The sequence below is a fragment of the Roseomonas sp. E05 genome (assembly GCF_030063475.1).
Taxonomy (GTDB): Bacteria; Pseudomonadota; Alphaproteobacteria; order Acetobacterales; family Acetobacteraceae; genus Pseudoroseomonas.
In genome coordinates, this window is the sequence record NZ_JASIRT010000024.1 from 1 (window position 1) to 54,574 (window position 54,574).

54 protein-coding genes, 4 pseudogenes and 2 riboswitches (1 of these 60 cut by a window edge) are annotated in these 54,574 nt (G+C 68.9%); of the genes and pseudogenes, 24 read left to right on the forward strand and 34 right to left on the reverse strand.

The window, feature by feature from the left end; translation table 11 throughout:
* Positions 1-109: pseudogene (locus QMO56_RS19255) on the forward strand (IS5/IS1182 family transposase); the annotation flags it as partial.
* A 93-nt stretch (positions 110-202) separates the two neighbouring features.
* Here the strand turns inward: QMO56_RS19255 and QMO56_RS19260 are convergent.
* On the reverse strand, positions 203-1,660 hold the full coding sequence (locus QMO56_RS19260) for a PLP-dependent aminotransferase family protein (RefSeq protein ID WP_283528426.1): 1,458 nt from the start codon (positions 1,658-1,660) through the stop codon (positions 203-205).
* Between the two features lie 148 nt (positions 1,661-1,808).
* On the opposite strand from QMO56_RS19260, the pseudogene QMO56_RS26940 reads away from it, so the two are divergent.
* The 3 genes and pseudogenes from QMO56_RS26940 to QMO56_RS19280 all read left to right on the forward strand — a co-directional run bounded on the left by QMO56_RS26940 (position 1,809) and on the right by QMO56_RS19280 (position 4,007).
* Positions 1,809-2,374, forward strand: a pseudogene (locus tag QMO56_RS26940) (FMN-binding negative transcriptional regulator).
* A gap of 25 nt (positions 2,375-2,399) precedes the next feature.
* Entirely contained in the window at positions 2,400-3,293 is an 894-nt protein-coding gene (locus QMO56_RS19275) for a dihydrodipicolinate synthase family protein (protein WP_283528430.1), read from the forward strand.
* 63 nt (positions 3,294-3,356) lie between these two features.
* Positions 3,357-4,007, forward strand: coding sequence for a LysE family translocator (locus QMO56_RS19280; RefSeq protein ID WP_283528432.1), 651 nt, complete (start codon positions 3,357-3,359; stop codon positions 4,005-4,007).
* A 266-nt stretch (positions 4,008-4,273) separates the two neighbouring features.
* Here the strand turns inward: QMO56_RS19280 and QMO56_RS19285 are convergent, their stop codons facing one another.
* The 7 genes from QMO56_RS19285 to QMO56_RS19315 form a co-directional block, all read right to left on the reverse strand.
* On the reverse strand, positions 4,274-4,492 hold the full coding sequence (locus tag QMO56_RS19285) for a hypothetical protein (RefSeq protein WP_283528434.1): 219 nt from the start codon (positions 4,490-4,492) through the stop codon (positions 4,274-4,276).
* Positions 4,493-4,501: 9 nt separating this feature from the next.
* Entirely contained in the window at positions 4,502-4,843 is a 342-nt protein-coding gene (locus QMO56_RS19290; protein ID WP_283528436.1) for a hypothetical protein, read from the reverse strand.
* A 64-nt stretch (positions 4,844-4,907) separates the two neighbouring features.
* Positions 4,908-5,426 carry a helix-turn-helix domain-containing protein gene (locus tag QMO56_RS19295; protein WP_283528438.1) on the reverse strand — a complete coding sequence of 173 codons (519 nt, stop codon included), beginning with the start codon at positions 5,424-5,426 and terminating at the stop codon, positions 4,908-4,910.
* A 317-nt stretch (positions 5,427-5,743) separates the two neighbouring features.
* Entirely contained in the window at positions 5,744-6,031 is a 288-nt protein-coding gene (locus QMO56_RS19300) for a hypothetical protein (protein ID WP_283528439.1), read from the reverse strand.
* Between the two features lie 2 nt (positions 6,032-6,033).
* Entirely contained in the window at positions 6,034-6,669 is a 636-nt protein-coding gene (locus QMO56_RS19305; protein WP_283528561.1) for an AAA family ATPase, read from the reverse strand.
* Between the two features lie 1,131 nt (positions 6,670-7,800).
* Positions 7,801-8,199, reverse strand: coding sequence for a helix-turn-helix domain-containing protein (locus QMO56_RS19310; RefSeq protein ID WP_283528441.1), 399 nt, complete (start codon positions 8,197-8,199; stop codon positions 7,801-7,803).
* A complete protein-coding gene (locus QMO56_RS19315) occupies positions 8,199-8,462 on the reverse strand; it encodes a type II toxin-antitoxin system RelE/ParE family toxin (protein WP_283528443.1) in 264 nt (87 codons plus the stop codon). Before QMO56_RS19315 ends, QMO56_RS19310 begins: the two co-directional genes overlap by 1 nt.
* Positions 8,463-8,623: 161 nt before the next feature.
* Between QMO56_RS19315 and QMO56_RS19320 the strand changes: the two genes are divergently transcribed.
* From QMO56_RS19320 to QMO56_RS19375, 12 genes are all read left to right on the forward strand, one after another.
* On the forward strand, positions 8,624-9,346 hold the full coding sequence (locus QMO56_RS19320) for a recombinase family protein (protein ID WP_283528445.1): 723 nt from the start codon (positions 8,624-8,626) through the stop codon (positions 9,344-9,346).
* A gap of 177 nt (positions 9,347-9,523) precedes the next feature.
* A complete protein-coding gene (locus tag QMO56_RS19325) occupies positions 9,524-11,359 on the forward strand; it encodes a class I SAM-dependent DNA methyltransferase (RefSeq protein ID WP_283528447.1) in 1,836 nt (611 codons plus the stop codon).
* Entirely contained in the window at positions 11,356-12,720 is a 1,365-nt protein-coding gene (locus tag QMO56_RS19330) for a restriction endonuclease subunit S (protein ID WP_283528448.1), read from the forward strand. Before QMO56_RS19325 ends, QMO56_RS19330 begins: the two co-directional genes overlap by 4 nt.
* The gene (locus QMO56_RS19335) at positions 12,717-13,646 is read left to right on the forward strand and encodes a GIY-YIG nuclease family protein (protein WP_283528450.1); all 930 of its coding nucleotides are present in this window, start codon (positions 12,717-12,719) and stop codon (positions 13,644-13,646) included. The genes QMO56_RS19330 and QMO56_RS19335 overlap by 4 nt, the downstream gene beginning before the upstream one ends.
* Before the next feature lie 72 nt (positions 13,647-13,718).
* On the forward strand, positions 13,719-14,408 hold the full coding sequence (locus tag QMO56_RS19340; RefSeq protein WP_283528452.1) for a hypothetical protein: 690 nt from the start codon (positions 13,719-13,721) through the stop codon (positions 14,406-14,408).
* Positions 14,405-17,530, forward strand: a complete 3,126-nt coding sequence (locus QMO56_RS19345; protein ID WP_283528454.1) for a type I restriction endonuclease subunit R — start codon at positions 14,405-14,407, stop codon at positions 17,528-17,530. Before QMO56_RS19340 ends, QMO56_RS19345 begins: the two co-directional genes overlap by 4 nt.
* A gap of 65 nt (positions 17,531-17,595) precedes the next feature.
* On the forward strand, positions 17,596-17,838 hold the full coding sequence (locus QMO56_RS19350) for a type II toxin-antitoxin system Phd/YefM family antitoxin (protein ID WP_283528456.1): 243 nt from the start codon (positions 17,596-17,598) through the stop codon (positions 17,836-17,838).
* Positions 17,838-18,227 (forward strand): type II toxin-antitoxin system VapC family toxin, encoded by a 390-nt coding sequence (locus QMO56_RS19355; RefSeq protein ID WP_283528458.1) that lies wholly within the window; start codon positions 17,838-17,840, stop codon positions 18,225-18,227. Before QMO56_RS19350 ends, QMO56_RS19355 begins: the two co-directional genes overlap by 1 nt.
* Before the next feature lie 55 nt (positions 18,228-18,282).
* The gene (locus QMO56_RS19360; protein WP_283528460.1) at positions 18,283-19,074 is read left to right on the forward strand and encodes a hypothetical protein; all 792 of its coding nucleotides are present in this window, start codon (positions 18,283-18,285) and stop codon (positions 19,072-19,074) included.
* A 597-nt stretch (positions 19,075-19,671) separates the two neighbouring features.
* Entirely contained in the window at positions 19,672-20,010 is a 339-nt protein-coding gene (locus QMO56_RS19365) for a hypothetical protein (protein ID WP_283528461.1), read from the forward strand.
* Positions 20,011-20,719: 709 nt separating this feature from the next.
* Positions 20,720-21,310 (forward strand): HD domain-containing protein, encoded by a 591-nt coding sequence (locus QMO56_RS19370; RefSeq protein WP_283528463.1) that lies wholly within the window; start codon positions 20,720-20,722, stop codon positions 21,308-21,310.
* Positions 21,311-22,039: 729 nt separating this feature from the next.
* The gene (locus tag QMO56_RS19375) at positions 22,040-23,536 is read left to right on the forward strand and encodes a hypothetical protein (protein WP_283528465.1); all 1,497 of its coding nucleotides are present in this window, start codon (positions 22,040-22,042) and stop codon (positions 23,534-23,536) included.
* Positions 23,537-23,629: 93 nt separating this feature from the next.
* On the opposite strand, the pseudogene QMO56_RS19380 reads toward QMO56_RS19375, so the two are convergent.
* Positions 23,630-25,110, reverse strand: a pseudogene (locus tag QMO56_RS19380) (ISL3 family transposase); the annotation flags it as partial.
* 513 nt (positions 25,111-25,623) lie between these two features.
* On the opposite strand from QMO56_RS19380, the gene QMO56_RS19385 reads away from it, so the two are divergent.
* The 3 genes from QMO56_RS19385 (at position 25,624) to QMO56_RS19395 (ending at position 27,727) form a co-directional block, all read left to right on the forward strand.
* Positions 25,624-26,202: a recombinase family protein gene (locus QMO56_RS19385; RefSeq protein WP_283528467.1), complete on the forward strand. Its 579-nt coding sequence runs from the start codon at positions 25,624-25,626 to the stop codon at positions 26,200-26,202.
* Positions 26,153-26,419 (forward strand): recombinase family protein, encoded by a 267-nt coding sequence (locus QMO56_RS19390; RefSeq protein ID WP_283528469.1) that lies wholly within the window; start codon positions 26,153-26,155, stop codon positions 26,417-26,419. The genes QMO56_RS19385 and QMO56_RS19390 overlap by 50 nt, the downstream gene beginning before the upstream one ends.
* A 231-nt stretch (positions 26,420-26,650) precedes the next feature.
* Positions 26,651-27,727 carry an IS5 family transposase gene (locus QMO56_RS19395; RefSeq protein WP_283528563.1) on the forward strand — a complete coding sequence of 359 codons (1,077 nt, stop codon included), beginning with the start codon at positions 26,651-26,653 and terminating at the stop codon, positions 27,725-27,727.
* A 437-nt stretch (positions 27,728-28,164) separates the two neighbouring features.
* Here QMO56_RS19395 and QMO56_RS19400 read toward each other — a convergent pair whose 3' ends face one another.
* Genes QMO56_RS19400 through QMO56_RS19410 form a run of 4 tightly spaced genes read right to left on the reverse strand, consistent with a single transcriptional unit; the run spans position 28,165 to position 30,328 of the window.
* Positions 28,165-28,395, reverse strand: coding sequence for a hypothetical protein (locus tag QMO56_RS19400; RefSeq protein WP_283528471.1), 231 nt, complete (start codon positions 28,393-28,395; stop codon positions 28,165-28,167).
* Positions 28,395-29,144, reverse strand: coding sequence for a COG4280 domain-containing protein (locus tag QMO56_RS19405; RefSeq protein WP_283528473.1), 750 nt, complete (start codon positions 29,142-29,144; stop codon positions 28,395-28,397). The genes QMO56_RS19400 and QMO56_RS19405 overlap by 1 nt, the downstream gene beginning before the upstream one ends.
* Complete coding sequence (locus tag QMO56_RS27015; RefSeq protein WP_408906541.1) at positions 29,131-29,430, reverse strand: DUF1127 domain-containing protein; 300 nt, start codon at positions 29,428-29,430, stop codon at positions 29,131-29,133. Before QMO56_RS27015 ends, QMO56_RS19405 begins: the two co-directional genes overlap by 14 nt.
* Entirely contained in the window at positions 29,420-30,328 is a 909-nt protein-coding gene (locus QMO56_RS19410) for a MurR/RpiR family transcriptional regulator (protein WP_283528475.1), read from the reverse strand. The genes QMO56_RS27015 and QMO56_RS19410 overlap by 11 nt, the downstream gene beginning before the upstream one ends.
* Positions 30,329-30,547: 219 nt before the next feature.
* A riboswitch (Fluoride riboswitch) is annotated at positions 30,548-30,628 on the forward strand.
* Between the two features lie 103 nt (positions 30,629-30,731).
* Here QMO56_RS19410 and QMO56_RS19415 point away from each other — a divergent pair.
* A pseudogene (locus QMO56_RS19415) lies at positions 30,732-32,048 on the forward strand (voltage-gated chloride channel family protein); the annotation flags it as partial.
* 648 nt (positions 32,049-32,696) lie between these two features.
* A riboswitch (Fluoride riboswitch) is annotated at positions 32,697-32,758 on the forward strand.
* A gap of 585 nt (positions 32,759-33,343) precedes the next feature.
* Here QMO56_RS19415 and QMO56_RS19425 read toward each other — a convergent pair.
* The 14 genes from QMO56_RS19425 to QMO56_RS19490 all read right to left on the reverse strand — a co-directional run bounded on the left by QMO56_RS19425 (position 33,344) and on the right by QMO56_RS19490 (position 46,521).
* Complete coding sequence (locus tag QMO56_RS19425; protein WP_283528477.1) at positions 33,344-34,417, reverse strand: ABC transporter ATP-binding protein; 1,074 nt, start codon at positions 34,415-34,417, stop codon at positions 33,344-33,346.
* Positions 34,414-36,012 carry an iron ABC transporter permease gene (locus tag QMO56_RS19430; RefSeq protein ID WP_283528480.1) on the reverse strand — a complete coding sequence of 533 codons (1,599 nt, stop codon included), beginning with the start codon at positions 36,010-36,012 and terminating at the stop codon, positions 34,414-34,416. The genes QMO56_RS19425 and QMO56_RS19430 overlap by 4 nt, the downstream gene beginning before the upstream one ends.
* Before the next feature lie 3 nt (positions 36,013-36,015).
* Positions 36,016-37,026 carry an iron ABC transporter substrate-binding protein gene (locus tag QMO56_RS19435; RefSeq protein WP_283528481.1) on the reverse strand — a complete coding sequence of 337 codons (1,011 nt, stop codon included), beginning with the start codon at positions 37,024-37,026 and terminating at the stop codon, positions 36,016-36,018.
* A 331-nt stretch (positions 37,027-37,357) separates the two neighbouring features.
* Positions 37,358-37,993: a DedA family protein gene (locus QMO56_RS19440; RefSeq protein WP_283528483.1), complete on the reverse strand. Its 636-nt coding sequence runs from the start codon at positions 37,991-37,993 to the stop codon at positions 37,358-37,360.
* 117 nt (positions 37,994-38,110) lie between these two features.
* Positions 38,111-38,917, reverse strand: a complete 807-nt coding sequence (locus tag QMO56_RS19445) for an undecaprenyl-diphosphate phosphatase (protein WP_283528485.1) — start codon at positions 38,915-38,917, stop codon at positions 38,111-38,113.
* Positions 38,918-39,056: 139 nt separating this feature from the next.
* Complete coding sequence (locus QMO56_RS19450) at positions 39,057-39,764, reverse strand: phosphatase PAP2 family protein (RefSeq protein WP_283528486.1); 708 nt, start codon at positions 39,762-39,764, stop codon at positions 39,057-39,059.
* The gene (locus tag QMO56_RS19455; protein ID WP_283528488.1) at positions 39,761-41,257 is read right to left on the reverse strand and encodes a cell wall metabolism sensor histidine kinase WalK; all 1,497 of its coding nucleotides are present in this window, start codon (positions 41,255-41,257) and stop codon (positions 39,761-39,763) included. The genes QMO56_RS19450 and QMO56_RS19455 overlap by 4 nt, the downstream gene beginning before the upstream one ends.
* Positions 41,258-41,260: 3 nt before the next feature.
* Positions 41,261-41,893: a DedA family protein gene (locus tag QMO56_RS19460; RefSeq protein ID WP_283528490.1), complete on the reverse strand. Its 633-nt coding sequence runs from the start codon at positions 41,891-41,893 to the stop codon at positions 41,261-41,263.
* 90 nt (positions 41,894-41,983) lie between these two features.
* Entirely contained in the window at positions 41,984-42,757 is a 774-nt protein-coding gene (locus tag QMO56_RS19465) for a hypothetical protein (RefSeq protein ID WP_283528492.1), read from the reverse strand.
* Positions 42,758-42,938: 181 nt separating this feature from the next.
* Complete coding sequence (locus tag QMO56_RS19470; protein ID WP_283528494.1) at positions 42,939-43,640, reverse strand: response regulator transcription factor; 702 nt, start codon at positions 43,638-43,640, stop codon at positions 42,939-42,941.
* Positions 43,637-44,254 carry a cytochrome b/b6 domain-containing protein gene (locus QMO56_RS19475; RefSeq protein WP_283528495.1) on the reverse strand — a complete coding sequence of 206 codons (618 nt, stop codon included), beginning with the start codon at positions 44,252-44,254 and terminating at the stop codon, positions 43,637-43,639. The genes QMO56_RS19470 and QMO56_RS19475 overlap by 4 nt, the downstream gene beginning before the upstream one ends.
* Positions 44,247-44,822, reverse strand: a complete 576-nt coding sequence (locus tag QMO56_RS19480) for a hypothetical protein (RefSeq protein WP_283528497.1) — start codon at positions 44,820-44,822, stop codon at positions 44,247-44,249. Before QMO56_RS19480 ends, QMO56_RS19475 begins: the two co-directional genes overlap by 8 nt.
* On the reverse strand, positions 44,819-45,592 hold the full coding sequence (locus QMO56_RS19485; RefSeq protein WP_283528499.1) for an ABC transporter permease: 774 nt from the start codon (positions 45,590-45,592) through the stop codon (positions 44,819-44,821). The genes QMO56_RS19480 and QMO56_RS19485 overlap by 4 nt, the downstream gene beginning before the upstream one ends.
* Positions 45,589-46,521: an ABC transporter ATP-binding protein gene (locus tag QMO56_RS19490; RefSeq protein WP_283528501.1), complete on the reverse strand. Its 933-nt coding sequence runs from the start codon at positions 46,519-46,521 to the stop codon at positions 45,589-45,591. The genes QMO56_RS19485 and QMO56_RS19490 overlap by 4 nt, the downstream gene beginning before the upstream one ends.
* Before the next feature lie 352 nt (positions 46,522-46,873).
* Between QMO56_RS19490 and QMO56_RS19495 the strand changes: the two genes are divergently transcribed.
* The 4 genes from QMO56_RS19495 (at position 46,874) to QMO56_RS19510 (ending at position 48,785) form a co-directional block, all read left to right on the forward strand.
* Complete coding sequence (locus QMO56_RS19495) at positions 46,874-47,131, forward strand: hypothetical protein (protein WP_283528502.1); 258 nt, start codon at positions 46,874-46,876, stop codon at positions 47,129-47,131.
* 2 nt (positions 47,132-47,133) lie between these two features.
* Positions 47,134-47,364 (forward strand): hypothetical protein, encoded by a 231-nt coding sequence (locus QMO56_RS19500; RefSeq protein ID WP_283528504.1) that lies wholly within the window; start codon positions 47,134-47,136, stop codon positions 47,362-47,364.
* A gap of 789 nt (positions 47,365-48,153) precedes the next feature.
* Complete coding sequence (locus QMO56_RS19505) at positions 48,154-48,342, forward strand: hypothetical protein (protein ID WP_283528506.1); 189 nt, start codon at positions 48,154-48,156, stop codon at positions 48,340-48,342.
* A 266-nt stretch (positions 48,343-48,608) separates the two neighbouring features.
* Positions 48,609-48,785: a hypothetical protein gene (locus tag QMO56_RS19510; RefSeq protein ID WP_283528507.1), complete on the forward strand. Its 177-nt coding sequence runs from the start codon at positions 48,609-48,611 to the stop codon at positions 48,783-48,785.
* A gap of 273 nt (positions 48,786-49,058) precedes the next feature.
* On the opposite strand, the gene QMO56_RS19515 is transcribed toward QMO56_RS19510, so the two are convergent.
* From QMO56_RS19515 to QMO56_RS19545, 7 genes are all read right to left on the reverse strand, one after another.
* A complete protein-coding gene (locus tag QMO56_RS19515; RefSeq protein ID WP_283528509.1) occupies positions 49,059-50,303 on the reverse strand; it encodes an acyltransferase family protein in 1,245 nt (414 codons plus the stop codon).
* A 266-nt stretch (positions 50,304-50,569) separates the two neighbouring features.
* Complete coding sequence (locus tag QMO56_RS19520; protein WP_283528511.1) at positions 50,570-50,698, reverse strand: hypothetical protein; 129 nt, start codon at positions 50,696-50,698, stop codon at positions 50,570-50,572.
* Positions 50,699-50,749: 51 nt separating this feature from the next.
* Positions 50,750-51,196, reverse strand: a complete 447-nt coding sequence (locus tag QMO56_RS19525) for a DUF411 domain-containing protein (RefSeq protein WP_283528513.1) — start codon at positions 51,194-51,196, stop codon at positions 50,750-50,752.
* A gap of 32 nt (positions 51,197-51,228) precedes the next feature.
* Positions 51,229-52,638 (reverse strand): multicopper oxidase family protein, encoded by a 1,410-nt coding sequence (locus QMO56_RS19530; protein ID WP_283528515.1) that lies wholly within the window; start codon positions 52,636-52,638, stop codon positions 51,229-51,231.
* Positions 52,639-52,726: 88 nt separating this feature from the next.
* Positions 52,727-53,134 (reverse strand): hypothetical protein, encoded by a 408-nt coding sequence (locus tag QMO56_RS19535; RefSeq protein WP_283528517.1) that lies wholly within the window; start codon positions 53,132-53,134, stop codon positions 52,727-52,729.
* An 11-nt stretch (positions 53,135-53,145) separates the two neighbouring features.
* A complete protein-coding gene (locus tag QMO56_RS19540; protein ID WP_349362373.1) occupies positions 53,146-54,477 on the reverse strand; it encodes a protein-disulfide reductase DsbD domain-containing protein in 1,332 nt (443 codons plus the stop codon).
* A 45-nt stretch (positions 54,478-54,522) separates the two neighbouring features.
* Positions 54,523-54,574 carry the 3' portion of a hypothetical protein gene (locus QMO56_RS19545; protein ID WP_283528521.1) on the reverse strand. The gene runs 395 nt beyond the window's last position, so 52 of the gene's 447 nt are visible here — the last part of the coding sequence; its start codon lies off the right edge, out of view; its stop codon occupies positions 54,523-54,525.

A 54,574-nucleotide genomic window follows, 5' to 3' on the forward strand; every position in this document is an offset into this window, starting at 1 on the left:
CTTCCGGCGTCTCACCATCCGCTATGAGCAACGGGTCGACATCCATCTGGCCTTCACCACACTCGCCTGCGCCCTCGTCTGCCTCAATCAAATCCGAAGGTTCTGTTAGACGTTCTAAGGCCGATCGAGTATCAGGCTCACTGGCTGTCCTGGGCCGCGCATTGCGCGTCGAAACGGCTGCTGGAGGCGCGATCGCCTTGGTTCACCCCTGTTGACGCGAGCGGATCACTGCGGTCAACAACTCGATCCCCCGCTCGATGCTGGCTGCATCGAGCGCACCGTAGCCGAGGATCAGACCGGCGCAGTCTCGATACGGGACAGACCCGGCGCGGTCGCATAGCGGGCTGATCGGATAAATGCCGAGACCGGCGCTGGCTGCCTGCGAGACGAACTCCTCTTCCGCTGCGCGGGGAATGTCGTTCAACCACGCCACGACGTGCAGCCCGGCATCGGCGCCGACCACCGTCACCGCGTCGCCGAGTTTGGCCGACAGCGCCGCCAGAAGGGCCGAACGCCGCTTGCCGTTCTGACGGCGAACGCGCCGGACATGCCGCTCGTAGGCGCCGCTTTCAATCAGGTCGGCCAGGGCTTCCTGTTCCAAGCTGGGCGCGTGCCTGTCCGCCAGTCGCTTCGCCTGCGCGAAGGCATTTGACAGCGCCACCGGAACCACGAGGTACCCGAGGCGCAGGGTTGGCGAGAGCGTCTTGGAGACCGTGCCGAGATAGATGACCCGGCCCGCGTCATCCATGGCCTGCACGGTTGGGATCGGGGCGATGTCGTAGCGGTACTCGCTGTCGTAGTCGTCCTCGATCACATGGGCACCCTCATGCCGCGCCCAGGCAAGGAGTTCTCGCCGACGGCCGACCGACATGACCCCGCCGAGCGGAAACTGGTGCGACGGCGTGGCATAGGCCAGCCGTGCCGGAGGCAGTCCCTGTGTCCGCATGCCTTCCTGGTCGACCGCGACAGGCACCACCTCCGCCCCGGCGGCCAGGAACACCTGGCGCGCGAGGTTGTAGCCCGGGTTCTCCATCAGAGCTCGATCGCCCGGGTTGAGCAGCAGCCGCGCGCAGAGGTCGAGGCCCTGCTGCGAGCCGTTGACCACGATGATCTGCTTCGGATCGCAGCGCACCCCACGCGCCCGCCACAGGTAGCCCTGCAAGGCAGCCCGGAGGCTGGGTGAGCCGCCGGGATCCTCATAGCGGAGGCGCGGCTTCCGGCGCAGGACCGCGCCGGTGACGGCCTTCCTCCAGGCGAGCATGGGGAAATCGTCGGCCGCCAAGTCACCGTAGCGGAAATCCACCACCAGCCGCGCCGGGCCGACAACGGATGGAAGCGGAAAGCTTGCCAGCCTCTGTCCGAACGCCGACAGCCGGTCGGGACCTGTGGGCATGGTAGGCTGTCCCGGGCAGGCGGAAAACTGGCCTAACCCTTTCGCGACCTGCGTCCGGGCGCCCTGCCGTGTCACCAGGTACCCTTCCGCGATGAGTTGCTCATAGGCTGCGGTCGCCGTTGTCCGCGAGACGCCCCATTCCGCGGCCAGCGACCGGGTGGAGGGCAGCCGGGCACTGGGGCCGAGCAGGCCGGAGGTGATCTGGGTCTTGATTGCCTCGCAGAGCCTCTGGGTAACCCGTTCGGGTGCAGGAGCTTCCGGCTTCATGGGAACGAACTGGCCCAATCCAATTGGAGAGAACTGGACATTCCTTGTGGGCCATTGCTCGGGCATGGTCTAGCCCGACCTGGGAGCCGCACCGATGTACGTCCCGCCTGCCTTACGTGAAGATGAAATCGCCGCCCCGCATGGTGCGATGCAGGCCGCGCGCTTGGCGAACCTCGTCACCGCCACGGGCGGGGGGCCGGTCGCGACACCGCTGCCGCTCTTCCTTGCGCCGGACGAGGGGCCTTGTGGCACGCTGTATGGCCATCTGGCGCGGGCGAACACCCAGTGGAAGCTGCCGCCGGGCAAGGCCATGGCACTGTTCACGGGGCCGGACGCCTATGTCAGCCAACCTAGTACCCGTCCAAGCTGGAGCACCAGAAGGTCGTGCCGACCTGGAACTACGTGGCCGTCCATGCCTACGGACCGGCCGAGTTCTTCGAGGATGCCGACCGCCTGCTCGACGTCGTCACCCGGCTGACGAACCTGCATGAACAATCCCGGGCCAAGCCCTGGGCCGTTACCGATGGGCCCGAAAGCTTCATCCGCGCAACTCCAGGGGATCGTCGGCCTGCGGCTGCCGATCACGCGGCTGGAGGGCAAGCGCAAGATGAGCCTGAACCGCAGCGCCGAGGACCGGGCGGGTGTGGCGCCGGGCTCGCGGCGAGCCCGCAGGCTTCCGACCGCACCGTGGCGCCATTGATTCTGGTTGAGTGAGCCCAGCCCCTAGATGAGCCAAGCAATGCCCGAGATGTTCCGCGGCCTTTCAGCCTTCCCCCTCACGCCTGCCGCCCCTGATGGCCGCATCGACACCGATGCTCTGGTGCGCCTAGTGCAGCGCTTGGCCGCAGCGGAGGTGGACTCCGTCGGCCTGCTGGGCAGCACCGGGACTTACGCCTATCTGACTCGCGCCGAGCGGCGCCGCGCCATCGAGGCCGCCTCAGGCTACTTGGGCGGGCGGGTTCCGCTAATCGTGGGCGTCGGTGCGCTCAGGACCGACGACGCGCAGGATCTGGCGCGGGATGCGGAAGCCGCTGGTGCCGATGGCCTCCTCCTGGCCCCGGTTTCCTACACCCCACTCACCGAGGAGGAGGTCTTCCAGCACTTCGTCGCCGTCGCGGAAGCCACGCGGCTGCCCCTCTGTATCTACAACAACCCGGCGACGACCCACTTCACCTTTTCTGACGCCCTGGTGGCACGGCTGGCGGAGCTTCCCATCGTGGCCGCCGTGAAGAACCCGGCGCCTCCGGCCGCGGAAGCGCAGGGGCGGCACGAGGGGCTCCGCGCCAGGATCCCTGGCACCTTCGCCATCGGCTACAGCGGGGACTGGAATGCCGCGGCCGCCGTCCTGGCGGGTGGCGACGCCTGGTACAGCGTCGTCGGCGGGCTGCTGCCGGAGCCCACCCTGAAGCTCCTCCGCGCGGCTCAGGCGGGAGACGAGGGGGAAGTGGCGCGCTGGGAGGCCCGTTTTCAGCCGCTCTGGGACCTCTTCAAGGAGCTCAGCAGCCTCCGGGTTGTCTACGCGGCGGCGAGCCTGCTGAATCTCACCCAGGCGCAACCACCGCGTCCCATCCTGCCTCTCGGAGACAGTGACCGGCAGCGCGTCGCCGCAGCGCTCCAGATGCTCGAGGGCTGAGCGTGCGATCCCAGCCCGCCGCCTCAATAACCTCGCTTCGGCGACGACCGGGAGTGCATGAAAATGCCTGACTTGTCCCAACTGGCCCTGTACTTGGCGGCGGCCCTGTTGCTCGCCATCACACCTGGCCCGGGCATCTTCTATGTCGCGGCGAGAACCTTAGCGGGCGGGCGGGCGGAAGGTGTCGCCTCCAGCTTCGGCACTGGGCTGGGCGGCATGGTCCACGTGATGGCAGGCAGCCTGGGCGTCTCCGCCATCGTGCTCGCGAGCGCGGAGCTCTTCACCGCGTTGAAGCTGGTCGGCTCCGCCTACCTCGTCTGGATCGGCCTCCGCACGATCCAGGCCGCCCGCCGCGAAGGACTGGCGGCCCTGAGCGGCGCCCCCGCCGCACCGCCGGTCGGGCCGCGTCGCGCCTTCCGGGAGGGTGTGCTGGTCGAGGCGCTGAACCCGAAGACGGCGGCCTTCTTCCTGGCCTTCGTGCCGCAGTTCGTCGACCCGCACCAGGGCAGCGTCGCCTTGCAGTTCGTGGTACTCGGCTTCGTGTCGGTCGCGCTCAACACCCTGGCCGACACTGTGGTGGCCTTCGCGGCGGGCGGCATTCGGCAAGGCGCCGCGGCACGCCCCACCCTGGTTCGCCGCCTGCGCGAGGGCTCGGGCGCTGGGATGATCGCCCTCGGCATCGGTTTGGCCTTGGCAAAGCGTCCCGCCACCTGACCATCGGATAAGGCTGCTTGCCGGTCTGTCTATGTCCGCTTGTCGGGATGCCACCAAGCCGTTTCGATGGCCGCAACGGGCGCCAAGCTGACCCCGCGTCTGCGGCCCGCAGGCGGACCATCCGGACGGCCGGGAAAACCGCTTCTTTCGACGGCCTGTTGCGATGTCTAGGCACGCTAAGTCTGGCTTAGCGTGCGTGCGACGGCGCGGCCGGCGGGTTGCCGCAATGAGCGGGCCTGGAGATGCCTGGGCTGTCAGCCCGCTGGCTAATGCACCGGCTCGGCAACGGTCGGCTTGTCGCCACAGCGCGAGCAGCGCAGCCGCTCAATCACCCGTCGGATCGGCGTCACGCTGGACACTCGGTGCCGGACGGTCAGTGCGCCAATCCGCGGCTTGGTGCTGCGCCCGCAGCTGCACACCACGTGCAGCCGCAGCCCGGCCAGCAGGAAGACCGGGTCCGCAGGGTTTGACCGGCTGTCGTTCATCGCTGCCGCTCAGGCCAGCTGCAGCCGTGCTGCCGCCAAGGCATCGCGCGCCGCCTGCAGCGCGGCCAGAGACCTCTGCGCTTGGCGCTGACCGGCCGCATCGTTGCGGTCCAGGTCGTCGATCTGCTCCTGGGCGGCATCCACGCCCTCGGTCAGCGCCGCGTGGAGGTCCGTGACACGCTCGTGGAGCAACGCGCGCTCGGCGGGCGGCGTGTCCGTCAGCCAGTCCGTGACCATGGCCTCCACAGCACGGCGGACACGGCTAGGATCGGCGGCACGCTGCGCCAGTTCGGCCAGGTGTTGCAGGGCGCAGGTCACGGGGGCAGGCGGGCGCGGGGGTCTCTTCGCCATCGGGGTCTCCAATGGCAGAGAGGTAAGTTCGGAACAGAAGAAGAACAAGTGTGGCTATTGCTGACTAGGTCGCCTCCCCTCCCCCAGCCAGTCCCCATTTCACCAGCAGGGCCTGCCGCTCAGCCTCCGTGATTGGCGGTGGTGCGGACCATTCGGCTTCCTCCTGAGCCTTGTTTTCAGAGTCGGATTCTAAGGCTTGCCGGTTTCCGGTATCGCTTGCCCAGGTGGTGGGCGGCCGAAACAGGTAGGCGTTGGTGGCCTGCACCCACCGCCGCCCCTGGGCGGCGCCCCGCTGGACGCGCAGCAAGCAGCCGAGCGCCTCCAGGCGGTCCAGGGCGCTCTGCACGGTGGAGCGCGCCAGCCGCGCCTCCTGGGCGATCTGCGCCAGCGCCGGATCGCAGGCCCCTGCCCTCCCCCAGCCGCGGTAGAGCAGCGTCCAGAGCACGCGCAGGCCCGTCTCGCGCAGCGCGCCGCCGTGCCGGCCGGAGCCGGGGCAATGGGTGGCACGCTCGTAGCGGCGAGCGGCATCCATGATCCGCAGGCGGTCGGCATGGCCGAGCCGCTGGCGCTGCCACGCGGCCACGGGGACGGAGCCGCGCCGTGGAGGGCGTGGGTGAAAGAGAGGCATGGCTCACCGCCAGCCGTCAGCAGGGCGCAGATTCCCCTCGTCGCAAGAAGCCTTGCGATTTCGCGGGCGCGTGCTTACCTTTGGAGTGCAACGTCGTTCGGGCGCCGCACGCGCTACGGACTATGAGGGGGTCGGTTCTGGTGGTTCGCTGCCTTGGCCGGCCCTTTCTGATTCTCGGCCGGCGGGATTGCGCGGCCGGGGGTAATGATTCCCGTCCCGCGCTTTCGTGACAAGTCCTTAGTTTTCAGTAGGCTAGATCTCTAGCTAGATAGCTAGTCGCTCGGTAGATCCAGCGCCTTTAGCTGCTGCCGGACCCAAGCGCGAAGGGCTTCCTCCACAATGTCCTGTTTTTCCCGGTTAAGCTGCCGATGCAGGTACTCGATCTGAATGGACAGGCGCTCTGGCAGCTTAGTGTTGAGCTGGACGCGCAGATCGTCCCGGACGCGCGGATCCTGCCAGGGCAGGGTAGGCTTTTGAGACTCCGGCGCCGCTGTGGCGCCGGCGATGAATTCCTCCGGGCTGACCGGCGGCTGCCGACGGCCAGGCATCTTGATCGCCACGGTTAGGCTCCAAACAGCTCGTTGTGAAGGAAAGCAATCTCCGAGCATGCCTTGGAGTCCCGGCGCGGCATCTCGTCCACTGTCAATCCCTCGCCCGCTGAATGATTGAAGGCAGCCCGGAACACGGTCATGCAGTTGAGCAGCCGGAAGCGGGGCATTTCGGCCAGGATCTCGGTCGCCTCTCGGCGGGCGCGATCCACGGCAGAAGGCGGCACCTGGGACAGCGCTACCACGGCCTGGAGGTTATCATTGAACCCTTCGGCCAGAGCCACGACTTCCTGCATCTTGAGCAGAGTCCAGAAGTCGAAGCTGCCGGGGCGCAGAGGCATCAAGAGTGTATCGGCCGCTAGCATGGCGGAGCGGAACTCCTGGCTGTCTGCGCCGCCTGTGTCTACCACTACGTCATCATAGTGGCGGGCCAGTTCCCGCAACTCGACGTGGACCTTGCCGCCGCGCAGGCTGACGCACGGAAGCTGCGGCACTTCCGGGTGCTCCTTACGTGCGTCGCTCCATGTCGAAGCGGTCCCCTGACTGTCGGCGTCCACCAACACCACCGTATGACCGGCGGTCTTCCTGGCAACAGCCATGTGCGTGGCGAGCGTGGTCTTGCCGACGCCGCCCTTTTCTCCCCCGACCATCACTATCAATGACTTACCCTCCCAGATAGCTAGCTAGTTAGAGCGTACGCGCAGTCTGAACGGCCGTCTAGCTATCTAGCTAGTTTGCTTAGCAAGTAGCTAAGTATCTAGCTAGATAGCTATCTAGGCGTGCGGGCAAACTGGTGCAGGAGGGCTTTCCTCCTGGACTGGAGCGTAATTCCACATTGATGCTGGGCGGGGAGAACAGCATTGGTTCGCGAGCACTTGCGGACAAGGCGTGGGCATCCTTTGAGCCTTTCGTGGCGCCGGCCAGCCCGCGACCACCGGCGCGTGCCGGACGCCATCTTCTGGATTGCCTAACCGGGCGCGCCGGGACGTGGCCTATCCGCCGAGCTGGGAAACTGGAGCTCGATGTTCCGTCAGTTCCGGCGCTGGGCTGCCTTGGCACTGTAGGACGTCATGCTGGAAGCCTTCCAATAGCGGCGGCGAGGCCGACCTATTGCAGATGATCGACAGGACCATCATCCGGGCGCACCACGGCGCCGCCAGTGGAAAGGGGAACCCACCGCCATGGTCTCGGCCGCTCGCACGGTGGCTTCATGAGCAAGCGCCAGATCCGCGGTAACGCGCGTGGCTGCCTGCTCCCTCCACCCAAGTGCCGGGCAGGAGGCTGACTGCTCGAGCTAGGAGGCGCTGATGGAGAACCGCGACAGCGATCCCGCCATTATGCTCGGCGGCGAGGGCTGCAACGGCGACCCGGTCCGGCAGGATCTGCGCAACTGAGCGCCCTGCCGGAGATCCCGACCAAGCGCAGCCGCCATACCCAGCATAGTCTCAACCGACCGCTCCAAGTGCTCCGTAACCGCATCGAGAGGTTCATCAACCGCCGGAATAACAACCGCCGCAGTGCGACCTGCTACGGCCAGACAGCCAACGGTTTCCTCGGCTTCGCCGTCCTGCCCTCAATCCAGTTATGAGCCAAGTTTATACATACTATCTAGCTAGTTAGCTATCTAGCTAGATAGCTAACTTTGTGAGTCCTCCCACCACCAGGGTACTACAATGCTCTCTCAGAAAAGGGTGAGCTGCACGGCAAGTGTCAACTACGAAGAGGGAGGGGTAGGGCAGCCACATGATGCAGCCGCTCTGCCTGCATGGCGTGCGGGAGCACTACTCGCTCGGCGTGGCGAGCAGGTCCTCGACCTCGATCCTCAGGACCTTGGCCAGCCGCACCAGCGCGGCCGCACTGCCGGGCTTCTTGCCGCCCTCGATTTCGGAGAGATAGGCAGCGTTGACCTCGGCCATGGCGGCCAGGGCACGCGCCGTCATGCCACGATGCTCGCGCCAAACGCGGACGGGGCTTTCCCCCTCGGCGAGGCGGGAGACCTCCTCCAGCGTCAGGCTATCGGCGCGGACGGCCGCGAGCCCCTCCGCCGCGATACGCCTGTCGAAGGCGGCCAGCGCCGCCCGGTCGGCGACATCCTCCGCGGCCTTCAACAGTGCTTCATAGTCCGCCCGGCGGAGGGTGACGGTATCCGCCGTTTCGGCGAGCGGTCCGATGTGGGTCATCAGTCGTAGACCTCCCTGCGGTGGGCGATGCGGATCACGAAAACATCGCCCTCGATGACGGTGAAGATGGCGCGCCAGTCGCCTTGCCGCACCCGAAACCGCCCGGGCGGCTCGCCCCGCATCGCCTGCACGTTCGGGTGCAGGGCCTCGGGATCCGCGGCAATTGCTTCCAGACGCGCCTTCAGCTGCTCCCGCTCCCGCTTCGGCACGGCCAGAAACTCTTTCACGGCACTGCGGGGGAGGATCAGCGTCACGGGCAGCATGTTAGCCAGCAGCTAACATACGCACAAGCGGAATCAGCTAATAGCTAATCTCAGCCTTGGATTTTGCTATCTTGCCTCGGGAGGCTGGCGAGCCGGCAAAAGGCTAAACGGTCGTTTAGCCTCTTGCTATCCAGCGCGAGCGGAGCCGAAAATGGCCCGGCATGCCGCCCGTCATCGCCTATTACCGTGTCTCCACCGAACGCCAGGGCCGCTCCGGCCTAGGACTGGATGCCCAAGCCGCGCGTTGCACCGCCTTTGCCGTCCAGAACCGTCTGGAGGTGGTCACCACCTTCACCGAGGTGGAGACGGGGAAGGGGAGTGACGCGCTGGACCGCCGGCCGCAACTCGCCGCCGCATTGGTCGCCGCGAAACGGCAGCGCTGTGCTGTGCTGGTCGCCAAGCTCGATCGGCTGAGCCGTGACGTGCACTTCATCGCCGGCCTGATGGTACAGCGTGTGCCGTTCCTCGTCGCTGAACTCGGCGCCGACGTTGATCCCTTCATGCTGCACATCTACGCCGCACTCGCCGAGAAAGAACGACGCATGATTTCCGAGCGGACCCGCGCAGCGCTCGCCGCACGCAAGCGGCAGGGTGCTGTGCTGGGCAACCGCACCAATCTCGCCACGGCACAAAAGCTGGGTGCCGCCCGCACGGCGGAGGAGGCGCGACGTTTTGCGGCGAATGTTGTCCCCGTCATCCACCAAGTTCAGGCTAACGGCATAACAAGTCTCCGCGGGGTTGCTGCGGCACTGAATGCACGCGGTGTACGGACCGCGCGCGGCGGCAGGTGGGCGGCGACGCAGGTGGGCATGGTGCTGGCACGCGCCGCACCGAAGCCCGCCCCGGCTATGAGCTTGAATGATTTGGGGAACGGGCGTGGTTAAGAACTCTGGGCAAGCCTCAGCCACTGCACCACGGTTGCTGTGGCGTCTGGATGAGAAGGGTCTCCCGTCTCACGCCCCAATCGCCTAGGCGTGGAGGTCTCAGCGCTCCTGCGCCATCATGTTTTCCCTACCCGGCCAAACACCAGCATCTTCATGCGAGCAGAGTGAGCCCACCCGATGAGCCAGTCGCAATCCCTCTCCGCCCTCATCTGGTCCGTGGCCGACCTGCTGCGGGGCGACTACAAGCCCTCTGAATACGGCCGCGTCATTCTTCCCTTCACCGTGCTGCGGCGCTTGGACTGCGTGCTGGCGCCCACCAAGGAGAAGGTTCTGGCCGAGGCGAAAGCCAAGGAGGCGATGGGCATCAACCCCGAACCCTTCCTGCTGCGCATCACCGGCGTGCCCTTCGCCAATACCTCGCCCTTCGATCTCAAAACCCTGATGGGCGACCAGGACAATCTCGGCGCCAACCTCGACGCCTATATCCGCGGCTTCTCCGCGCCCGTCCGAGACATTTTCGAGCGCTTCCGCTTTACCGAGCAAACCGACCGGCTGCGCAAGGCGGGCCTGCTTTACCAGGTGACGGAACGCTTCGCAGCCTTCCCGCTACACCCCGACCAGGTCAGCAACCATGACATGGGGTTGGCCTTCGAGGAGCTGATTCGGAAGTTCGCGGAGATTTCCAACGAGACGGCCGGTGAGCACTTCACCCCGCGTGACGTCATTCGCCTGATGGTGAACCTGCTGTTCATCGAGGACAGCGACATCCTGACACCCGGCACCCGCGCCGTGCGCACCATCTACGATCCCACGGCCGGCACCGGGGGCATGCTCTCCGTCGCCGCCGAGCACCTGCTGGAGCACAACCCGCAGGCCTCGCTGACCATGTTTGGGCAGGAACTGAACGACGAGAGCTACGCCATCTGCAAGGCGGACATGCTTATCAAGGGCCAGGACGTGCGCAACATCGTGCCCGGCAACACCCTCTCCGAAGACGGACACGCGGGCAAGAAGTTCGACTACATGCTCTCCAACCCGCCCTTCGGTGTGGAGTGGAAGAAGGTCGAGAAGGAGGTCAAGCGGGAGTACGAGCAGCAGGGCCACAATGGCCGCTTTGGGCCCGGCCTGCCGCGCATTTCGGACGGCTCCCTGCTCTTCCTGCTGCACCTCCTGAGCAAGATGCGCCCGGCGCAGGATGGCGGCAGCCGCATCGGCATCGTGCTCAACGGCTCGCCGCTCTTCACGGGCGGCGCCGGCTCGGGCGAGAGCGAGATCCGCCGGCACCTGCTGGAGAACGACCTGGTGGAGGCGATCATCGCCCTGCCGACTGACATGTTCTTCAACACCGGCATCGCGACCTATGTCTGGATCCTCTCCAACCGCAAGCCGGAAGGACGCCGCGGGTTGGTGCAGCTGATCGACGCCTCGGCCATGTGGAGCAAGATGCGCAAGAGCCTCGGCTCCAAGCGCAAGCAGATGGGCGACGACCTCATCGACGAGGTCACGCGCATCTTCGGCGAGGCGGCCGAAGCGCAATTGGCCACGTTGACCCCCGCCGATGGCCGCGTGAGCCGGGTGGTGGTGCGCGCCGGGCAGGCGCCGCCGCCGCCGGAGGGTTGCACGGTGAAGCTGGCCCCGATGGCGCGGCTCTTCCGCAACGAGGAGTTCGGCTACCGCACCATCACGGTGGAGCGCCCGCTGCGGGACGATACCGGGGCGGTGGTGCTGGGCCAGAAGGGTAAGGGGAAGGGCAAGCCGCAGCCCGACAGCGCCCTGCGCGATACGGAGAACGTGCCGCTCGCCGAGGACATTCAGGCCTACTTCGCCCGCGAGGTGCTGCCGCACGCGCCGGATGCCTGGATCGACGAGGACAAGACGAAGGTGGGCTATGAGATCCCCTTCAACCGACACTTCTATGTCTTCGAGCCGCCGCGGCCGCTGGCCGAGATTGATGCGGACTTGAAGCGGGTGACGGACCGGATCCGGACGATGATCGAGGGGCTGGCAGCGTGAGTGTCAAGACGTATCCTGCTTATCGGGAGAGTTGTGAACCTTCCATTGGACTGCTGCCGTCAACCTGGACCGCAAGAAGGCTGAAATTCCTCGCCACTGTCCAGACTGGTGTTACCAAAGGAAAGGATACAGCGGGCTTCGAAACGGTCACGGTATCATACCTGCGCGTCGCCAACGTTCAGGACGGCTACATTGACTTAGATGATGTAAGCACGATTGAGATCGCTGCCAGCGATGTTGAGCGGTATCTTCTTCGTTCAGGCGACGTCCTGATGAACGAGGGAGGCGATTTTGACAAGCTAGGTCGTGGTCACGTTTGGAGGGGGCAAATCTCCAACTGCGTTCATCAGAACCATGTCTTTGCTGTCCGAACGCATTCCATTGAGCCAGAATGGATCGCGATGGTGAGCAGCGCGGAGTGCGGACGGTTTTTCTTTATGTCTCGTGCAAAGCAAAGCACCAATCTTGCTTCCATTTCCTCGTCAAATTTGTTGGAACTTCCTGTGCCCTGCCCACCTACTTCGGTGGAGAGGCGGGCCATTCTGACCTTTCTCGACCACGAAACCAGAAAGATTGACGCGCTGGTGGCCGAGCAGGAGCGGCTGATCGCGCTGCTGAAGGAGAAGCGGCAGGCCGTCATCTCCCAGGCCGTTACCAAGGGCCTCGATCCCGACGCCCCGATGAAAGACTCTGGGGTGGAGTGGCTGGGGGAGGTGCCGAAACATTGGGAGGTTAAACCTCTCAAACGTTGTGCGGCATTTGTCAGCGGGGGCACTCCCAGCAAGGAGCGTGAGGACTACTGGCAAGGCGACATCCCTTGGGTTTCCCCTAAGGACATGAAGCAGTGGGTCGTGTCCGGTGATGCTGACGGCATTACGCCCGATGCCGTTGAAGCGAGCAGGCTTACTCTGCTTCCGGAGAACTCAGTTTTGGTTGTAGTCCGCGGGATGATTCTGGCGCATTCGTTCCCAGTTGCAGTGAGTGGCCGGCAAGTCACCATCAACCAGGATATGAAGGCGCTTCTGCCCAAGGCAGGCATTGCCGCGATCTTTCTTGGGCGCTTCCTGTCTGCCAACGCCAAGGCAGTTGCTGAGTGGATTGACGAAGCAGGACATGGAACCCGCGCATTGCGCATGGAGGGTTTCGTGTGCCTGCCCGTTGCTATTCCTCCGGAAGATGAGCAGAACAGGATAGTCTCTTACCTGACAGAGGCCCTCGCAAAGCTCGATGCTCTTGCGGATAACGCCGAACGCGCCATCACTCTCCTCCGCGAGCGCCGCGCCGCCCTGATCTCCGCCGCCGTCACCGGCAAGATCGACGTGCGCGACCTTGCGGCCGCCGAAAAGGCTGCTGCCGCATGACCGCCGCGATCGGCCGCTCCCTCGAACTCTACTACATCGACGGCCGCCCGGACGGCATGCTCACTGCTGAGCTGTTCAACTGGACCGGCCATGTGCTGATGGCCCCGCGCACCCAGATCGCGGCGGCCCTCAAGCGCCCAGAAGCCAGCTACGCGGGTATTTACCTGCTGATCGGCGAGCAGGCGGGCGAGCCGCGCGCCTATGTCGGTGAGGGCGAGGACATCAGCGCCCGCATCAAGGCACACGACACCGCGAAGGACTGGTGGACCAGCGCCGTGCTGGTCACCGCCGCGGCCAACAAGCTGAACAAGGCGCATGTGCGCTACCTGGAGGCGCGGCTGATCGCCGAGGCCCGTACCATCGGCCGTATGCCGCTCGACAATGCCACCAGCCCGCCTCTCCCCTCGCTGAGCGAGGCCGACGTGGCGAAAATGGAAGCCTTCCTGGAGAACCTGCTCATCGTCCTGCCGGCGGTGCGGGTGGACATGTTCATCCAGCGCGCACGGCCGGCTATTGGCGGCGGCGCGACCCTGACGACCTCACCGCGGCCGGCACAGGCTCCTGCCGCCGCGCCGGTGCGCTTCACGCTGGAGACACCAAAGCACGGCCTTAAGGCCACTGCCGTGCTGATCGATGGCGAGTTCGTGGTCGAGGCCGGTTCGCTCGCGCGCGACAGCTGGGTGGGCCAGAACGGGCAAAGCGCCTCCTACGCGCCGCTGCATGCCGAACTGGTTAATGCCGGCATCCTGGCGCCCCAGGGCGCTGTGCGTGTCTTCACCGAAAACTACGCCTTCAAGAGCCCCAGCGCCGCCGCGGCCGTGATTAACGGCCGCAACACCAGCGGCCCCGCCGCCTGGCGGCTAGAAGGCGAGGGTATCACTTACAAGGAATGGGAGGCCAAGCAGTTGGCCGCGCCTGCGACCTAAGCCAATGAGCCTGCCACAGGACGGCATCATCCGGGGTCGCAGGGACATGGGGCCCAGTGCGGGGATGGCCGTATGAGCATTCCCATGCGCGCAGTGTTCGAGCAGCTTGGCTTCGAGGAGGATTGGTCGGCGATCACCGACGAGGCGCCTGCCTATCAATATGACTTCGGCAACCTGCGGCTTAAAGCCGTTCAGGTCACCAACAGGCACTTCATGCCCGTTTTCCTCCTCAGCGGCGTCCATCGGGATGCGCGCAGTCTGCGTACGGTACGCTTTGAGACGCCTCTCGAAGTCGCATCCTTGGAGCAGGGCGTTGCCCTTCTTGCGCACGCCGTTGGCCACAGCTCCCAACTAACAGAACCGGCGCCTTGGCTTGAGCAAGGACGCTCCTGGCAGCACCACCTGCCCTGGGAGCGGGACCGCAGAGCCTATGAGGCTCGGCCTCATTGCGCAGTCGAGCGCGACTGGTTCCGCATGCCCGCGCAGCAGCTCCGGCCATTGGCCGAAACCGCGACGGACGAGAATGTCGCGACTTTTACGTTTAACGGCCGAACCCTGATCATCGATGCGGCTGGCACTTGCCTGCCCATGCCCGCTCAAGGAACCGCCTGGCCGGAGAGCTACCGTGTCCGACTCCTGGAACTGTCGGCGCTGCCAAAACGCCTGATTCGGCCCGTCATCCGCGTCGGGGTCTGGGAGGGGCGGCTCACCATCAACCGGCTCTCCTTGCGAATCCTCCAGACAGAGCCGGAAACACCATGAGCCTCCACAAGGAACTGGCCTTCGAGGACAGCATCTGTGGCTACCTGGCCGCCCATGGCTGGCTCTACGAGGCCGGCGCCGCCGCCCGCTACGACCGCGCCCGCGCCCTCTTCCCGGAGGATCTGGTCGCCTGGGTGCAGGAAACCCAGCCCGAAGCCTGGGCCAGCCTGGAGAAGACGCAGGGCCCCGCCGCCCCCACTGTCTTAGCCGACCGGCTGCGCGCCGCGCTCGACAAGCAGGGCACGCTGACCTTGCTGCGGGACGGGTTGGACATTGTCGGCCTGCGGCAGCGCCTCGCACTCTGCCAGTTCCGCCCCGCGCTGGCGATGAACGCCGATCTGCAGGCCCGCTACGCCGCCAACCGGCTGCGCGTCGTACGGCAGGTCCGCTATTCCCTGCACAGCGAGGCCTGCCTTGACCTGGTGCTATTCCTCAACGGCATCCCGGTTGCCACGGCGGAACTGAAGTCCGACTACACGCAGTCGGTAACGGACGCGATCAACCAGTACCAGTACGACCGCCTGCCACGTGTCGCCGGCCGCAACCTCCCGGAACCGCTGCTCGCCTTCCCCGGCGGAGCCCTGGTCCACTTCGCCGTCAGCAACAGCGAAGTGGCCATGTGCACCCAGCTGGCCGGCGCCGACAGCCGCTTCCTGCCCTTCAACCGGGGGAACCAGGGCGCTGCCGGCAACGAGCCCAACCCGCAGGGCGCCCCCACCGCTTATCTGTGGGAGGCGGTCTGGCAGCGCGACAGCTGGCTGGAGATCCTCGGCCGCTATCTGGTGCCGGTGAAGGACGACAAGAAGCGCCTGAAGGGCTGGATCTTCCCGCGCTACCATCAGCTGGACGCCACGCGGAAGCTGGTGGCGCAGGTGCTGGAGGACGGGCCGGGCGGCAAGTACCTGGTCCAGCACTCGGCCGGCTCGGGCAAGACCAACTCCATCGCCTGGACGGCCCACTTCCTGGCCGACCTGCACGACGCCGGGAGCCGCAAGCTGTTCGACACCGTGCTGGTGGTCTCCGATCGCACGGTGCTGGACAAGCAGCTGCGGGAAGCCATCGAGAGCTTCGAGCGCACCCTGGGCGTCGTCGCGGTGGTCACCGGCGACGGCGGCGCCAAGAGCGCCGAGCTGGCGGCGGCCCTCTCCGCCGGCAAGAAGATCGTGGTCTGCACCATCCAGACCTTCCCCTTCGCGCTGGAGGAGGTGCGGCGGCTCTCCGCCAGCAAGGGCAAGCGCTTTGCGGTGATTGCCGACGAGGCGCACTCCTCCCAGACCGGCCGCGCCGCCGCCGAGCTGAAATCGGTCCTCAGTCCGGAGGAGCAGGCGGCGCTGGAGGATGGCGGCGAGGTCGACGCCGAGGACATCCTGGCGGCCAAGATGGCGGCCCGCGCCGACCAGGATGCCGGCATCACCTACGTCGCCTTTACCGCCACGCCCAAGGCCAAGACGCTGGAGCTGTTCGGCCGCCGCCCGGATCCGACACGGCCCGCCGCCAAAGACAATCTGCCCGCCGCCTTCCACGTCTACGCCATGCGGCAGGCGATCGAGGAAGGCTTCATTCTCGACGTCCTGCAGAACTACACAGCCTACAAACTGGCCTTCAAGCTCACCCACAACGGCCAGGAGCTGACCGAGAAGGAGGTGGACGCCGCCGAGGCCAAGAAGGGCATCATGGGCTGGGTGCGGCTGCACCCGCACAACATCGCCGCCCGCGTCGAGATCGTGGTGGAGCACTTCCGCCAGAATGTGGCCCACCTGCTCGGCGGCACGGCCAAAGCCATGGTGGTCACCGCCAGCCGCAAGGAGGCGGTGCGCTGGAGCAAGGCCATGGCGGCCTACATCGCGCGCAAAGGCTACGGGATCGGCCTGCTGGTGGCCTTCTCGGGCGAGGTGAACGATCCAGAGACCGGGCCGGAGCCGCTCACCGAAGGCAACATGAACCCGGATCTGCGCGGGCGGGACCTGCGGGAGGCCTTCGCCACGCCGGAGTTCAGCCTCCTGCTGGTGGCCAACAAGTTCCAGACCGGCTTCGACCAACCCTTGCTCTGCGGCATGTACGTCGACCGGCGGCTCGGCGGCATCCAGGCAGTGCAGACCCTCTCCCGGCTGAACCGCGCCCATCCCGGCAAGGACACCACCTACGTGGTCGACTTCGTCAACGAGCCGGAGAAGATCCTGGAGGCCTTCCGGCTCTATCACACCACGGCCGAACTGGCCGGGGTCAGCGATCCGAACGTGGTGCTCGACCTGCGCAACAAGCTGGAGGCCACCGGCTACTACGACCGCTTTGAAGCCGAGCGCGTGGCCCGCGTGGCGGTCAACCCGAAGGCGGCGCAGGGCGACCTCGATGCGGCCATCGGCCCGGTCAGCAACCGGCTGCTCACCCGCTTCAAGCAGGCGCAGGCCAGCGCCCGGGCCGAGCCGGAGAAGTCCAGGACCTGGCAGGCGGCCAAGGACGAGATGGACGCGCTGCTGCTCTTCAAGCGCGACCTCGGCAGCTATATCCGCGTCTACGAGTTCCTCGGCCAGATGTTCGACTACGGGAACACGGACTACGAGAAGCTCTACCTCTTCGCCAAGATGCTGCTGCCGCTGTTGGACTACGGCCGCGAGCGCGAGGGGCTGGACCTCTCGGTTCTGAAGCTGACGCACCACCGCATGCGCGACCTCGGGCAGCAGAAGCTCAACCTCTCGGGCGGTGAGGCGGGCCCGGCCCTGACGCCGGTCACGCAGGTGGGCTCCGGCCAGGTGCAGGACAAGCACAAGCTGCGCCTGCAGGAGATCATCCTGGCGATGAACGACCTCTTCGAGGGCGAGATCACCGAGGGGGATGCCGTGGCCTATGTGGACACGGTGCTCAAGGAGAAGATGCTGGAATCGGAACTGCTCCGCAGCCAGGCAGCCGCCAACACCAAGGAGCAGTTCGGCAACTCGCCGAACCTCAGCGATGAGCTGATGAATGCGATCATGGACGCGATGGCCGCGCACCAGGCCATGAGCCGGCAGGCGCTCAACTCGGACAACATCCGCGGCCGCATCCTGGCAACCCTGCTCGGCCCGGGGCAGCTCTGGGAGGCGCTGCGAGCCAAGCAGGACCTTCCAGGTCGGGCGGCGCCCTGAACCAAGGGGCAGTCCTAACTGGACTAAGCTTAGTCGAATTCCTATCTTGGCGGCCGGAGGCTCTCATGCAGACCGTCAACATCCACGCCGCCAAGACCCACCTTTCGCGCCTGGTGGACGCCGCCGCCGCCGGCGAGGAAATCCTCATCGCCCGCGCCGGTCGCCCCGTCGCCCGCCTGGTGCCGTTGCAGGACGCCCCCGAGCGGCCGCACCGTCGCCTTGGCCGGTTGGCCGGCCAGCTCACCGTGCCGGTCGACTTCGACGCGCCGCTGCCGGACGCCGTGCTCGACGCCTTCGAAGGGCGCTGATGCGCCTGCTGCTCGACACCCACCTGCTGCTCTGGGCGCTGGCCACGCCTGAGCGGCTGGACGCCGCCACGCGCGCGGTGCTGGAGGAGCCTGACAACGAGGTGCTGTTCAGCGCCGCCAGTCTCTGGGAGATCGCCATCAAGGCGGGGCTCGGCCGGGCGGATTCTGACTTCGAGCCGCAGCAGATCTTCCAGGCGGCGCTGGACACCGGCTTCGTCGAGCTGCCCGCGCGCTCCGCCGCGGCGGTGCTGGTCGCGGGCTTACCGCCACACCACCGGGATCCCTTCGACCGCCTGCTGGTGGCCCAGGCCATGGCGGAGCCTGTCCGCCTCTACACCGCCGATCCGCTGCTGCCGCCCTATTCCGAACTCGTCACCCTTGTTCGCTAAGCTGTTCTCAGCTTGGCGAAGGCCGGCGCGCAGCAACCTGCCGGAGGCGGGCTCCGTGCTGGGCGTCGACGTCGGCTATTCGCCGACCCAGGCCAGCAGTGCGGTCTGCCGGCTCGATTGGGATCAGCAGGAGATCCGCTGGACGCTGCAGCGCTTCCGGGCGCGCCCCGAAGAGCAGCTCCACGTGCTGCGCAGCGTCGCCGGCCCGGGGCGCTTGGAGGCGGCGGCCCTGGATGGCCCGCTGCGGGCGGGCTTCGATGTCATCGGACGCTACCGCACGGCCGAACGGATGCTGACGCGTCGGCTGCCGCCACGGATCGGCAAGCCCGGACAGGCCAGTGCGCCGGTGGGGCAGGCCCTCAACGCCGCGGCCAACAGCTGCGCCCGGATTATCCTGGCGCATGGCGATCTGGCGCCGGCCCGTCATGCGGTCCCGATCGACGCCAAGGCGGTGGTGGAGGCCTTCCCCAGCAGCTTCCTGGGGGTGATGCTGGAGGATCCCACGGCTGTCCCGGCCCGCCGGCAGGACCGCTCGGACGTGTTCTTTCAGCACCTGGTCCGCACAAGTGGCCTGCAGCGCTTGCTGAACCATCTCCTGCCCGGACGCTCCCTTACCCAGCCCCTGACCGCCGTGACCAACCACGATGAACGGGCCGCGCTGGTCTGCGCCCTCACCGCGCTGGGCGTGGCCGCCCGGCAGTTCGTTGCCGTGGGCGATGCGGATGGCTGGATCATCCTACCGCCGGCGCCCTTCCTGCAGGGCTGGGCCCTGGCCGATCTCCAGGCGAACGCGGCGGCAGAAGCGCCCGGCGCCCTCCACGTGTCGGCGGGACCCGGGCCGGTATAGGTCTCTCTTCCAAGCAGGCGAATCCGCCAGCCAGCACGACGGCCTGCATTGCCACGCGGCGAGCCAGAGCGAGAGGCGGAAGCGGCCAGAACGAGCTGTGACTCTTTTGGCCCCCATCATTGAAGAAATCCATTTTCCGCCGGCGACTATCGCTCCGCCTGCAACCGGCGGGCCTGGAGCGCCCCGCGTCGGCGAACAGCTTTGAAAAGCCCGGAACCGCCGGATAAATGGGATCCGGGCGAGGGATTGTCCGAAGTGGATGGCGTGCCCACCGGCAGGGGCGGTCGCATTGCCCATGGGCCGCGCGGCGGAAGCACCGGGAAGAGGTCACCGCACTTCGCAGCTGCTGTAGTGGCCGACGCCGTGTCGCCGGGGCGCGCCCCGTTCCAACACCCCCGACGCGGCGCTGGGCGAAATGCCGATTATGCCGCGGGTGAGAAGTCCACTTTCCTGGCCCCGTAGCCCCGCCGTGGATGCGCCAGGATTTGCCGCTCCGGGCACCCGCTCAAGTCGTGACGGCAGGATGGCTCTGGCGGGCAGTACCGATTCGGTGCTGCGGCGCCATTCTGCAACGTGTGATGCAAGGATAAGCAACGGATGTTTCCACGAGAGTTCGACCATCGCCCCAGCTTGACGCAGGCGGTGCGTATGCTGGTCCAGGCTGCACAGGCCGAGGCGAAATCGCACCGCGCGGTTGAGGAGGCTAGACTCATCCGCAGGAGCCTGGTGGAGGAGCTGAGCGAAGCGACCGCGGCGTACGACGCTGCGGATCAGCCTCAGGAGCTCCTCCGCCTTTATATCGGGCTCGACGACAACCTGGTGGCGGCCGAGAAGCAAGCCGCGGTGCATGCGGCGCGGGTCGCAGCAGCCTGTGCGTATCTGCAGACGGTGGAGGACGAGCTCTTCGGGCGCGCCATGCCGCAACAGTTGGATTGATCCCGAGCGCGGCGTCCGCATCAGCGGGTGCCGCGCGCGTCTCTCCCTTCGGCCAGAAGCGAGCCGCCGCTGACCCTGCCAGGTAAGGCGACGGCGTTCTGTAGCGGGCTGCGGCCACCCTTCCTCCATCTTCCAAACCAACGCTAGGGAAGGGGGAGAAACTTCTCCCTATCGGCGCTGAACCCCTTCTGCGGCAGCGCAGACTCTCCTTGGCGCCGCCCGCGGTGCATCCGCGGTCCATACCTGGCTCCGCATCCAGGTCATCCTCCGGCGCCGGCGAGGCGCGACGCATTGCTATAATGGTGTGCCACAGCGCCACCATGCGCTGGCGCCGCTGCACGGCCCATGCCGCCTGAGCCAGCGCAGCCGACTGGCACGCTTGTGAGAGAAGCCGGATCCGCATTTCCAGGATCCAAGGCCAGGCGACCGCGTTCTCACGATACACCGCCCCCTTGGGTTACATCACCCTCGCCAAGGCCGGAGCGTCCAGATCTTCCGCAGAGGCTGCCAACGGATGGCGCAATTTGGCTTGCGCCGGGACCGGATCACATCACCGGCGCCGGGGCGACCAGCGTCTCTCTACCAGGTCCGTGCCGCCTGTCGGTACGCGCTGCCCGCGCTTATGGCGCTGGCAGGACACCGGGAACATATAGAAAACTGAAGCGCTGCCGCTCCAGCGGCGGCTGCCATTATCAGGAGGACTTTGTCCATGTCCGAAGCGTCGTGTGCCACCCGCGCGTGGAACCGGCTGTCCGAGGCTGCCGCTTTCGCGCTCACCCTGCATGCCGCGCAACTGCGCAAAGGCACCGAGATTCCCTACATCGCCCATCTGCTCTCCGTCGCCGCCCTGGTGCTGGAGCATGGGGGTGACGAGGATCTGGCAATCGCCGGCCTGCTGCACGACGCGGTGGAGGATTGCGGGGTGGAGCATGAGGCGGTCATCGAAGCACGCTTCGGGGCGCGGGTGGCGGCCGTGGTGCGCGACTGCACCGATGCTGACAGCTTCCCCAAGCCGCCCTGGCAGGCGCGCAAGCAGGCTTATCTCGATCATCTAGAAACGGCGAGCCCCGACGCGCTGCTGGTCTCGGCCTGCGACAAGCTGCACAACGCCCGCGCCATCGCAACCGATTTGCGGACGCATGGTCCGGCCGTGTTCACGCGGTTCAAGGCCGGGCAGGCGGGGACGCTGTGGTACTACCGGGCGCTCGCCGACGTCTTCACCCGCCGGCTACCCGGCCCGCTCGCCCGCGAACTGAACGATGTGGTGGCGGCGGTGGAGCGGCAGACCGCCGCCCTGTGATCGCTCGCCTTGTCCAAAGCTGAGCACCCCCTTCGCCTGCTGCCGAGGTGCCGCCCGCAGGGCGGTCACGGCGGTGCAGCAATCGGGCATGCTCCTCCAGGCGGATCTCTCTGAGAGGCTAAAAGCCCTGAAGAGGGCCGCGGACAAAGAGCAAGAAACAACGTCCGAGCTGACCGGAAACGTTAGGCCAAGCAGAGGGCAAAATCCGCCGCGACGGCTCGGGGCATGCCGGAGGAGGCAACAGCCGCCTCCGACCGCCGCACTCTCTGGGGTGGGTGAAATCGGCGTAGAATCCCAAATCCGTCTCAAATCGACAGAATCTCACGGTTTGTCTCAGCCATCTCAGGCAGCGGTGAGACACCGAAAGGCCTTTCCCGCCTGGCAGGGCTGGCGTGCTTCTACGGTGCCATGTCGCCCACGGAGCTCTGAAAGGGTCCGGCTGTTCTCCTGCGCATCCTCGGCGAGGCCCACAACTCTGGCCGACCGCGAGAGGCACGGAGGCGATTCCGCTAACGGGCTAATAGCCGAAAATACCTATCGATACGAATACGCAACCATCGGCCAGTTGTCGCCCACGATTCCGCGCAAAACACCCTACCGAACACGTTAGAAGAGAGGCATAACAGGAACCAAAAGTGGTGCCATTGAGCGTCGGCCGCTTGGACTATATTCCTGCCGCTCACGCGTCAGCGCGTCACGCCTCCCTGGCCGTTCCGGAGGAATTCCCTCATGTCCGCCGCCGTCATCGCCACGCCGCCTGCTCCGTGGTCGCCCGCATTCCTCGACAGCGCCACCTATCTCGCGCTCGATCTCCAGCCGCGGCACCCGGCCGCCGTCGCGCTGGTGGAGGCGCTGACGCAGCGGGCCCTCGCGGCCGACACCCGACGAAGGAATCAGCGGCGACAGGCTGGGCTTGCCAAGCTTCGCCATGCGGTCGGTGCCATTGTCGGCGGGCTGCTGCGCGCTTGGTGGTCCCAGGATCCGCCACGGCCGGTTTGGCACAGCAATCAGGCCGAGGCGTTTACTCCCCGGTTGTCCCAGTACGATCGCTTGCCGATCCTCTCGGCTGGGGGAATGGACCGCGCGCCGATCGTCGGGCGGCGGGTCTTCAAGACGGTGATCGACACCCTGAAGGCCGATCAGCTCATCGCGCACAAGCACGGCGTCCGTCTGCCGCCGCAGGCTGCCGTCCGGATGGGCCAGGGTCGCCAGGTCAAATCCGCCCGCTACTGGCCCACAGCAGCACTGCTGCATCTGGCGGAGGCGCAGGGCCTGACGCCGCAGACAATCGCCCGGGCCTTTCGCGCCCCGCCACCGCTGCGCGCTCCCGTGTCGCGTCCGCCCATCATGCTGCGGCCACTTCAGGGCACCCTCTGGCAGAGACGGCGCGCTGCTGGACGGCCGCCGGTGCAGCGGGTGGAGGCGGAGCACCGCCAGCCCTTATCTGCGGCGCCGCCTTGCCTCGCCGAGGAGGTGGCGGCGCACAATGCCTTGGCCGCCACGACCCCGATCACCTTCCCCACGGAGACGCCGTGCCACCAACCGCAATGGTATCGGCTGTTTCTGGGCTCCTGGCGCCTGCATGGACGATGGTATGCCACCGGAGCGGGGAGCGATCCCGCGGTGGGCCATGTCAGCAGCTATGCCAATCTCAAGTCTCCCCAGCGGGCGCAGCTGCGGATGGGCGGCGAGCCGGTGGTGGAGTTGGACGTGAGTGCATCCCACCTGACGCTCTTGCTGGGCCTGTTGGGGGGCACATTGCCAGCGCACGATCCCTATGAGGGGCTCTCCTACCCGCGTGCGGTGGTCAAACAATGGGTTCTTGAAGTCTGTGGCAAAGGGCGGCCGCCCGGGCGCTGGTCAAGCAAGCGTCTTGCGGAAGCCCTCCTGCCGACCGAGCCGATCAAGGTGGTTGGTGCGGCGGTGATGCAGCGCTTTCCGGAGCTCGAACAGCCTGCCACGGTTGTGCCGGACGCCGTCGTGGCGGAGGTTGGTCGCTCGGCCGAGAGCCTGGTCACCCATTACCTGACGGCGCGGGAAGCCGAGGCCATCAGCTTGGCCCTGCGCGCGCTGCGCGCGCAGGGTATCCTGGCACTCCCGGTGCATGACTCTTTGATTGTGCCGGTTCGGGCCGAGCAGGCGGCGCGCCAAGCGATCACTGCGGGGTATAGCGCGGTGTGCAACTTGCAGCCACGCATCAAAGCCAAGCCGCGGCCGAACAGCTGAGGTCCTCGAGCCCCGGTGCTGCGGGGGCTCCGAGGCAGCGGGGCGCGCTCCGTGGAGGTGGGTCGTGTCTCATCGCGTGGTGTAGGAGGCCGCTTCCGTAACGGAGGCGGCCATCGTGTTGATCCTGGCTAGGGTTGGGTTGCTGAGACCGACAACCCCTGGACCATGGACCAGCCACGATGACCGACAAGACGATGGCCCTTCGGGGCCTCCTGGAGAAGTCTGCCGACGCGTCCTTTCTGCGCAGGCATCCTGCCGGATGCGGGCGAGGTCGGCCGTGGCGCGGGGCGGCCACGTCGCGGCGGGCTGCACCAAGATCCAGGCCAGCTGCTTCGGAGAAGGGATCGGTGCTGCTCTGGCGAGCTCGGCGCCCCGGTCAGCGGCAGCCATCTGCGGGCCGTGCGCGGCGCCGGTTTCGTGCGTCGTTCAGCGACGAAGCGGTGCACCTGCCGGTGAGTCCCCGCGAAGCCGTGGCCGCGGATCTCGCGCCAGAGCGCCATGGCGTTCTCGCAGCCCTCGGCCATGCAATGCTCCAGATGAGCGAAGTAGGGGTCGAGACGAGACAGACTGGGTCGGCGAACGGCCCGCTCCGGGAAGCTCTCGGCTTTGGCGTACTTCCGCACGGTTGCGCGCGCCAGACCCGTGGCACGGGCAATCGCCAGGAGGGTCTCGCCTGCGAGATGGCGTCGGCGCACGTCCTCGTAGGACATCAGCTGGCGAGCGCGGCTGTCGAGGCTAGTGGCGATCTCGGCCGCGCTGCGGTGGCAGGCACGCAGGCGTTCTCCAGGCTGTCGTCCGTCCCCATCGGGCAGAGCGGGCAGCTGTCTCAGCCGGCCGTGAACGCGGCCGAGCCAGCGCTCGAGAGCTTGGCGCATGTTGAGGAGGAGATGCCATCGGTCGGCGACCTGGAGCGCGGCCGGCGCACCGGCGCTCGCCGCTCGGGCGTACTCGGTCGAGCGGTCGCGGGCGACGATCTGGATGCCGGGATGGCGACGTAGCCACGCGGCGACGGTTCCCCCCGACCGGTCAGGCAACAGGTCGATCGGGCGTCGTCGTTCGAGATCGACGAGGAGCGTGCCGTAGGTTCGGCCCTTGCGGATGGCCCAGTCGTCGATGCCCACGGCTCGCGGCGGATCCGGTCTCGGCAGCGGGAGGCGATGCACGAGGCGCAGGATCGTATCAGGGCTGGTTTGCATCCCCAGATGGCCGGTCAGGCGAGCGCCGGCCTCGCCGCCCACTGTAAGCCCGATCCGGGTCTGAGCCTGCGCGAGGCGGCGCGTCCGGCGCGCTCGCGGCGGCATCAGCCGCGGGAGAGGCTCGGCAAACGTGCGGCGGCGGCAGGCGGAATGATGGCAGTAGAAGCGTCGGATACGCAGGCGCAGCGTCATGGGCTGGCCGAGGCTCGGCAAGTCGGCTGGACGGCGATCGTAGCGGCTGTGAACGGCAGAGCTGGACGTGCCACAGGCCGGACACCGACCATGGACACGGCGCGCATGCGCGACGACGACGAGGCGACCGTTGGTCCGGATGACGCGTTCAATGGCGCAGTCAGGCAAGGATAAGGACAGGATCATCCGCCTCGTGAAGCAGCCTGCGCCAACCTCGTCATCGCGACCGTTCCACGCAAAGTGCGGGAGAACCACCAATTCGAAGGAGGATCAGTATCGGCCGGAGCATCATCGCCTTGAACCGCCGCAACACCGGGCGCCGCTGGCCGAAGACACCCTACAGACGGGCCCTCCGGCAACGCTTTCCGCGCAACCTCTACCATCAGCGCTGGCACATCGAGATGGTCTGATCGCAAATGACAAGTTTTGCCTGAGCCGCTTCGGACGGCTTCGGCTGGACTGGTGGCGTAAGCCGCTGTCTCGGCGCCTGGCTGATCCCTTCGTTTTCCCCTCGCTGCGGGAGGTGCCCGCGGCGGGAGGTAACGATGCGGGAGTGGCGGGTGCGCCGGGTGCTGCAATCCCACCCGGATGGCCAGCGGCTTTGGGATCGGGCGTATCAGCTCCTGGTCTGGGAACAGGAGACGGGCGAAAGCGCCGCGGCCCGGGCCGGCCCCGAGCCTCCTGCGGAGGAGGTCAGCGATGAGGGTGGCCCTTTATGCCCGGGTGTCGACGCAGCGCCAAGCGCAGGCCGACGGTGTTGTCCAACAGCTCGATCGCCTTCGGGCACACGCTCTCGCGCAGGGCTGGATGGTGGGCGGGGAGGACGTTTTCCGCGATGACGGCTACAGCGGCGCCCGTCTGAGGCGACCCGGCCTGGAACGGCTGTGCGGCCGTGCCGCCCTGCGCGTTCTCGACCGCGTGCTCATCACCACGCCAGACCGGCTGGCCCGCCACTATGACCATCAGGTGCTGCTGCTTGAGGAACTCGCAGCCACGGGCTGCGCGGTGGAGTTCCTCGATCGCCAGATGAGCAGTGATCCGCATGACCAGTTGCTGTTGCAGATCCGTGGTGCCGTGGCCGAGTACGAGCGCAGTCTAATCACCGAGCGCATGCGCCGGGGCCGGCTGCGCAAGCTGCAGGCCGGGCTGCTTCTGCCCTGGTCCAGCCCTCCCTACGGCTTTCGGGTCGACCCATCGCGGCCCCGCGACCCGGCCGGTGTCCGGCGCGATGAGGGCGAGGCCGCGATGGTGGCGGAGATGCGCCTGGTACGCGGATGAGGGGCGCAGCCTGTTCGGCCTGGCCAAGCGCCTCCGGCACGACGGTGTCGCTCCGCCACGGGCTGGAGGGCGTTGGAATGTGACGACCCTTCGCCAGATCCTGACGAACCCGGTCTACACGGGGCAAGTCTACGCTGGGCGAAGCCAGTCGGCGCCGCGCCGCCTGCGGCCGCGCGAGGACTGGATCCCGGTCGCGGCGGTGCCGCCAGGACACTGAGCGGCGATGCGAGGCCCTCGCCGCTCAGGGGCGGCAGCTCGAGGCCCAGGTGGACCACCAAGCTGAAATCACGCGCCTCGGGCTTAACATCGACGCGTTCTGCAGGCGGATTGGCACCGGGCTCGCCACTGCCACCTGGGAGCAGAAGCGGCAGCTGGACACCTCCAGAAACCCCCTCGTCATGATGATCGCTGGCTGATTCACTGACGCGCAGCGGTGCGGGGGATGGCGATGGTTCGGCAGCCAGGGTTCTTCGATGTGGAGGAGCGGCTGCGGGAGTTGTCGGCCAAGGGCGACGACCTGGAGCGGATCGCCGTGCTGGTCGATTTTTCCATGTTCCGCGCCGAGCTGGAACAGGCTGTGCCACGCGCCGACGGCACGAAGGGCGGGCGGCCTGCCTTCGATCATGTGCTGATGTTCAAGGTCCTGCTGCTGCAGGCGATGCACGGGCTGTCCGACGAGCGCTGCGAGTACCTCATCAAGGATCGCCTCTCGTTCATGCGCTTTCTCGGCCTAGGGCTAGCCGACCCGGTGCCGGACGCGAACACGATCTGGGCGTTCCGTGAAGCGCTGAAGCGTGCCGGCGCGGTGGAGCGGCTGTTCGCGCAGTTCGATGCCACGCTGCGCGCCGCTGGCTACCTGGCGATGGGCGGGCAGATCGTGGACGCGACCATCGTCGCCGCGCCGAAGCAGCGCAACACCGAGGCGGAGCGTGCAGCCCTCAAGGCAGGCGACATCCCTGAAGGCTGGGCGGATAAGCCCGCGAAGCTACGCCAGAAGGACCGCGATGCACGTTGGACAGTGAAGTTCTCCAAGGCCAAGCCGCGCGAGGATGGCGCGCCGCAGGTCGATCTCGCAGTGCCGGCATCCGGCTACAAGAACCACGTCGCGATCGATCGCCGGCACGGCCTGATCCGCGGCTGGACCGCCAGCCATGCAGCCGCCCATGACGGTGCGCGGCTAGCGGAGGTGGTCGACGCCGACAACGCCGCTGGCGATCTCTGGGCCGATACCGCCTGTCGCTCAGCGAAGAACGAGGCATGGCTGGCCGAGCATGGCTTAGTCTCGCGCATTCACCGCAAGAAGCCGCCGGGGCGGCTGATGGCGGCGCGGACGCGGCGGGCCAATGCTCGCAAATCGGCCGTGCGCTCGGCCGTCGAGCACGTCTTTGCACGGCAGAAGGGGCCGATGGCGCTGGTCGTGCGCACCATCGGCATTGCCAGGGCACGGGTGAAGATCGGCCTCGCCAATCTCGCCTACAACATGAAGCGGCTCGTCTGGCTCAGCAGCAAGGCCGTGCAGGCGTAGGGCCTTCAGCCGCAGCGCGCACCGCCATCAGCGCCGCGCCGGCCGTCCTCCAGCAGCGTGATCCCGGTCATCCGGTCGCCTCGCCGGCGACCACGCATCGCTCTACGACCACGCTCGCCGAAACTCGGGGTTTCTGGAGGTGTCCAGCTTATCGAGTGGATGGTCCTCCGGATCGTCGTCACCGACGGAGAGGTTGAGATCCGTTACGCCATCCCTGCCACGCCAGCCGCCAAAGCCGGCCCGATCTGTTATTTGCGTTCAGAATATCGAGAGCGGTTTTCGTCAGCATAAGCGCCGCCTTGGCGCCGCGCTGACCGCACGCGGCCAACAGGCTCAGCGGCGCGAACTCGTCCTGGGTGTCCTCACACACAATCTCATGATTCTCAGATCGCCGACCGAGAAGGTTTCAACGGAGCACCTGGGCCGCTTATTGCGCATCACTGCGGCCTCGTCGCAGCGGCATGTAGCCTCGCGGACCGAACCACGTTGGTGAGCAGGATGGTGGCGCAGCCCAGGAAAAGCGCCGTGCCCCAGGCCAGGGAGAGCGAGGGTGCGAGCGTCGCGGCCACACCGATGGCAGCGCACCAGACGGCCAGCGCAAGGGCCAGCGCGCCGTCGTCCACGAACAGGTGGACGATCTCGGCAAAGGTGGCGTGGAGGATACCCATCAGCGCACCTCCACCGGGACCGGTCGCGCCGCGAGCCGGACGCTCAGCAGGGCAAAGGCCAGCAGGCCACCGGCGATGACCGGCAGCGCGAGATCCTGGCCCGGCCACGCGATGCCCAGGCCCTCGCCGCTCCAGTAGATCCCGAAAGCGGAGATGACGACGCCGACGGCGAACTTCAGCGTGTTCTCCGGCACCCGTGCCAGCGGCCGGTGAACGGCGACGGCCATGGCCACGACGAGCAGGGCGGCGGCGAGCGCACCGGCGGCCGCGACGGGAAGCAGACCCCGGCCCCCCGCAGAGACGGCGAGCACGATGAACACCACCTCGACCCCTTCGAGCAGCACCGCCTTGAAGGCGGTCACTGTCGCGAGGGGATCAACGCCGTGACGCTCGGAGACGCGCGCCAGCCGCAGGTTGGCGGTCTCGCTGCGGAACACCGCCTCCTCGTCGTGGAGCGGAATGATCCCGGCGGCCCGCAGGATCGCCTTGCGCAGCCAGCGCATGCCGAATAGCAACAGCAGCAGGCCCACCACCGTCTGGAGCAGGTGCTCCGGTGCCCGCGCCAGGGCCGGGCCGAGCGCGACGACGAGGGCGGCGAGTACCACGAGGCCCAGGGCGGTCCCGGCAAGCCCGGAGCGCCAGCCGCGCACGGTGCCCACGGCCAGCACGATGGTGGCGGCTTCGACGCACTCCACGAGCGAGGCAAGGAAGGCCGCCCCAAGGGTTGGCCCCGCTTCAAGCCAGGTCATGACGGTTGCTCCGGATTCTGGGGATGGAGAGGCGTTGGAAGGTGGGTGCGGCGAAGGGCAGGCCCCGGGTGACGGCCTCGCGGTCAAGGCCCACATCGCGCAGGAGCCGCTCATCGAGCCAGGCAAGGTGCCGCCGGTCAGCCGCGAACCGGACGGCCCGCGCCATGGCGTCCTCGAGAGGCTGTCTCGGGGGAGGCCGCCAGGGACGACGGGCAATGGAATGCTGCGGCCCAAGGCCGAGCCATGCCCGCCACTCCGCCCATGCGCCGCGCGGCCTAGCCCACATCGTGGCGGCTCCCGGCGACGGCGGCGCGCAGGTCGTTCAGCCGCTCGAGCGTGGCGACCGCCCGATCGCCCTGGGCGGCCGCCAGGCCCAGGGCGATGGCCTCCAGCGCGACCAGGGTGGCGCCGTGCAGCGCCACCTGCCGCGCCCGTCCCCGCCGTGCCGGGACGACGACCTCCGCGTGGCGCGCCAGGCCACGCTCGAGGCTGTCGGTGACGAGGACCAGCGGCAGGTTCAGCCGCCGGGCCTCGCCGAAGACGGTGACGACCTCGCGGTAGGACCGTCCATAGGCCAGCACCAGCAGCGCATCACCCGGGGCGAGGTCGAGCAACTGGTCGGCCAGGGCAATGCCAGTCGCGTCCAGCGCGCGGGCCGTCCGCCCGGCGCGGCGGAGCAGCAGGGCGAGGTAGCCCGCCAGCGCGGCCGAGGGGCCGATGCCGAAGATCAGGATTCGCCGGGCAGGGTGCAGGGTTTCGACCGCAGCCCTCAGCGTGGCGCGGGCCTCCGGGGCGGCGAGCGCCTCGACCGCCTCACGTTGGACCTCGACGGCCAGGTCGACGGCCCGCCCGGCCTCGGCGCCGACGTCGGCGAGCGTCGCGCGCATTGCCTCGGCGGGCGAGCCCGGCGGAGGCGCGGCGCCCAGGCTCCCCGCCAGGGCGCGCCGGAGCTCGCCGAGCCCCTCGAAGCCGAGCGCCTGCACCGTCCGCACCACCGTCGCGTCCGAGGTTCCTGCCCTGGCGGCGAGCTCGGCCGCGGAGCTCGCCAAGGCCAGGGCGGGATCCTCCGCGATCAGGCGGGCGATGCGCCGCCCCGCGGGCGGCAGACCGGCCGCCGCCTGCCGGAGCCGCTCGGCCAGCGGGTGCCCCTCCACGCCGTTCTTGATTTCGCCTCTGGCTGCCAAGGCGGGCCTCCTGTTCCGCAGCAAATGCTACTCACAAAGATACTCCGTAGTAAACACTTCATCGCATCCGCATCCTTGGGCAGGGCACCGTCCTCTCTCGAGACGCTCCCGACCACGCTGGCCACCAGCCCCGAGCCCGAGACACCGAGCCGGTGGAGCGCTGCCCTGCGCCGCGTCGCTCGTTTCGCGCCGTTGACAGATCGACAGGGCCGTGGCTATGGGGCAACCGGCAATGGACTCTGCCTGACCGGCCACGGTCGAACCGTCTCCCCCCGGGAGGCTGATGATTCCTACTTCACACCACTTGTGAGGGGGAATCCGTCCAGTTGCCGTTCCAAGCTCCATCCCACTTCGCTGCCGCGGGGGCGCCTCGCCCGCGAGGTCTCATCCTCGGATTCCCTCCATGACACCCAGCGCCTTCCTGGGCGAACGGCTGCGCCATCTTGGCCTGGCCGCGAAATGGCTCGCCATCATCCTGCCGGTGGCCGCCGCTGTCGGTACCCTCTGCGCCGCCTTCCTCTGGGCGCTCGACCGGGTCACGGAGAGCCGCTTCGACAACCCGGCCCTCCTGTTCGCGCTGCCGCTGGCCGGGGTCGCCGTGGGCCTCGTCTACCATTGGGTCGGACGGCCCGCGGAAGGCGGCAACAACCTGATTGTCGAGCAGATCCACCAGCCTGGCGGCGGGGTGCCGCTGCGCATGGCGCCCCTGATCCTGATCTCCACGGTCGTCAGCCACCTCTTCGGCGCCTCCGTCGGCCGTGAGGGCACGGCCGTTCAGGTGGGCGGCAGCATCGCGGGTGGCGTGGCCCGGGCGCTCTCCCTGAAGCCCCATGAGGTCCGCGTCCTGCTGATGGTGGGCATCGCCGCGGGCTTCGGCGCCGTCTTCGGCACGCCCATCGCGGGCGCGGTCTTCGCCCTCGAGGTGCTGACCGTCGGGCGCGTCGAGTACACCGCACTCGTTCCGGCAGTGCTGGCGGCCATCGTGGCCGACTATACCTGCCGTGCCTGGGGCGTGACGCACGTCGCGTATCACCTCGGCTTCGCAGGCCACGTGGAAGCGGGCGGCGCGGCCTTTCACATCGACCTCCCCCTGCTGGCCAAGGTGGCCGTCGCGGGCGTCGCCTTCGGCCTGTGCAGCCTGCTCTTCTCCGAACTGGCGCACCGCGTCGGCGGTCTGGCCAAGCGGCTTTGCCCGGTCGCCTGGCTGCGGCCCGCGATCGGCGGGGTGCTGATCATCGCCCTGGTCTACGCGACCGGCAGCCGCGACTACCTCGGCCTTGGGGTCATTTCGCCCACGCCCGGCGGAGCCTCGATCGTGAACTTCTTCGGTCCGGCGCATTACGACTGGGCCTGGGCGTGGAAGATCGTCTTCACCGTCGTGGCGCTGGCGACGGGGTTCAAAGGGGGCGAGGTAACGCCGCTCTTCTTCATCGGGGCGGCGCTCGGCAACGCCTTGTCGGGCCCCTTGGGCGCGCCGGTGGACCTGATGGCGGGCCTCGGCTTCGTCGCCCTGTTCTCCGGGGCGGCCAACACGCCGCTGGCCTGCACCCTGATGGGGATCGAGCTCTTCGGCGCCGCGAACACCGCCTACATCGCCACGGCCTGCTTCGTCGCCTATCTCTGCTCCGGCCACTCCGGCATCTACCTATCGCAGCGCATCGGCGTCCCGAAGACACGCATCCCGCGCCTGCCGCCGGAGGCCTCCCTCCGACACGCCCGCGACCTCCACCCCGTGCTCTGGAAGCGACGGAGCGCGCCTCCCGGTGTCGCGGCCGACGGCACGACGCTCACGCCCACCTTCCGCAAGACAGCCCAGGACAATACCAGAATGCACACAGCGCACGGCCTGACCTCCAAAGAGATCGGGATGGTCCGGATCTACCTGAAGCCCCGCGAGAAGTTCCGGCAGCACGCCGGGATCAAGGGCGCGCTGTCGTCCAGGCCGCTGTTCCGGGAACTGGTGCTGCGAGCGAAGCAGGCGGGCCTGGTGAACGCCACGGCGCACCACACCCAGTTCGGCTTCAGCAACCACGGCGCGGTGCAGGAACCCATGGCCGAATTCGGCAACCCCGAGCTCACGATGTGCGTGGAGATGATCGGCCCGCGCGACACGCTGGAGCGGTTCTGCCGCGACCACGGCGCCCTGTTGGAGAGCAAGGTCATCGTCTACAAGCACCTCGAGCACTGGCACGTCAGCAGAGGGGACGGCGGAACGGTCCGGCTGGAGGAGGAGGTCGTCATGAACCCCAGCGAGCTCCTTGAACCCAGCTAGCCCCGGCGTGCGAGGAGGATGCGGCGGAGATTCCGACCCTCTCACCTTCCGGTGATCCGCGTTGGGATTGCCGCCGCTTCAACGCCAACCTAGCTCTGCACGGATGGGGGTGGAGTTCCCCGAAACTGCCCGCGAGGGCTGATGACTCCTACCGCACGAGTTCGTGGTGGGAGTCCGTCCGGATGCCGACGGCCCGCCGCAAGGCGGGCTTTTTCATGCCCGCGTCTCACGCCCAGGAGGCGAGGAGGACGGGATGCGTACGGAATGGGCGGCTCCGGTGCCGCTCGGGGCTCGCCGATGAGCCCGGTGACCTATCTCTGGATCGCCCTGCGCGGCACTGCCTATGGGCTGTTCAACCTGGTCAGCGGCGTCGCGCTCCTGCTGGCCAGCGCCCTGGCGGGTCTGCTCTGGGACCGCTTCGGCCCGGCGGTGACCTTCTGGACGGGCGCGGCGTTCACCGCCCTGGCGCTCATCGGTTGGCGGCACGCCAGGCGCGGGAGACGATGCCCAATGCCTGACAAGGATTCCGCGTGGCCTGGTCACGCCCTCCCAGCCCGCTGCGGCGCCCTGGAAGATCCAGCGGGAGAGCGCCTCCTTGCGGTCCCCTCGCCTGTTTTCCTTCCCCGCCCGGTCTTCCAAGGACACCACCGCCGTGGTGCAGCCGAGCACCCGGCAGGTCGGTCGCGCTCCCCCTCCGGCGAGACTGCCGCCCCTGCCCGGCGGCCTCGAACCGGCTTTTCGCTCTAAGATTTTCTTTCGCCGGTCGGAAGCAGGGGATGCGCCTGCCCGCTCACCGCGAGCCGGACAAGGCTGCCGACCGGCGGCGCCGTGAGACAGGAGCAGCGCAACTCAAGCCGCGGCGCGTGACCGTTCTCGTCCGCTTCCTGCAACCGCACGGTCACGCCGCAGGAGGCGCCGCCGAACTCCACTGTTTCAACGCGCGCCCGCACCTCGGGCGCCTGCGTCCCGGCGGGCAACAGGGCGATCTGCTCCGGACGCAGCATGATCTCCGCGCGCCCGCGTGGATCGGAGCGGGTCAGCGGCACCCGGCCCAGCGCGCATTCGGCCCAGCTCCCCGAAAGCCGCGCCGGCAGGATCACCGCCTCGCCGAAGAAGGTGGCGACCGTGGCGTCCCGCGGTTGCAGGTAAAGGTCGCGTGGCTTGCCCGCCTGGAGCAGCCTGCCCTCGCGCAGCAGCACCACCTGGTCGGCGAAGGACAGCGCCTCCGCCTGGTCGTGGGTCACCAGGATGGTGGTGACGCCTTCCGCCGCGAGTAGGTCGCCGACCGCCTTGCGGGTGCTGGCGCGCAATCCGGTATCCAGGGCCGAGAAGGGCTCGTCGAGCAGCATCAGGCGTGGCTTGCGTGCCAGGGCCCGGGCCAGCGCGACCCGCTGCTGCTGGCCTCCGGAGAGCTGGTCCGGCCGCCGCAGCAGCATGGACGGGTCCAGCTCCACCATCGCCAGCAGCGCGGCGATCCGCGCCTCACGGCCAGGGGTGGCTCGGGGCAGGCCGAAGCCGATGTTGTCGGCCACGTTGAGATGGGGGAACAGGACGCCTTCCTGCGCCACCAGCCCGATGCCGCGCAGATGGGCCGGAACCGTGCGCGGCCCCTCGGCCAGCAGGTCGCCGCCCAGAGTGATGCGGCCGCTGTCGGGCGCCTCGAAGCCGCCGATGATCCGCAGCAGCGTTGACTTGCCGCTGCCGGACGGGCCCAGGATGGCCGTGCGGCTGCCTTCCGGCACGGCGAGATCGACCGCGTCGAGCGCGGTGACCCGGCCGAAGCGCCGGCTGACCGCCTGGAGGCGCAGAAAACTCATCGGCTCCGGCCGCCCTGCGACTGGCGGTGCAGGAACCAGGCCATGGGCAGCGACAACAGGATCATTCCCAGGGCATAGGGCGCGGCCGCCGCGTAGTCGATCTCCCCGCTGTAGGACCAGAAGTTGGTGGCCAGCGTGTGGGTGCCGTTCGGCGCCAGCATCTGCGTCGCCGTCAGTTCGTTGGTGATGCCGAGCGCCACGAGCGCCATGGCCGCCGCCGCGCCCGGCGCCGCCAGCCGCAGCGTGACGGCTGCCAGTGCCCGCAGCGGCGAGCGGCCGAGCATGCCCGCCGCCTCTTCCAACTCCTTCGGCGCCTGCGCGATGCTGGCGCGGAGCGCGACGATGGCCCGCGGCAGGAACAGCAGCGCGTAGGCCAACAGGATGGTGGCGACGGACTGGTAGAGGGGTCTCGCCACCCGCACGGTGACGGTCACCAGGGCCAGGGCCACCACGACGCCGGGCAGCGCGCCGGTGATGAAGTTGCTGCCCTCCAGGGTCCTTTGCAGCCGTCCCGGCGCACGCACGGACAGCCAGGCGATGGGGATGGCGGCCAGGGTCGCCAGCGCTGCCCCGAGCGCCGACAGCAGCAAGGTCTGCCCCAGCGCCCCGCCGATCTCGTCCCAGCGCCACACCGCGCTGCCGCCCGCGGCGAGCCAGCGGGCCAGCGTCGCGACCGGGACGCCCAGTGCCAGCGTGGCGGTCAGCGCGGGCAGCAGCAGGCAGGGCAGGGCGAGCCACCCCAGGCGCACCCGCCGGGGCGGCCGTGCAGCCCCTGGCCCGAGCCGGGCATAGCGCGCCGTTCCGCGCAGCCAGGTCTCCAGAGCGAGCAGCCCCAGGCAGCAGGCGACCAGCACCACCGCCAGCATGTTCGCCGCCGGCCCGTTGAAGCTGGACTGGAACTGGTCGACGATGGCGGTGGTGAAGGTGTCGAAGCGGATCATCGCGTAGAGGCCGTATTCGGCGAGCAGGTGCAGCCCGACCAGCAGCCCGCCGCCGCAAAGCGCCAGTCGCAGCTGGGGCACGACGACCCGGAGGAACACGCCAGCGGGTGGCACGCCCAGGGAGGCCGCGCTCTCCTGCAGGGCCGGGTCCATGCGGCGGAGAGCGGCCACCACGGGCAGGTACAGGAAGGGGGTATAGGCCAGGACGGAAACCAGGACGGCCCCAGCCAGCCCGTGCAGCCCCGGCAGCAGGCTGACCCATGCATAGCTGTGCACGAAGGCGGGAATCGCCAGCGGCGCCACGGCCAGCCAGGACCACAGGCGCCGACCAGGCAGGTCGCTGCACTCGGTCAGCCAGGCCAGCGCCACTGCCAGCAGGACGCAGAGCGGCAAGGTGCAGGCGACGAGCAGCGCAGTGTTGACGAGCAGCTCACCGACCCGCGGCCGGAAGATCAGGGTCGAGGCCGTGGTCCAGCCGGCCTGCACCGTCGCCCACAGCACGAACGCAAGCGGCAGCAATGCCAGCAAGGAGACCAGCAGTGCCGCGCCGCCAAGGGCCGCGCCCGGCTTCCGGTGCGCGCCCCGGCTGAGCGGCGGGCCTGCTACGTGGCGCGAAGGCACGGCGCCGACCCGGTGCGCGGCTCGCGGCCCCATGGATCAGAGCAGCCCGGCTTGGGTCATCAGCGCCACCACGGCCTTGCTGTTGAGGGTGGAGGGGTCGATGGCCGGCGCCTGCAGCTCTTCCATCGGCTTCAGGGCGGGGTTGGCGGGGGTGCCAGCCGCGACCGGATACTCGAAGGAGTTGTCGCGCAGCACCTGCTGCCCGGCAGGACCGGCGATCCACCGCAGGAAGGCTTCCGCCTGTGTCCGCCGCTTGCTCGGCGCCAGAACGCCGCCGCCCGAGATGCTGAGGAAGGCGCCAGGATCCTGATGGCGGAAGTAGTGCAGCGCGAGGTTGTTGCTGTTCTCGCCCGTGCGCGCGCGGTCGCCCGCGAAGTAGTAGTGGTAGATGACGGCGCTTTCGACCTGACCGGCGTTGACCGCCTTCATGGCGACGCTGTTGCCGCGGAAGGTCACGACGTTCTGCTTCATGCCCCGCAGCCAGGCCAGGGTCGCCGCCTCGCCCTTCAACTGGAGCATGGCGCTGACGATCGCCTGGAAGTCCGCCCCGGCGGGCGCCGCGCCCCAGCGGCCCTTCCAGGCGGGGTCGGCGAGATCCATCAGCGAGGAGGGAAGCTGCGCCGGGGTCAGGCGCCGCGTGTCGTAGGCCAGAACGGTGCTGCGGGCGGCGATGCCGATCCAGCGTCCGGTGGAAGGGCGGAAGCGCTGCGGCACCAGGGCCAGCGTGGCGGGATCAAGCGGCGCGAAGAGGCCCGCCCCTTCTACCAACGCCATCGCCGGGGAGTTCTCGGTCAGGAAGACGTCGGCGGGAGAGGCGCTGCCTTCCTGCACGATCTGGTTGGCCAGCTCGACGTCGCCGCCGTCGCGCTGCGTCACCGCGATGCCCGTCTCCCGGGTGAAGGCCGCGACCCAGGCCTTGGTCAGGCTGGCGTGCTGGGCGTTGTAGACCACGATGCTTTCGCCCCCCTGCGCTCGGAGCCCCCGCAGGGGCAGCGACGACAGGCCAAGACCGGCAAGGGTGGCAAACCCACGGCGTGAAATCGTCATCGGAGACCCTTCAGGCGTTCGAATGGCGGAGCAGGGCGATTAGGGCCGCAGCGAAGTAGAGGATCGCAAGGAGAGGATCAAGATTCTGATTATTATAATCATTCGCAATCAGCTTGGCGCGGCGCGTGGCTGAGTGCCAGGAATGGTGCTCGGGCGCTAAGAAGGATCGACAGGGCGGAGCACTTGGATTGGAAGGCGATGCGCTGTTCGTGGCTGAGGCGCGCAAGCCGATTCTGGCGGAAAATGGACCCCGTGCCCCGGCGACGTTGCGGCGGCTCGTCCTCCAACCTGGTTGCCACTCGTCCCGGAGCGGCCCGCCTCGCCGTGGACGTCACGGTGGCTTTCCCGTCGCGCGCGGGCGCTTCCCCCGCCACACCCGGTGCACACCCCACAGCAGCGCACCGAGGCCCGCGGCGGCGGGCAGCGCCAGGTCGTCCCAGTCGGGCGGCAGGTGCAGCCTTGCGAGCACTCCCACCAGGGCGCCCGGCAGGATGTGGACCGGCGCCCAGACCAGCGCCGAAAGGATGTTCGCCAGGTAGAAGGTTGCCGGACCCATTCCGAGCATGCCCGCGATGACCGGCACTACCGCCCGCACCCCCGGCAGGAAGCGGGCCGCCGCCACGCCGAGGGCACCCCACCGCCGAAAGAAGCCCTCGCCGCGGGCGAGCAGCGCGGGGCGCGTCGCGAAGGGCCAGCCGCGCAGCAGGCGGTTGCGGTGCCGATGGCCGAGCCAGTAGGACAGGCCGTCGCCGACGACCGCGCCCGCGACAGCCGCGGCGACTACGCCCCAAAGAGAGGTGTGCCCCAGACTGGCCGCGGCGCCGATCGCCATCAGGATCGGCGTGCCAGGGACCAGGGCGCCCACAACCACCACCGCCTCGGAGGCAGCCACCAGGAAGGCGACCATCCAGGTCCAGCCGGGATGGGCGGCAATCCAGGCGGAGACAGTGGTCGCGAAGGCACTCACGGTCGGCTTTCCCTGCTTCGGGACCGCTCGGCCGGACCAGAATCGCTGGCCGCCTTCAGGAGGCGTAGCCGTCTTCGCGGAGCCCGCCGAGACTGGTTCATCGCACGCGTCCCGGAACTATCGGAACGCAAGCCAAGCCAGGACCACGGTGCCGAGCGCGATCCGGTACCAGCCAAAGGGCGCGAAGCCCATGCGGCCGATCGCGGCCAGCACCCAGCGGACCACCACCAGCGCCGTGGCGAAGGCCGCGGCGAAGCCCACCGCGATCAGCCCCGCGTTGGAGAAATCGAGCTCCGCCCGGGCCTTCCACAGGCTGAACACGGTGGCCGCCAGCATGGTGGGGATGGCGAGGACGAAGCTGAACTCGGCGGCGGTGCGGCGCTCCACCCCGAGCAGCAGGGCGGCGATGATCGTCGCGGCCGAGCGCGAGGTGCCCGGCACCATCGCCAGCACCTGGCCAAAGCCCACCAGCAGCGCCGTGGTGGGCGGGATGGCGGACACCTCGTGCAGGCGCGGCGCATGGCGCAGGCGTTCGATCACGATGATGGCCACGCCGCCGACCACGAGCGCCAGGGCGACCACGAGAGGGCTGAACAGCAGGGTGGTGATCGGCTTGTAGAGCGTGGCGCCCAGCACCAGCGCGGGCAGGAAGGCGAGCAGCAGGTTGGTGGCGTAGCGCCGCTCCGCCGTCGCGGGCCGCCACATGCCGAAGGCGAGGCGCCAGAGGGTGAGGCGGTAGATCCACATCACCGCCAGGATGGCGCCGAGCTGGATGGAGATCTCGAAGACCTTGCCCGGGGGCCCGTGGAAGCCGATCGCTTCACCCAGCAGGATCAGGTGCCCCGTCGAGGAGACGGGCAGGAATTCGGTCAGCCCTTCCACCACGCCCAGCAGCAGGGCGGAGAGCAGCGCGGTCAGATCCATTGGTCAGGTCCTTGGCAAGGCGTTTGGTGGCCGGGCGTGAGGCGGCGCCCTGCGGTGGGCGGGCGTCTTCGCGCCGCCTGGGGGAGCGAGGAGCGGTCAGGGTTGCCCGAGGGTAGGCGGCAGGACGACGGCTGGCCGGTCAGGGCGGCGGGCGCGGGGCGGCCCTCTCCAGCCAGAGCGCGGTGGCCCAGCAGACCGCCGCCCAGGCGGCGCCCAACGTCCACCCCGCGAGCACATCGGTCGGCCAGTGGACGCCGAGATAGACGCGGCTGACGCCCACGATCAGTGCGAGCAGCGCGGCGACGGAGGAGACGTAGACCTTGAGGCGCCGGTCCGGCTGCACGCGGGCCAGCAGCGCCCCGACGGTCAGGAACACGGCCGCCGACAGGGTGGCGTGCCCGCTCGGAAAGCTCGCCGTGAAGACCTGCACGGCATGCGGCACCAGTTCCGGCCGGGGCCGTCCGTACCAGTCCTTCAGCCCAGACTCGAGCGCCAGCGCGCCAAGCGCGGTCGCGGAGAGCGTCAGCGCCTCCGCCCGCTTCCGGGCCAGCGCCAGGTACAACACCACCGTGATAACCAGGAGGCTCAGGACGCTGGTTCCGCCGAGCGCGGTGAAGTCGCGTCCCACCACCTCCAGCCAAGGCGGCCCGATCGGGTTGGCGGCGTCGCCCGGCTCGCGCAGGGCGAGGAGCAGCCTGCGGTCGAAGGCCCGCGTATCGCCCTCGGTCATTTCGCCCGCCAGGGCGAGGAAGAGCCAGACCGCGCCCGCCGCGCCGCCAAGCAGCCCGATCGGCAGGTACTCCCGGCTGAGAAGCCGCTTCGCGACGGCGATGCCTGACATCCTCATCCCCGGCTCTCCGGTTGTTTGGGCACGGCCTGGGCCGAACCCGCGTTTGACGGGAAAGGAAACCGCAGCGTGACGCGCAGGCCTCGCCCCTCCTGCCCGGTGGCGCCCAGCTCCAGCGCGGCGTCATGCAGCTTCGCCACCGCCGCGACCAGCGCGAGGCCCAGGCCGCTGCCGCCGTCCGAGCGGCTCGGGTCCAGGCGATGGAAGGGCCGCAGTACCTGTGCGCGCGCCTCAGGAGGAATGCCCGGTCCATCGTCCTCGACGACAAGCGCCGGTCCGGCAGGCAGCCGGGCGCCGGGCACCCGGACCCGGATGACGGTCCCCGGCGGCGTATGGCGCAGCGCGTTCTCCAGCAGATTGGCCAGCGCCTGCATCAGCAGCTCGCGGTCGCCGCGCACCGTCACGCCCGGTGCGATGGCGGTGGTCAGGGTGCGTCCGCCATCCTCGGCCGAGGGGCCATAGGCCTCCGCCAGATCGGTGGCGATGGCGGAGAGGTCCACCGGCGCGAAGGCGGCGCGGCGCGCGCCCGCCTCGACCTGGGCGATGCGCAGCAGGGCGGCGAAGCTGCGCAGGATCGCATCCGTCTCGGCGAGCGCCGCGTCCATGGCCGCCCGGTACGCCTCGGGCGTCGCGGCCCCGTCGCGGGCCGCCTCCAGGCCCTGGCGCAACCGCGCCAGCGGCGTCCGGAGGTCGTGCGCGATCGCCGCGCTGGCGTGCCGCAGTTCCTCCATGAGGTCGCGGATGCGGTCGAGCATCGCGTTGATGGCGCCACCCAGGCGGTCCATCTCGTCGGCCGGACCGGTGGCGCGGACGGGAACCCGGCGCTCCAGCGCGCCATGCGCGATCGCCTCGGCGGTCGCGGCGATCGCATCCACCCGGCGCAGGAAGCCATGCGCCACCAGCACGCCGCCGCCGAGGCCGAGCAGCAGCATGACGCCGCCCGCCCAGAAGAAGGCGCCTTCGATCAGGTCGGCGGTCTCGTCGAGGCTTGTCGCGTCGCGCGCCACCGCCAGCAGGCCGCCATCCGGCAGCGGCACCGCCCGGCCGAGGAGGGCCGACTGGTCCTCGTCCTGGCCCTCGTCCTGGCTCTCGAACCAGCCGTCGGCGGCGCGGCGCGGCAGGGCGGGCAGGTCGCCCGCCAGGCGCCGCCCCGCGGCGTCCTCGACCGCGAAGCGCAGGCCCGAACGCAGCCTCTCGGCGCCTTCCTGGCCTGCCAGGATCCGGGCGAGGCCTTCGGCGGTGGTGCCGCCATGGCTCTCGCCGCCTTGCAGCAGGTCGGCGATGTCGGCCGCCACGGCGTTGCTGATCTGCTGCCGGAGCGCTCCCACCGTGACCCAGTGGACCAGGACGAACAGCACCACCGAGGACAGCACGAACACCGCCGCGTAGAGCAGCGCGAGCCGCACGCCCGACGAGTTGCGCAGCCGGGCCAGGCTGACCAGATCCTGGCGCCAGGATCTCCACGCACGGGGGCCGGGATGGTCGGCGCGCATCCTTCAGGGCCGCCGCGGCCGGAGATGGCGCCACACGAACCAGCCGAGACCGAGCACGAGGAGGGCGAGCACAACGGCATCGAAGCGGTGCATGACGGCGCGCAGCCGCGGGTCGGTGTTCCAGCGTTCGCCGAGCAGGTACCCGGCATAGGCGAGCGCGTAGCACCAGGGCCAGGAGCCCAGGAAGGTGTAGAGCTGGAAGGGGAGCTGCCGCATCCGGGTGATCCCGGCGGGCAGCGCGATGAAGGTGCGGATCACCGGCAGCAGCCGGGCGACGAAGACCGCCGGGGCGCCGAACCGATGGAAGAAGCGTTCGGCGCGCTCCAGGTCCTCCGGCCTGAGCAGGATGAACCGGCCCCAGCGCTCGATGAGCCTGCGGCCGCCGCGGGCGCCGACGGCGTAGGCGGCCGAGGAGCCGATGTTGCATCCGACCGCCCCCGCCGTCGCCGCGAGGGCGAGGCTGAAGCGGCCGGTCGAGGCGAGGTATCCCGCGAAGGGCATGATGACCTCGGAGGGCAGCGGGATGCAGGCCGACTCGGCGGCCATGAGCGCGGCGACGCCGCCGTAGCCGGTGGCTGCGATGAAGGCGACGATCCAGGCCGCCATCGAGCCCAGAATGCTGTCCAGCAGGATCATTCTCCTTGGTCTCGGGTTCGGTCTGCGCCTGGCGGCGGCGCTCCGGTGGTCGCGCAGCCTCGGGGCGGGGCGCCGCCCGCCCCGGTCGGCTTAGATGGCTTCTTCGCCCTCAACGCGGCGGCTTCCCGCCAGGCGGGGCAGCAGCAGGATGCAGGCCAGCATGAAGACGGCGAGGACCGCCGAGGCCGTGTACCGGCTCAAAGCCATTCCGCCGTCCGCCACCGGCTTGTCGAGGAAGTCGCCCACCGTCGCCCCAAGCGGGCGGGTCAGGATGAAGGCGGCCCAGAACAGCAGCGTGCGGGACACGTCCGTCCAGAAATAGGCCCCGGCGACCACCGCCAGGCCCGCGCCGAAGACCAGGGCCCCGCCGCCATAGCCGAGGCTGGTGTCGGCGAGGAAGTCGCCCAACGCCGTACCCAGCGTCTGCGAGAACATGATGGTCGCCCAGTAGAACACCTCGGCCTTGCGGGACCGGATGCCCTCCACCGCGACGGAGCCGAGCGACCAGTGCCAGAGGCCGAGCGTCGCCATCAGCAGCGCGAAGAGGAGCAGCGACCCGCCGGTGTAGCCGATGCCGAGGGAGCGGTCGGCGAAGTCGGCCAGGGTGGTCCCGGCCGTCGTGGTGGCGACGATCGCGGTCCAGTAGACGAGCGGATGGAACCGGTGCGCGCTGACCTGGGCGCTGACGGCGGCGGCGACGGCCACCGCGAAGATGGCGGTTCCCGCCAGGTAGCCGAGGCCCAGGGACATGGTCACCGCGTCGCCGCCGGTCTCGCCGAGCGTGGTGGCGGCGATCTTGATGATCCAGAAGCCGAGGGTGACCTCGGGGACCTTGCTCAGGCCGTTTTCGGGGCTGCCTCGCATGCTCATCCTTTCCTGCCGTTGGCGCGGGACGGCACGCCAGGCTGGCTGTCCGGTCGGCGCGCGCGGCCGCACCCTGGCCGCGGTCGCCTTGGAGGGGCCTTCCCGGGAGATTGGGATTTCGCAATGCGGCAAGGCCGAGCCCGCCTGGCGGCGCTTCATGGCGCGCGCACCCCGGCAGGCGTCAGCATGAGGCCTGCGGCGAGGCCTGCTCCGGTGCGCGGAGGCAATACCCCGCGCCCCGCACCGTCTGGATCAGCTCCCCGCCGAAGCCGCGGTCCACCTTGCCGCGCAGGCGGCTGACATGCGTCTCGACGATGTTCGTCTGCGGGTCGAAGTGGAAATCCCACACCTTCTCCAGCAGCATGCTGCGCGTCACCACCTGGCCCACGTGGCGCATCAGGCACTCCAGCAGGCGGAACTCGCGCGGCTGGAGCTCCACCCGCTGTCCGCCGCGGGTGACGGTGCGCTTGAGCAGGTCCATCTCAAGGTCGGCCACGCGCAGCCGCGTCGGCTCGGCGCCGAGCGGCGGGCGGCGGGCGAGGGCGTTGAGGCGGGCGAGCAGCTCGGCCAAGGCGAAAGGCTTCACCAGGTAGTCGTCGGCGCCCGCGTTGAGTCCATCCACGCGGTCGTCGATCCCGCCCATGGTGGTCAGCAGCAGGATCGGCGCGCGGACCCCCGCGGCGCGCACGGTGCGGACGATTCCCGCGCCGTCCAGCCCCGGCAGCATCCGGTCGATCACCATGAGGTCGTAGGGCTCCGCCGCCGCCAGGAACAGCCCGTCGCGGCCGTTCGCCGCGGTGTCGACCACGTAGCCCGCCTCGGTCAGCCCCTTGGCCAGGTACTCCCGTGTCGACGCGTCGTCCTCGACCACCAGGATCTTCATCGGCCGCCCTCCTGCCTGGCGCGTGCCCGCGCCAGGAACATATAGCCCAGCCGCCCCTCGCCGGAGATCTCGTGCAGCAGGGCGACGCCGACATGGCCGCCAAGATAGGCCCAGAGCACGCTCACCAGCGCGGAGTGCAGCGCCAGCAGGGTTCCGAGGCCGCCGAACCAGCCGAGCGCGCCCGTCGCCGCCACGGCCGCCACGGTGAGCAGGCCAAGCCCATGCACTGCGGGCGCCAGGGCCGCGCGGGTGTCGGCGGCCTGCGGCAGGCGCGCGGCGCCGAGCTTCCGGGCCACCCACAGCGCGTCCGCCCGGAGCGCGGCGCGGCGGTGCGCCGAGAACCACGGAAAGAGTGCGCCCGCTGGCGCCACCCGGCGCCCGGGGCCGACGAGGGCTGCCCACCAGAGCAGCGCCACGGCGCCTGCAGCACCGAGGCCGAGGAGCCTGTGCGCGAGGAACCAAACGCCACCGCCACCATCACCGTCCACTGGCGACGACATGATCGATCCGGTCGTGAGTTGCGCGGCCACGAGCGCCGCGACCGCCAGATGCGCGCGGCGCGTCGCGGCCGAGGGTGAGGGCTCCCCCATGGGCGGCGGGTTGGATTCAGGCATCGTCGTCTCCCTTGGCCATGGTCAGGCGCAGCGCCAGAAGGCCGCCGAGAGCAAGAGGGAGCCCCAGCGCGACCGGCAGTACGCGGCGGGATTCGACCACCGGCTTCGGTGCCACCGCGAAGGTCTCACTCGCGCCGACCGCGGGAACCGGCGCGGCGCGGGTGGCGGCGCTGACCAGCACACGGTAGGTGCCGGGCGAGATCAGCCGCAGCGTCCAGTCGCTGCGGGCCTCGCCGCCCGGCGCCATGGCGGGGATGGTCAGCGCCTTGTTGGCGCTCCAGTCCTCGAGATCGATCGCCTCCTCGTGGCCCGCGTCGACCCGCAGGATGGTCAGCCAGGCCATCACGCCGCCGACGGGTGCCGAGGCGGGGTTCCGCAGCGTGGTGTGGAAGCTCATCCGGTCGCCCATCCGAGGCGCGGCGGGGTTGGCCGGGTCGGGTGCGAGGCCGACCTTCAGTGGCGCGGACGCGGGCGGGGCAGCCGAGGGGGCCGCCCAGGCAAGCCGCGGGACGGCGGGGCCCAGGGTGGCGAGCAGCGCCAGGACGGCCAGGGGCACGGATGCCTTCATGCCACGATCTCCTCTCCGGGGCGGCGCGGCGGGCGGAGGGCCCGCAGCGCGGCGGCATAGGCCAGTCCCCACCAGGCGAGCACCAGGGCCAGATGCCAGCCCTGCGCCGCGAGGCCCTGGCCGTCGATCACCATGGCGTCCAGCGCGTTCGTGGCGCCCGAGAACGGGTTCACGGCGTCGAATCCCTGCCCGATGGCGGACTGGCGCAGGCTCGGTCCGAGCAGCAGGGGGCTCGCCACCAGCAGCAGCGCGATGAGCGAGGCGAGGAGCGCGGCCCGCGCCGAACGCAGCCGCGCCCCGAGGGCCATCGCCGCCGCCCCTGCGGCCAGGGCCACGGGGGTGCCGAACAGCAGCAGGCCGAGCAGCGCGGCGCCGAGGTTCTGGCCCGTGCTGCCCACCGCCCAGAGATAGGGCGCGGAGATCGCCAGCATGGCCGACCAGGCCAGCGCCTGGCCGCCGAGCCTGCCGAGCACGATCGAACGGCGGGGCGAGGCGGTGGCCAGCAGGGGCAGCAGCGCGCCGCGCTCCCGCTCTCCCGCCACCGCGTCCACCCCCGAGACCAGCGCGAGGAGCGCGCCGAGGGCGATCGTCAGGCCCGCCATGTCATAGACGACCTGCGCGTTGTCCAGCAGGCCCAGCTCGGTGCTGCCGACCAGCAGCAGGGCGAAGCCGGAGAGCACCCCCGCGGCGGCCAGCAGCCAGGCCAAGCCCCGCGGGCTGCACAGCAGCTCGCCTCCCTCGCGGCGGGCGATCGCCAGGGCGGGGCTCATGACACGGGTCCCGCGTCATTCGCCGCCTGGGAGGCCGCCTCCGCCGGTTGGGGGGGATGCACCGGGCCGGGCTCGGTCAGGGCCAGGTAGAACGCCTCCAGGCCGCCGCCCTCCGCCCGCGCTTCGCAGATCGGCCAGCCGGAGAAGAGCAGCGTGCGCCAGACCGTGGCGGGCGTGGCGCCGGGCTCCAGTTCGACCGCGATTTCGTCGGCGGCCTGGTGCACCACCCGCATCGGCAGCGGGCTGCCTCTGGCGAGCGCCTCCGCCGGAAGGGGTCCGTCGAGGCGCAGCCGGAAGCGCTGGCTCCCGGCACGGCCGACCAGTTCGCCGAGCGCACCCTCCGCCACGGTGCGGCCCTCGACCAGGACGGCGATAGTGTCGCAGATCCGCGCGACGTCCTCCAGCAGGTGCGTGCAGAGGAGCACACCGACGCCGCGCCGCCGGGCCAGGCCGCGCAGCAGCTCGAGAAGCTGCCGCCGCCCGCGCGGGTCGAGGCCATTGGTCGGCTCGTCGAGGATGAGCAGCTCGGGCGATGCGACCAGCGCGCGGGCCACCGCCAGTCGGCGGCGCATCCCCTGGGAGAAGCGCGCCGCGGGGAGCCTGGGCGGGGGCGCAAGCCCGACCTCATCGAGCAGCGCCGCCGCCTCCTCCGGCCCGAGCGGGCGGCCCTGAAGGAGGGCCCAGTGCTGCAAGTAATCCCCTGCGGTCATCCACTCCGTCAGGCCATCCCCCTCCGGCACGAGGCCGAGGCGCGCGCGCAACGCGTCCGGTGCGGTGAGCGGATCCTCGCCGAACAGCCGCACCCGGCCTGTCTCCGGCACGAGCAGGCCGAGCGCGGCGAGGATCGTGGTGGTCTTGCCCGCGCCGTTGGGGCCGAGCAGGCCGCATACTTCCCCGCGCGCTACGTGCAGCCGCACGTCGCGCAGCACGGGTCGCGCCGCGCGCCTAACTCGAAGTCCCTCGATGGCGAGCAGCAGGGGTGGCAGGATGCCCGTCCCGGCGGCCTGCTTTCCCGGACCTGCGGAAGAGGGTGGTCGCGGGTCCTTCGTGGCTGCTGGCCCTGTTCGCGCCACCGCGTCCGGCGCAAACGCCGCGGCAGCCGGTATGCGGTCCTGCATCATGATCGGTCTCCTTCCCGCGGCGGCCCTAATTCGAGCCGACGGGAGCGAAGACTGCCGCCGTCGCGCAGACGGCGCTTTGGCGGCAACTATACGCTTTGCCAATGTTGCGCCGCGCTCCTCGCCGCCGCCTTTGCAGCGGGCGAGGTGGTCTACGTACTAAATGTTGGTCGAGCGCCTCCAGGGCAAGGGTGGCAGCGAGCGCACCGACATGTGGATGATCTACGTCGCGGTCGCGGTCGACCTCGCGGCGGGGCAGGTGGTGGCTGATCTGCCGGAGGGCTACGCGACGGTGGCGAACTTCCGCGACAAGGAAGTACCACGAAGGAAGCGCATGCTGCTCTCGACCTCCTTCTTCCTCTACGTCGTAGGCGCGGCGCTGCTTGCTTACTTCCTCGTCCGGGCCACCCCGAAGGCCTGAAGATGGCCGCCCTCGTCTTCGTGGCCGGTCTACTCACCGTCGCCGCCGTGGAGGACATGCTGGAGGAGGCGCATGAGGCCCGTGAGGACAACCGTCTGTCGGTTCTCGCCTTTATCGCGGGTTTCGCGTTCTTCACGCTGGTCTCGACGAGAGTGGAGACGGTGCTGGGCGCAAGCGATGGCGCAGGAGCCATCGGGGGTACCGTCCCGGGCGTGAATGCGGGAGGAGACTGATGCCTGACCATAGCTGTCCGGTGCACCTTCCGCTTCAACGGGAATCGCCGCAGTCCCGGCCGGTCAGCTGCGCAACGCCTTTAAAGCCCGCATGGCTCTCGCCCAGGCGCTCGATCTCGTGCGCAAGGCGCTCCTAGTCGAGCTCGAGCGCGTCAATGCCGCCGCGTCCATTCCACGAAGTCCTGCGCGTAGAGCGCGGCCGCATGGGCCGCCGGGGTTGAACCCACCATTCCTGATTTCCTTTCGGGAAGAAGACTTCGCACTTCACCGCCTCGCGCCGTGGTCGGGAGCGCCATCGCGAGGAGGGGCGGTTGTCGCGCCCGCAAGCAGGAATCAGCCGCCAACGAAGTCGACGCTGCATCCCGCGCTATCGATGAGGAAGCTGACGACCTGCGGATCGTTCGACTGGTCCAGGCGGACCTCGCCTGACTTCACGTCCGTCTCCACCATGACGAGGTCACCGAAGTGTGCCTTGAGCTTCTGGCGGACACGCTCTGCCGCATGCTCGTCACCCGGTAAGTCTACATTCTGTCCTCCTTCCAGGCGCCCGGCCCGCGCGGAGCTAAGAGCTACGGTGGCGTGGCGAGCACACGAGCTCGTTTTCGGGCCTTGTCACCAACTCGCGCCGCGGCATCGGGTTGACGGCACCACGGCGGCTGGGACGGCGTGACAGGCAAGTCGCGATGCGGTGAGCCTGCAAGCCGCTGAGCTGACTGCGTGCGGGGATGCTCCCCGTTACGGTGAGGCCCCATATCCCTGGTTCCCTCAAGCCTAGGAGGAGGCCACCCCATGGCGCTTCGCCGCCCGTCGCTGGAAAGGCGCATCCTTGCCGCTTTCCAGCATGCTCTCGCCGAGGGCCGTTTTGATGTCGCGGAACACCTCCTGTGTGCCCTGGAAACTCTGGTCCCGGATGGCGCGCCGGGAACGGCACTCTCGGCGGCTTACCTGTCGGCTGCGGAGCCTGACCCACAAAGCTGAGGCGATTGCTCGCTCGACCAGCCGCTTGCGACGTAGACTCGCCGCCGAAGGTTGGATGGGGCGGCATCTTCATGGACCGCCATCACTGGAGCCGGAGTGATGCGGAGGGCCACGCGACGCGGACACCGTCTGCCGGACATGTTTTTAATGTGACGGCGAACCGCTTCCTCGCAGCGTTTGTTGGGAACACGCCAGTACGTCGCTTGCGGTCGTCTCGCGTTCTGCGACCGGGCCTCTGCCGTTCCTCAGAATTCGAAAGGCATCCCATGCACGCACAAGAGATGATCCGCCCACACCCGCAGGTGAAGGGCAACGTCAACGGCGCGCTGATCCGGTGCATCGAGGAGTGCTACGCCTGCGCCCAGACTTGCACCGCCTGCGCCGACGCCTGCCCCCGCTGCGAGACGGCCTGCCAGGAGGCGGCGGCCAGCATCACCGTCTGACGCCTGCCGCCGTGCCGGGGGCGGTTATGGCCCCCGGCGCGTCCAGTTGCCTCAGCCGCTCGCCCCGGCTGCCTGCCGTCCAGCCGTGTGCTGGCGGGCCACGGCGCCGAACCTTGCGAAGCCCGTCAGCGGCTGACTTGCCCTCTCCTCACAACGGGAATCTCCACCTCTGCCCGCGAACGCACTGCGAAGAAGGTATCCATGCCGCGCACCAAGATCAGCGCTGCGCCGGCGGGGCCGCCTCGGGCGTAACATCCATGTTGGTGACACGACTCAGCGGTTGAGGCGGCCCGCAAGAGGAGATGCTCCCTGACCTGCTGCTGGCATGCCCCTGCCAGCGTCGGGCTCCGTGCCGTTGAACAGAAAGGTCAGGAGCGGGCTGGCGCGGACGATGCGGCAGAAGCCGTAGGATCCTGCTGTCGAAAGCAGGATGATCAGCACGATCTCCACTTCGGCAGGCAGCGGCACCGCCAGGAAGGCCACCGACAGCCAAAGCACGAAAGCCACGTGGACGAGGTACATAGTCATGGCGACGTCCACCATGGCGCGCGAGAAGCGCGTCCGGCGGTCGAGCCATCGGCGTGCGGCTGAGAGCAGCACGTGCGAGAACAGCACGCCGACGACCGGCATCAGGAAGTAGGTCACCGCGCGGCTGAGATCGTCCGCGTTGTCCTGGAGCGCCGCCATGGTGCCTGCCAACGCGAAGGCCAGCGCCCAGGCGCTCCAGCTCGGGCGTCGGAAGCCCTCCAGCCAGACCGGGCGTGCTGCAAGCAAGGCGCCCGCGAGGAACATCAGGCCATAGGCGACGAACTGCGCCGGGATGAAGATGCCGCCCAAGAGGTAGGCGGCGTCCAACAGCTTCGCTGCAGCAGCCGCCCCCAGGGTGATGAGGCCCATGGCGAGGAGGGCAACCCATCCCAGCAACGGGTGGCGGGCTAGGGCGTCTTGGGTTGCGGCCGTCGCCCGCTCAATCCGTGCGGGTCCGGTGAGCGCATAAAGACCCGCGAACAGGCCGCAGTAGGGCAGCAGGTAGATCAGGAACCAGAGGTGAACGGTCCAATTGTCTGAGGGGTGCCTGAGCTCCGCCAGAAGGGCAGGCAGGGCGTTTGCGAAGCCGCCCTGGGAGACGGCGCTCGCCATCACCATGAGTGGACTGACCAGCACCAGGGATGTGGCCAGGGGGATGCCGATACGCCTGATGCGGCCTTCGAGCCATGCGCCTGGGCCACGGCGGCAGACGAGCAGCATGGCGAAGACGCCCGCCAGCAGGAAGAAGGCGGGCATCCGGAAGGTGTGGCTGAACTGGATGAGCCAGGTCATCAGGACCGACTTGTCCGGCGAAGCGACGATCCAGGTGGCATGCGAGGCGTAGACGAGGCCGGCATGGTACGGGATGCCTGCCAGCATCAGGATGGCCCGAAGCTGGTCCAGGTCGTCCCACCTCCGGCTGGCCGCCTGCTGGGCCGCAAGCGCACCGGTGCCGGAAGATGTTCCTGGCGCGATGGTCAATCCATCCATCTCAGCGTTTCCTCACAACCGTTCCCATGCGCCCGGTGCAGTGGTGCCGGGACGGAGAATAGTGGACTCTGGCCGTCACATTTTTACGTTTGGTGTCGGGTGGGCGGCTGGGCGAGGCGTCCCGGTTCCGCCACTTTCCGGCTTCCAGGCCTGCATCACCGGCGGGGGCGACGGCACGCTGCCGATGAGGCACCCGTTCCCGGTGGCGCATGGCCAGCACCCGCCGGTGCGGAAGGACAAGGCGATCGTGAAAGCTCATCCTGGCCTCAGCCGCGAAACAGGTATTTCAGGAGGGCGGCGACGGCGAGCACAACGAGGATGACGAGGAGCAGCCAGAACGCACGCATTCCCCACATCATCCCTTCCATACCGCCGTCCATCATGCCGTTCATCATGGTTTGGCGGCCTGTTGCTGCGTCCCAATGGAAAGGATCACGACGCCCTCCTCAGACCGTCATGTAGACGCTGGAAGTACCGTCCTTGCCGATGGCGTAGACGGTGAACGGAGCTTGCTTGCTCCCCAGCATCCCCGGCGAGCCCGACGGCATGCCGGGCAGCGTGATCGCCTTCAGCGGCGGGTGCTCGACCAGCAATTTACGAACCGCCTCGATGGGAACATGGCCCGCGACCGCGTAGTCCCCGATTGTCGAGATGTGGCAGCCCTCGAGTTCCTCGGGCACGCCCGCCCACCGGCTCATCGTGTCCAGCCCGTTTGTCGGCTTCACCGTCACCGCGAACCCATGCTGGCGCAGGTAGTCGGCGTAGGCGTCGCAGCATGTGCACTGCGGGCTCTTGTAGAGCATGACCTGCCTCGGCTTCGGCACGGCTGCGAGCGCGGGCAGGGGGATGCAGGCGGCCATCAGCAGGGCGGCCCGGCGGGAGATTGGCTTCACGGATTGTCTCCGCTTGAATGGCGTAAGCTGGTTCAGGCGACCCGGATGACGGTCATCAGGCCGCTGACCTGATGGTCGATGACATGGCAATGCAGCATCCAATCGCCGGGATTGTCGGCGACGAAGGCGACCTCCACCGTCTCGCGTGGCGCGAGCAGGACGGTGTCGCCCCAGATGCTTCCAGGAACCTGGGCGCCGTCCCTGGTCAGCACCTGAACACTGTGGCCGTGCAGGTGCATCGGGTGCCACCAGGCGGTCTCGTTCTTCAGGAGGAGCGTACAGGTCCGCCCGAGCACCACGGTCAGCAGCGGCGGCATGCCCGCGTGGCCGTCTCCCATCATGGGGATGCCGTTGATGGCCCAGGCCGCGCCGTTCATCCGCATCATCATGCCCATCCCGCCCATCATCCCCCCCTGGAGCACGAGCTCGTGCCGCTCGGCGGCGGCGAGGTCCGGTTGAGGCAAAGGATTGGCGGGCAGGCGGACCGAGGCATCCAGAACGTTGTCACGCAACGGACGCCCGCTCTCGTAGGCGAGAGAGACGAGAGTGTAGGCGAGTTCGTCCTCGTAGAAGTCGTCGGTCACCGCGTAACGTCGGCCCGGCTGGCCTTCCATGTCGAGGATGAGGTCGGCGCGCATTGCGGGACCGAGCAGGAGCCGCCCTCGCATGGGCTCGTGCGGCTCGCAGGGCTGCCCGTCCAGCGCGACCACGGTCGCCCGGTGGCCTTCGAAGCGCAGGGCCATGATGCGTGCGGTGGCCGCGTTGACGATGCGCAGGCGGATGCGCTCGCCTGCACGCACCGGCACGGGCTGCGCAACCTTGCCGTTGATGGTGACGGCATTGCCGATGCGCCCCGCCATGGCCTGTTGCATGCGGCTGGCAAAGTGCGGATCGACCTGGCCATCCGGCGTCAGGCGCCAGTCCTGCACCAGCCAGACGAGTTCGCGGTCCACCTGGGGCGGCTCGGCTTCCTCCACGATGAGGGCGCCCGCCAGGCCGCGGCCCATCTGCACCAGGCTGTTGGCGTGCGGGTGGTACCAGAAGGTCCCGGCATCCGGCGGGGTGAAGGCGTATTCGAAGCTCCCACCAGGGCGGATCGGCGGCTGCGTCAAGCCAGGGACGCCGTCCATGGCGTTCGGCAGGCGGATGCCGTGGAAGTGCACCGTCGTGTCCTCGTCCAGGCCGTTTCGCACAGCAGCCTGGAAGGGCGTGTCTTGGCGGACGCGGAGCACGGGGGCGAGGCCCGCCCCGCCGTAGGCCCAGACCGCGGTCTCGGAGGCGCCGTCGCCGAGGATGGCGGCAGAAGCCGGAGCGGGCGTCAGTTGGACGGCGCCGCGCGGTGCTGCTGCCGTCGTGCGCGGGAGGGCCGCCGCCGCGGCGAACGCGCCGCCAGCTCGCAGGAACTCCCGGCGGCGCAGCGCCGGGAAGGGAAGTGTGGGCATGACTTGTCCTCGTCGTGCCCGCGCGGCAGGCCAGGGACGGCCGCCTGCGGACATGGAAATCCTGCCGCATCCGCCCCAGCGGGCGCGGTTAGACGAGGGTGGTTATTCTGGGTGGGAAGGGATCCGGCGGAAGGATCATGCCCGCTCGGCGAGGCGTTGCCTGCGGCGGGTACTCGAGTCCGACAGGGGACGGGCTCTCATAAACCGGCGGAAGCGCGGCATTGACGATGGCGCCTCCGCAGATCGCACTGCCGCAGGACATCATCTTGGTCCCAACCGGACTGGAGGGGGCTTTCTCCGGGCAGGGGTCGCAGAGCTGATCGGAGCTTCCGGCCATCGTCATGCCGCTCGTCGCGGCATCGCTGGTCACCGCCAGCGCAACGTCGGGCGGCACCGTCCCCAGCATGAAAGCCAGGGCGGTGAGCACGAGCAGCAGACGCCGGAAAAGGGTCATCCCCATGGCTAGACTATAGGCGCTGCCGGTTCTCCGCAGCAAGTTCGGCTCGCCTACTTCGCCGAGATCTTGGCCGTGCCGCTGGCGCGATGCAGCGCGCCGAGCACGGCGTCCTGGGTCAGGATTTCGGGGAGGACGATTCCGCGCGGCGCCCCTGGGCCGTAGACCGCATTGAAGGGGATTCCGAAGCGATCGTTTCGGGCCAGGTAGTCGGAGATGCGCGGGTCCGGCCGCGTCCAATCCGCCCGCATGGCGACGACGTCCGGGGCCCGGAGGGCCGCCCCCACATCAGGCTGACCGAGCACAAGGGCCTCGTTGACCTTGCAGTTGACGCACCACTCGGCCGTGACGTCCACGAACACGGTCTTTCCCTGGGCCACGAGCCGCCGGGCGGCCGCCTCGTCGAACACCGCCCAGTGCCCGGCCGCGGCCGGGGCAGCGCCCCGGAAAGGCAGGATGTCCAAGGTCCAGTTCCCACCGACGAGAGCCGTGCCCGCCGCGATCCTGCCGTGGGTCTCGGAGGCAAGCAAACCGTCCAACAGGGTCACCGTTACCGGGCTGTCCGGCAGGCCCACCGTGTCGGGCCCAGAGGTGACCGGCAGCACCGCTGTCGCGGTCCTGCCGTCCGGACCGAAGGAGAAGGCAGGCTTGCCGAAACTCCACTTACCGCTTTCCACGATCACGTCGGGCTTCGCGAGCGGCTGGCGCGAGGCGATGCGCACCTCCAGCGCCGCGGGTGTCCCAAGCCGCGCGGCGATGTCCTGGACGGCCAGTCCGGAGCCGGAGCCGTCGTCCGGCACCTGCGCTTCGTAGCGGGCAATCAGGTTGCTGGCTTCCGCGTCCGACGTGGCGGCACCCGTGGGCAGGTCGAGGGAGACGGTCAGATGCTTGGGCACGCAGACGTCGCTGCACACCAGGAGATCGGCCTGGCCGCGCAGGGCGACGCGCTCGCCCGGGCGCTTGGGGTGCACCGTCAGGGGAAAGACGACCTCGTGCAGGTAGCCGAAGGTTTCCAGGCCGAAGAGGGTGAAGCGGGTCGGTGCGGGCCAGCGCCACTCCACGGAGGCGAGGTTGGTGGACCCCGACCAGTCCACCGTGGGCGGCGCGCCAGCGTCCCCCGGCGAACGCCAGTAGGTGTCCCAGCCATCATTCAGGGACACCTGGAGCCCGGCGCGCACCTCCCCGCCGGTTCCAGCGGCGTCCGTCGCAGAGAGCAGGCGGACGCGGACGGTCTCGCCCGACGTCCACGGCCCTGTGACCGCGTGCGCCGTTGTGACCAGTGACGGGAGAAGGAGTGCAAGAAACGCGAGGGAAAGCCGGGCCAGTGGCCTCGCAGCATCCGTACTCGACTTGCTCGCTTCGAATCTCATCACGGACGTTGTCATTGTCGCCCTACATGGTGCTGATTGGCCGTAAGCGGCAGACGGCGGTCATCCTAAAGGGATGGCGGTCATTTGGCTGGCGACGTGGCAGCACTGGCCG

Bases quoted from the DNA above. Each gene is read 5' to 3' on its own strand.
- QMO56_RS19310 (WP_283528441.1), bottom strand. From the start codon at position 8,199: ATGACCCACATCGGACCGCTCGCCGAAACGGCGGATACCGTCACCCTC.
- QMO56_RS19460 (WP_283528490.1), bottom strand. From the start codon at position 41,893: ATGATCCTGCTGGACAGCATTCTGGGCTCGATGGCGGCCTGGATCGTC.
- QMO56_RS19340 (WP_283528452.1), top strand. From the start codon at position 13,719: ATGAGCATTCCCATGCGCGCAGTGTTCGAGCAGCTTGGCTTCGAGGAG.
- QMO56_RS19505 (WP_283528506.1), top strand. From the start codon at position 48,154: ATGGCGCTTCGCCGCCCGTCGCTGGAAAGGCGCATCCTTGCCGCTTTC.
- QMO56_RS19285 (WP_283528434.1), bottom strand. From the start codon at position 4,492: ATGAACGACAGCCGGTCAAACCCTGCGGACCCGGTCTTCCTGCTGGCC.
- QMO56_RS19350 (WP_283528456.1), top strand. From the start codon at position 17,596: ATGCAGACCGTCAACATCCACGCCGCCAAGACCCACCTTTCGCGCCTG.
- QMO56_RS19355 (WP_283528458.1), top strand. From the start codon at position 17,838: ATGCGCCTGCTGCTCGACACCCACCTGCTGCTCTGGGCGCTGGCCACG.
- QMO56_RS19385 (WP_283528467.1), top strand. From the start codon at position 25,624: ATGAGGGTGGCCCTTTATGCCCGGGTGTCGACGCAGCGCCAAGCGCAG.
- QMO56_RS19400 (WP_283528471.1), bottom strand. From the start codon at position 28,395: ATGGGTATCCTCCACGCCACCTTTGCCGAGATCGTCCACCTGTTCGTG.
- QMO56_RS19450 (WP_283528486.1), bottom strand. From the start codon at position 39,764: ATGAGGATGTCAGGCATCGCCGTCGCGAAGCGGCTTCTCAGCCGGGAG.
- QMO56_RS19390 (WP_283528469.1), top strand. From the start codon at position 26,153: ATGAGGGCGAGGCCGCGATGGTGGCGGAGATGCGCCTGGTACGCGGAT.
- QMO56_RS19305 (WP_283528561.1), bottom strand. From the start codon at position 6,669: ATGGTCGGGGGAGAAAAGGGCGGCGTCGGCAAGACCACGCTCGCCACG.
- QMO56_RS19365 (WP_283528461.1), top strand. From the start codon at position 19,672: ATGTTTCCACGAGAGTTCGACCATCGCCCCAGCTTGACGCAGGCGGTG.
- QMO56_RS19480 (WP_283528497.1), bottom strand. From the start codon at position 44,822: ATGAAGGCATCCGTGCCCCTGGCCGTCCTGGCGCTGCTCGCCACCCTG.
- QMO56_RS19510 (WP_283528507.1), top strand. From the start codon at position 48,609: ATGCACGCACAAGAGATGATCCGCCCACACCCGCAGGTGAAGGGCAAC.
- QMO56_RS19405 (WP_283528473.1), bottom strand. From the start codon at position 29,144: ATGACCTGGCTTGAAGCGGGGCCAACCCTTGGGGCGGCCTTCCTTGCC.
- QMO56_RS19425 (WP_283528477.1), bottom strand. From the start codon at position 34,417: ATGAGTTTTCTGCGCCTCCAGGCGGTCAGCCGGCGCTTCGGCCGGGTC.
- QMO56_RS19470 (WP_283528494.1), bottom strand. From the start codon at position 43,640: ATGAAGATCCTGGTGGTCGAGGACGACGCGTCGACACGGGAGTACCTG.
- QMO56_RS19465 (WP_283528492.1), bottom strand. From the start codon at position 42,757: ATGCGAGGCAGCCCCGAAAACGGCCTGAGCAAGGTCCCCGAGGTCACC.
- QMO56_RS19320 (WP_283528445.1), top strand. From the start codon at position 8,624: ATGCCGCCCGTCATCGCCTATTACCGTGTCTCCACCGAACGCCAGGGC.
- QMO56_RS19520 (WP_283528511.1), bottom strand. From the start codon at position 50,698: ATGATGAACGGCATGATGGACGGCGGTATGGAAGGGATGATGTGGGGA.
- QMO56_RS19435 (WP_283528481.1), bottom strand. From the start codon at position 37,026: ATGACGATTTCACGCCGTGGGTTTGCCACCCTTGCCGGTCTTGGCCTG.
- QMO56_RS19280 (WP_283528432.1), top strand. From the start codon at position 3,357: ATGCCTGACTTGTCCCAACTGGCCCTGTACTTGGCGGCGGCCCTGTTG.
- QMO56_RS19395 (WP_283528563.1), top strand. From the start codon at position 26,651: ATGGTTCGGCAGCCAGGGTTCTTCGATGTGGAGGAGCGGCTGCGGGAG.
- QMO56_RS19275 (WP_283528430.1), top strand. From the start codon at position 2,400: ATGCCCGAGATGTTCCGCGGCCTTTCAGCCTTCCCCCTCACGCCTGCC.
- QMO56_RS19455 (WP_283528488.1), bottom strand. From the start codon at position 41,257: ATGCGCGCCGACCATCCCGGCCCCCGTGCGTGGAGATCCTGGCGCCAG.
- QMO56_RS19485 (WP_283528499.1), bottom strand. From the start codon at position 45,592: ATGAGCCCCGCCCTGGCGATCGCCCGCCGCGAGGGAGGCGAGCTGCTG.
- QMO56_RS19530 (WP_283528515.1), bottom strand. From the start codon at position 52,638: ATGCCCACACTTCCCTTCCCGGCGCTGCGCCGCCGGGAGTTCCTGCGA.
- QMO56_RS19345 (WP_283528454.1), top strand. From the start codon at position 14,405: ATGAGCCTCCACAAGGAACTGGCCTTCGAGGACAGCATCTGTGGCTAC.
- QMO56_RS19430 (WP_283528480.1), bottom strand. From the start codon at position 36,012: ATGGGGCCGCGAGCCGCGCACCGGGTCGGCGCCGTGCCTTCGCGCCAC.
- QMO56_RS19325 (WP_283528447.1), top strand. From the start codon at position 9,524: ATGAGCCAGTCGCAATCCCTCTCCGCCCTCATCTGGTCCGTGGCCGAC.
- QMO56_RS19515 (WP_283528509.1), bottom strand. From the start codon at position 50,303: ATGGATGGATTGACCATCGCGCCAGGAACATCTTCCGGCACCGGTGCG.
- QMO56_RS19375 (WP_283528465.1), top strand. From the start codon at position 22,040: ATGTCCGCCGCCGTCATCGCCACGCCGCCTGCTCCGTGGTCGCCCGCA.
- QMO56_RS19445 (WP_283528485.1), bottom strand. From the start codon at position 38,917: ATGGATCTGACCGCGCTGCTCTCCGCCCTGCTGCTGGGCGTGGTGGAA.
- QMO56_RS19495 (WP_283528502.1), top strand. From the start codon at position 46,874: ATGTTGGTCGAGCGCCTCCAGGGCAAGGGTGGCAGCGAGCGCACCGAC.
- QMO56_RS19315 (WP_283528443.1), bottom strand. From the start codon at position 8,462: ATGCTGCCCGTGACGCTGATCCTCCCCCGCAGTGCCGTGAAAGAGTTT.
- QMO56_RS19290 (WP_283528436.1), bottom strand. From the start codon at position 4,843: ATGGCGAAGAGACCCCCGCGCCCGCCTGCCCCCGTGACCTGCGCCCTG.
- QMO56_RS27015 (WP_408906541.1), bottom strand. From the start codon at position 29,430: ATGTGGGCTAGGCCGCGCGGCGCATGGGCGGAGTGGCGGGCATGGCTC.
- QMO56_RS19500 (WP_283528504.1), top strand. From the start codon at position 47,134: ATGGCCGCCCTCGTCTTCGTGGCCGGTCTACTCACCGTCGCCGCCGTG.
- QMO56_RS19370 (WP_283528463.1), top strand. From the start codon at position 20,720: ATGTCCGAAGCGTCGTGTGCCACCCGCGCGTGGAACCGGCTGTCCGAG.
- QMO56_RS19260 (WP_283528426.1), bottom strand. From the start codon at position 1,660: ATGAAGCCGGAAGCTCCTGCACCCGAACGGGTTACCCAGAGGCTCTGC.
- QMO56_RS19475 (WP_283528495.1), bottom strand. From the start codon at position 44,254: ATGCCTGAATCCAACCCGCCGCCCATGGGGGAGCCCTCACCCTCGGCC.
- QMO56_RS19540 (WP_349362373.1), bottom strand. From the start codon at position 54,477: ATGACAACGTCCGTGATGAGATTCGAAGCGAGCAAGTCGAGTACGGAT.
- QMO56_RS19335 (WP_283528450.1), top strand. From the start codon at position 12,717: ATGACCGCCGCGATCGGCCGCTCCCTCGAACTCTACTACATCGACGGC.